At 71.4% G+C, this 57175-nt stretch carries 51 protein-coding genes and 2 pseudogenes (2 of these 53 running past the window's edge); 20 read left to right on the forward strand and 33 right to left on the reverse strand.

Annotated elements, in window-relative coordinates:
* From AB0K82_RS01475 to AB0K82_RS01485, 3 genes are all read right to left on the reverse strand, one after another.
* Positions 1-619, reverse strand: partial view of a hypothetical protein gene (locus AB0K82_RS01475; protein ID WP_364391379.1) — the 5' portion only. Its footprint begins 284 nt before the window's first position; the window shows 619 of its 903 coding nt (coding positions 1-619); it begins with the start codon at positions 617-619; its stop codon lies beyond the left edge, outside the window.
* Positions 620-903: 284 nt separating this feature from the next.
* Positions 904-1611 carry a glycosyltransferase family 4 protein gene (locus AB0K82_RS01480; protein WP_364391502.1) on the reverse strand — a complete coding sequence of 236 codons (708 nt, stop codon included), beginning with the start codon at positions 1609-1611 and terminating at the stop codon, positions 904-906.
* A gap of 25 nt (positions 1612-1636) precedes the next feature.
* A complete protein-coding gene (locus AB0K82_RS01485) occupies positions 1637-2056 on the reverse strand; it encodes a glycosyltransferase (RefSeq protein WP_364391381.1) in 420 nt (139 codons plus the stop codon).
* Between the two features lie 349 nt (positions 2057-2405).
* Between AB0K82_RS01485 and AB0K82_RS01490 the strand changes: the two genes are divergently transcribed.
* From AB0K82_RS01490 to AB0K82_RS01525, 8 genes are all read left to right on the forward strand, one after another.
* The gene (locus AB0K82_RS01490) at positions 2406-3539 is read left to right on the forward strand and encodes a F420-dependent hydroxymycolic acid dehydrogenase (protein WP_364391383.1); all 1134 of its coding nucleotides are present in this window, start codon (positions 2406-2408) and stop codon (positions 3537-3539) included.
* Positions 3540-3661: 122 nt separating this feature from the next.
* Positions 3662-5386 (forward strand): 2,3-epoxybenzoyl-CoA dihydrolase, encoded by a 1725-nt coding sequence (boxC, locus tag AB0K82_RS01495; protein ID WP_364391385.1) that lies wholly within the window; start codon positions 3662-3664, stop codon positions 5384-5386.
* 1 nt (position 5387) lies between these two features.
* On the forward strand, positions 5388-6806 hold the full coding sequence (gene boxB / locus AB0K82_RS01500) for a benzoyl-CoA 2,3-epoxidase subunit BoxB (RefSeq protein ID WP_364391387.1): 1419 nt from the start codon (positions 5388-5390) through the stop codon (positions 6804-6806).
* Between the two features lie 14 nt (positions 6807-6820).
* Positions 6821-8389 carry a benzoate-CoA ligase family protein gene (locus AB0K82_RS01505; protein ID WP_364391389.1) on the forward strand — a complete coding sequence of 523 codons (1569 nt, stop codon included), beginning with the start codon at positions 6821-6823 and terminating at the stop codon, positions 8387-8389.
* A 97-nt stretch (positions 8390-8486) separates the two neighbouring features.
* Positions 8487-9347 (forward strand): amidohydrolase family protein, encoded by an 861-nt coding sequence (locus tag AB0K82_RS01510; protein ID WP_364391391.1) that lies wholly within the window; start codon positions 8487-8489, stop codon positions 9345-9347.
* Positions 9347-9865, forward strand: a complete 519-nt coding sequence (locus tag AB0K82_RS01515; RefSeq protein WP_364391394.1) for a gamma carbonic anhydrase family protein — start codon at positions 9347-9349, stop codon at positions 9863-9865. The genes AB0K82_RS01510 and AB0K82_RS01515 overlap by 1 nt, the downstream gene beginning before the upstream one ends.
* A gap of 10 nt (positions 9866-9875) precedes the next feature.
* Positions 9876-11369 (forward strand): 3-hydroxyacyl-CoA dehydrogenase, encoded by a 1494-nt coding sequence (locus AB0K82_RS01520; protein WP_364391397.1) that lies wholly within the window; start codon positions 9876-9878, stop codon positions 11367-11369.
* Between the two features lie 4 nt (positions 11370-11373).
* Positions 11374-12114, forward strand: coding sequence for an enoyl-CoA hydratase/isomerase family protein (locus AB0K82_RS01525; RefSeq protein ID WP_364391399.1), 741 nt, complete (start codon positions 11374-11376; stop codon positions 12112-12114).
* Between the two features lie 166 nt (positions 12115-12280).
* Here AB0K82_RS01525 and AB0K82_RS01530 read toward each other — a convergent pair whose 3' ends face one another.
* Positions 12281-12985, reverse strand: coding sequence for a Clp protease N-terminal domain-containing protein (locus AB0K82_RS01530; protein ID WP_364391402.1), 705 nt, complete (start codon positions 12983-12985; stop codon positions 12281-12283).
* 138 nt (positions 12986-13123) lie between these two features.
* Positions 13124-14314 (reverse strand): ROK family transcriptional regulator, encoded by a 1191-nt coding sequence (locus tag AB0K82_RS01535; RefSeq protein WP_364391404.1) that lies wholly within the window; start codon positions 14312-14314, stop codon positions 13124-13126.
* Positions 14315-14557: 243 nt separating this feature from the next.
* Between AB0K82_RS01535 and AB0K82_RS01540 the strand changes: the two genes are divergently transcribed.
* On the forward strand, positions 14558-16753 hold the full coding sequence (locus tag AB0K82_RS01540) for a discoidin domain-containing protein (RefSeq protein ID WP_364391406.1): 2196 nt from the start codon (positions 14558-14560) through the stop codon (positions 16751-16753).
* A 98-nt stretch (positions 16754-16851) separates the two neighbouring features.
* On the opposite strand, the pseudogene AB0K82_RS01545 reads toward AB0K82_RS01540, so the two are convergent.
* From AB0K82_RS01545 to AB0K82_RS01560, 4 genes and pseudogenes are all read right to left on the reverse strand, one after another.
* Positions 16852-17448, reverse strand: a pseudogene (locus tag AB0K82_RS01545) (crosslink repair DNA glycosylase YcaQ family protein).
* A 6-nt stretch (positions 17449-17454) separates the two neighbouring features.
* Complete coding sequence (locus AB0K82_RS01550; protein WP_364391408.1) at positions 17455-17718, reverse strand: aldo/keto reductase; 264 nt, start codon at positions 17716-17718, stop codon at positions 17455-17457.
* 133 nt (positions 17719-17851) lie between these two features.
* Positions 17852-18253, reverse strand: a pseudogene (locus tag AB0K82_RS01555) (aldo/keto reductase); the annotation flags it as partial.
* Positions 18254-18299: 46 nt separating this feature from the next.
* Positions 18300-18722, reverse strand: a complete 423-nt coding sequence (locus AB0K82_RS01560; protein WP_364391410.1) for a VOC family protein — start codon at positions 18720-18722, stop codon at positions 18300-18302.
* 166 nt (positions 18723-18888) lie between these two features.
* Here AB0K82_RS01560 and AB0K82_RS01565 point away from each other — a divergent pair, with 166 nt between their 5' ends.
* Complete coding sequence (locus AB0K82_RS01565) at positions 18889-19923, forward strand: WYL domain-containing protein (RefSeq protein WP_364391412.1); 1035 nt, start codon at positions 18889-18891, stop codon at positions 19921-19923.
* 175 nt (positions 19924-20098) lie between these two features.
* Here AB0K82_RS01565 and AB0K82_RS01570 read toward each other — a convergent pair whose 3' ends face one another.
* The 7 genes from AB0K82_RS01570 to AB0K82_RS01600 all read right to left on the reverse strand — a co-directional run bounded on the left by AB0K82_RS01570 (position 20099) and on the right by AB0K82_RS01600 (position 27575).
* Positions 20099-20677, reverse strand: coding sequence for a hypothetical protein (locus tag AB0K82_RS01570; RefSeq protein ID WP_364391414.1), 579 nt, complete (start codon positions 20675-20677; stop codon positions 20099-20101).
* Positions 20678-20873: 196 nt separating this feature from the next.
* The gene (locus AB0K82_RS01575; RefSeq protein WP_364391416.1) at positions 20874-21698 is read right to left on the reverse strand and encodes a hypothetical protein; all 825 of its coding nucleotides are present in this window, start codon (positions 21696-21698) and stop codon (positions 20874-20876) included.
* A gap of 6 nt (positions 21699-21704) precedes the next feature.
* The gene (locus AB0K82_RS01580; RefSeq protein WP_364391418.1) at positions 21705-22847 is read right to left on the reverse strand and encodes an SMI1/KNR4 family protein; all 1143 of its coding nucleotides are present in this window, start codon (positions 22845-22847) and stop codon (positions 21705-21707) included.
* A gap of 179 nt (positions 22848-23026) precedes the next feature.
* Entirely contained in the window at positions 23027-24349 is a 1323-nt protein-coding gene (locus AB0K82_RS01585; RefSeq protein WP_364391421.1) for a GH1 family beta-glucosidase, read from the reverse strand.
* 53 nt (positions 24350-24402) lie between these two features.
* On the reverse strand, positions 24403-25260 hold the full coding sequence (locus AB0K82_RS01590) for a carbohydrate ABC transporter permease (RefSeq protein WP_364391423.1): 858 nt from the start codon (positions 25258-25260) through the stop codon (positions 24403-24405).
* The gene (locus AB0K82_RS01595) at positions 25253-26248 is read right to left on the reverse strand and encodes a sugar ABC transporter permease (RefSeq protein ID WP_364391425.1); all 996 of its coding nucleotides are present in this window, start codon (positions 26246-26248) and stop codon (positions 25253-25255) included. The genes AB0K82_RS01590 and AB0K82_RS01595 overlap by 8 nt, the downstream gene beginning before the upstream one ends.
* 16 nt (positions 26249-26264) lie before the next feature.
* Positions 26265-27575, reverse strand: a complete 1311-nt coding sequence (locus AB0K82_RS01600) for a sugar ABC transporter substrate-binding protein (protein WP_364391427.1) — start codon at positions 27573-27575, stop codon at positions 26265-26267.
* 172 nt (positions 27576-27747) lie between these two features.
* Between AB0K82_RS01600 and AB0K82_RS01605 the strand changes: the two genes are divergently transcribed.
* Entirely contained in the window at positions 27748-29478 is a 1731-nt protein-coding gene (locus tag AB0K82_RS01605; protein ID WP_364391429.1) for an immunity 49 family protein, read from the forward strand.
* 16 nt (positions 29479-29494) lie between these two features.
* Here AB0K82_RS01605 and AB0K82_RS01610 read toward each other — a convergent pair whose 3' ends face one another.
* Both AB0K82_RS01610 and AB0K82_RS01615 read right to left on the reverse strand, forming a co-directional pair.
* On the reverse strand, positions 29495-30082 hold the full coding sequence (locus tag AB0K82_RS01610; protein WP_364391431.1) for a VOC family protein: 588 nt from the start codon (positions 30080-30082) through the stop codon (positions 29495-29497).
* Positions 30043-31143, reverse strand: a complete 1101-nt coding sequence (locus AB0K82_RS01615) for a PrpF domain-containing protein (protein WP_364391433.1) — start codon at positions 31141-31143, stop codon at positions 30043-30045. The genes AB0K82_RS01610 and AB0K82_RS01615 overlap by 40 nt, the downstream gene beginning before the upstream one ends.
* Here AB0K82_RS01615 and AB0K82_RS01620 point away from each other — a divergent pair.
* Positions 31135-31557: a VOC family protein gene (locus tag AB0K82_RS01620; RefSeq protein ID WP_364391435.1), complete on the forward strand. Its 423-nt coding sequence runs from the start codon at positions 31135-31137 to the stop codon at positions 31555-31557. The two genes, AB0K82_RS01615 and AB0K82_RS01620, sit on opposite strands and share 9 nt — an antisense overlap.
* Before the next feature lie 63 nt (positions 31558-31620).
* On the opposite strand, the gene AB0K82_RS01625 is transcribed toward AB0K82_RS01620, so the two are convergent.
* The 5 genes from AB0K82_RS01625 to AB0K82_RS01645 form a co-directional block, all read right to left on the reverse strand.
* Positions 31621-33204, reverse strand: a complete 1584-nt coding sequence (locus tag AB0K82_RS01625; RefSeq protein ID WP_364391437.1) for an alpha-amylase family glycosyl hydrolase — start codon at positions 33202-33204, stop codon at positions 31621-31623.
* A gap of 111 nt (positions 33205-33315) precedes the next feature.
* A complete protein-coding gene (locus tag AB0K82_RS01630; RefSeq protein WP_364391439.1) occupies positions 33316-34275 on the reverse strand; it encodes a carbohydrate ABC transporter permease in 960 nt (319 codons plus the stop codon).
* Positions 34276-34291: 16 nt separating this feature from the next.
* The gene (locus AB0K82_RS01635) at positions 34292-35236 is read right to left on the reverse strand and encodes a sugar ABC transporter permease (RefSeq protein ID WP_364391441.1); all 945 of its coding nucleotides are present in this window, start codon (positions 35234-35236) and stop codon (positions 34292-34294) included.
* 38 nt (positions 35237-35274) lie between these two features.
* The gene (locus tag AB0K82_RS01640; protein WP_364391443.1) at positions 35275-36621 is read right to left on the reverse strand and encodes an extracellular solute-binding protein; all 1347 of its coding nucleotides are present in this window, start codon (positions 36619-36621) and stop codon (positions 35275-35277) included.
* Between the two features lie 175 nt (positions 36622-36796).
* A complete protein-coding gene (locus AB0K82_RS01645) occupies positions 36797-37819 on the reverse strand; it encodes a LacI family DNA-binding transcriptional regulator (protein WP_364391445.1) in 1023 nt (340 codons plus the stop codon).
* A 79-nt stretch (positions 37820-37898) separates the two neighbouring features.
* On the opposite strand from AB0K82_RS01645, the gene AB0K82_RS01650 reads away from it, so the two are divergent.
* The 4 genes from AB0K82_RS01650 to AB0K82_RS01665 all read left to right on the forward strand — a co-directional run bounded on the left by AB0K82_RS01650 (position 37899) and on the right by AB0K82_RS01665 (position 42216).
* Positions 37899-38261: a TraR/DksA C4-type zinc finger protein gene (locus AB0K82_RS01650; RefSeq protein ID WP_364391447.1), complete on the forward strand. Its 363-nt coding sequence runs from the start codon at positions 37899-37901 to the stop codon at positions 38259-38261.
* Between the two features lie 171 nt (positions 38262-38432).
* On the forward strand, positions 38433-40193 hold the full coding sequence (locus tag AB0K82_RS01655; protein WP_364391449.1) for a protein kinase: 1761 nt from the start codon (positions 38433-38435) through the stop codon (positions 40191-40193).
* A gap of 782 nt (positions 40194-40975) precedes the next feature.
* Complete coding sequence (locus AB0K82_RS01660) at positions 40976-41485, forward strand: lytic polysaccharide monooxygenase auxiliary activity family 9 protein (RefSeq protein ID WP_364391451.1); 510 nt, start codon at positions 40976-40978, stop codon at positions 41483-41485.
* 236 nt (positions 41486-41721) lie between these two features.
* Entirely contained in the window at positions 41722-42216 is a 495-nt protein-coding gene (locus AB0K82_RS01665) for a carbonic anhydrase (protein WP_364391453.1), read from the forward strand.
* 121 nt (positions 42217-42337) lie between these two features.
* On the opposite strand, the gene AB0K82_RS01670 is transcribed toward AB0K82_RS01665, so the two are convergent.
* Complete coding sequence (locus tag AB0K82_RS01670) at positions 42338-42727, reverse strand: phage holin family protein (RefSeq protein ID WP_364391455.1); 390 nt, start codon at positions 42725-42727, stop codon at positions 42338-42340.
* 126 nt (positions 42728-42853) lie between these two features.
* Between AB0K82_RS01670 and AB0K82_RS01675 the strand changes: the two genes are divergently transcribed.
* Positions 42854-43027: a hypothetical protein gene (locus AB0K82_RS01675; protein ID WP_345349073.1), complete on the forward strand. Its 174-nt coding sequence runs from the start codon at positions 42854-42856 to the stop codon at positions 43025-43027.
* Positions 43028-43056: 29 nt separating this feature from the next.
* Here the strand turns inward: AB0K82_RS01675 and AB0K82_RS01680 are convergent, their stop codons facing one another.
* Together AB0K82_RS01680 and AB0K82_RS01685 are read right to left on the reverse strand one after the other, a co-directional pair.
* A complete protein-coding gene (locus AB0K82_RS01680; protein ID WP_364391457.1) occupies positions 43057-44481 on the reverse strand; it encodes a serine/threonine-protein kinase in 1425 nt (474 codons plus the stop codon).
* Positions 44482-44577: 96 nt separating this feature from the next.
* A complete protein-coding gene (locus tag AB0K82_RS01685; RefSeq protein WP_364391459.1) occupies positions 44578-45435 on the reverse strand; it encodes an alpha/beta hydrolase in 858 nt (285 codons plus the stop codon).
* Between the two features lie 65 nt (positions 45436-45500).
* Between AB0K82_RS01685 and AB0K82_RS01690 the strand changes: the two genes are divergently transcribed.
* Positions 45501-46136, forward strand: coding sequence for an MBL fold metallo-hydrolase (locus tag AB0K82_RS01690; protein ID WP_364391461.1), 636 nt, complete (start codon positions 45501-45503; stop codon positions 46134-46136).
* Positions 46137-46203: 67 nt separating this feature from the next.
* Here the strand turns inward: AB0K82_RS01690 and AB0K82_RS01695 are convergent, their stop codons facing one another.
* Positions 46204-46707 (reverse strand): NUDIX hydrolase, encoded by a 504-nt coding sequence (locus tag AB0K82_RS01695; protein ID WP_364391463.1) that lies wholly within the window; start codon positions 46705-46707, stop codon positions 46204-46206.
* A gap of 303 nt (positions 46708-47010) precedes the next feature.
* On the opposite strand from AB0K82_RS01695, the gene AB0K82_RS01700 reads away from it, so the two are divergent.
* The gene (locus AB0K82_RS01700; RefSeq protein ID WP_364391466.1) at positions 47011-48687 is read left to right on the forward strand and encodes a PucR family transcriptional regulator; all 1677 of its coding nucleotides are present in this window, start codon (positions 47011-47013) and stop codon (positions 48685-48687) included.
* Positions 48688-48691: 4 nt separating this feature from the next.
* Here the strand turns inward: AB0K82_RS01700 and AB0K82_RS01705 are convergent, their stop codons facing one another.
* The 5 genes from AB0K82_RS01705 to AB0K82_RS01725 form a co-directional block, all read right to left on the reverse strand.
* Complete coding sequence (locus tag AB0K82_RS01705; RefSeq protein WP_364391468.1) at positions 48692-50248, reverse strand: NCS1 family nucleobase:cation symporter-1; 1557 nt, start codon at positions 50246-50248, stop codon at positions 48692-48694.
* A 132-nt stretch (positions 50249-50380) separates the two neighbouring features.
* The gene (locus AB0K82_RS01710) at positions 50381-51400 is read right to left on the reverse strand and encodes a TIGR03842 family LLM class F420-dependent oxidoreductase (RefSeq protein ID WP_364391471.1); all 1020 of its coding nucleotides are present in this window, start codon (positions 51398-51400) and stop codon (positions 50381-50383) included.
* Positions 51401-51414: 14 nt separating this feature from the next.
* Positions 51415-52821, reverse strand: a complete 1407-nt coding sequence (gene hydA / locus AB0K82_RS01715) for a dihydropyrimidinase (protein WP_364391473.1) — start codon at positions 52819-52821, stop codon at positions 51415-51417.
* A 14-nt stretch (positions 52822-52835) separates the two neighbouring features.
* Positions 52836-53678, reverse strand: a complete 843-nt coding sequence (locus AB0K82_RS01720) for a nitrilase-related carbon-nitrogen hydrolase (RefSeq protein ID WP_364391474.1) — start codon at positions 53676-53678, stop codon at positions 52836-52838.
* A 278-nt stretch (positions 53679-53956) separates the two neighbouring features.
* Positions 53957-54499: a CGNR zinc finger domain-containing protein gene (locus tag AB0K82_RS01725; protein WP_364391476.1), complete on the reverse strand. Its 543-nt coding sequence runs from the start codon at positions 54497-54499 to the stop codon at positions 53957-53959.
* Between the two features lie 79 nt (positions 54500-54578).
* Between AB0K82_RS01725 and AB0K82_RS01730 the strand changes: the two genes are divergently transcribed.
* Positions 54579-55850 (forward strand): MFS transporter, encoded by a 1272-nt coding sequence (locus AB0K82_RS01730; protein WP_364391478.1) that lies wholly within the window; start codon positions 54579-54581, stop codon positions 55848-55850.
* A gap of 196 nt (positions 55851-56046) precedes the next feature.
* On the opposite strand, the gene AB0K82_RS01735 is transcribed toward AB0K82_RS01730, so the two are convergent.
* Positions 56047-57175, reverse strand: partial view of a dipeptidase gene (locus AB0K82_RS01735; RefSeq protein WP_364391480.1) — the 3' portion only. 110 nt of this gene lie beyond the right edge of the window; the window shows 1129 of its 1239 coding nt (coding positions 111-1239); its start codon lies off the right edge, out of view; it ends in the stop codon at positions 56047-56049.

The raw sequence follows: 57175 nt of genomic DNA on the forward strand, positions 1-57175 counted from the left end.
GCCATGCGGCGCTTGCCGTGAGAGCTCTGCGGTCGTGGAGGGTCTTGGTGAACGCCTCCTGGTTCAGCCTCGCCGCCAGCTCGTTCGCCTTCGCCGCGCCGGGCGCCGGGTCGTCCTTCAGCTCCCGGTGCGTCTGGCCGCTGCATCCTCCAGCTGGGATGGTCTTGCCGAGGTAAGTGCCGGGCGAGACCGCCGAGTCCGGTGTCTTCGCTGTGAAGGACGGCAGCTGCTTCGCCGCCACGCCAGTGAAGACCCGCCTTTTGTCGGGCGACATCGTCGTCGGTGAGGTGTCGGCTTGATCGCCGTCGTCGGAGGAGCCGGTGGTCGTTGGCTGCGAGGGCGGATGGTAGCCGAATCTGCTCGCGGCGACCGGGTCACTGATCCCGTAGCGGCGGCTGTTGTAGACGGCGAATGTCGCCGTAATGATCTTCGTGCGGTCGGTGTAGTGCGGGAGGTAGGACAGCCCGAACGACCTCATGCAAGCGCGGTCCATGAGGATACTGAGGTTGACCTTCTGCGCCTCCTGCGCGGCGCTGAGCTGATAGGCGTCCAGAGGCATCGCGGCGGCATGGACGGAGGGCGTGTAGACCGTTGTCGCGGAGGCTCTGGAGGCGTCCACAGAGGCGGGAGTAGCCGATCCTGATACGCCACGATTGACGACTACGGCTGCTGCGGCGGCGGTGACCCCGGCCCCAGCGATTAGCACCAAACGTCGCGACATGTCGGTGAAGAGTTCCTTTGCGATTGCAGGTGAGGGTTATGGCGTCAGCGATCGGTCAGCACAGGTTACCTTGGAGGCGGACGCCTCATTATTCACCGGGTAGCTATTGAGGTTCAGCAGGGTGTTATCGCCATTTCGGCTAGCCGAAATTCGCGAGGACGTCAGACGGCTGCGCGAGTGCGTCAGACGCCGTCGGAAATCGTGGTGGCCCGGTCGTGATCGGGCGTTAGGAGTTCGGCCAGGTGGCGGGCCGACGTGTCCCACGACCACGCCTGCCGGACCCAGTCGCGGCCCGCGGCGCCCATGGCGGCGCGCTCGGGGGCGAGCAGCGTGGTCGTCAGGGCTTCGGCGATCGCGGCCGCGTCGGTCGGGTCCACCAGTCTGCCGGTCCGGCCGTCGAGCACCGCGTCGGGCGCGCCGCCCGAGTCACCGGCGATCACCGGCAGGCCGCTCGCGGCCGCCTCGAGGAAGACGATCCCGAGACCCTCGGCCTCCAGGCCGCCCAGACGGGTGCGGCACGGCATCGCGAAGACGTCCGCGGCGGCGTAGTAGGGCGGTGTCGCGGCGTGCGGCGTGCCGCCGGCGAAGTACACCGACCCATCGGCGTGCCGCCGTGCCAGGCTGCGCAGCCGATCCTGGTCCGGCCCGTCGCCGACGACGAGCAGTACCGCCTCCGGGAGCTGGCGCCGGACCAGCGGAAGCGCGCGTATCAGCAGGTCCACCCCCTTGCGCGGCACCAGCCGGGCGACGCAGAGGATCACCGGCCTGCCGTACAGGCGCAGGTCGGCGCGTACCCGCTCGGCGGCGGCCGCATCGGGGCGGAACGCGCCGGCGTCGACGCCGGGGACGAGCCGGCTGAGCCGCGGGCTCGGGCCCAGGGCCGGCTCGATCCGGCTGCGCGTGTACGGGCCGAGATTAGGTGACGACGTCGACGCCGTCGCCGATCCGCCGCATCAGCCGGCGGGTGCCGGGCACCTTGGCCCACCAGATCTCGTGGCCGTGCGTGGTGGCCACGATGCGCTCCACACCGCCGCGGCGCAGCGCCGGGGCCATCAGGGCGAGCGGCGCCGCGGCCCCGAACCACGCCCGGTCACAGCCGTGGGCCCGGGCGAGCTCGACCGCCTTCCGGGCGACCCTGCGGGTCGGGAGCAGCGTACGGCTCCGATCGCGGACGACGGGGAACGGAAGGGCGGCGTCGAAGGCGGTGTCGCCGTCCTCGTGGGAGGTGTAGACGACGACGTCGTCCGGCAGGCGTGTGGCCATCGCGTGCACGAAGGTCTCGATCCCGCCCTGCCGAGGCGGGAAGTCGTTCGTGACGATGAGGGTGGAACCCATGGGCGCGTTCGATCCTTCGGCGTCGGGGGAGCGGAGTGACCGCGTGCGCGGCCGCGGCCGCCTGCGGAGCCGGCCGAACGTGAGCCGTGCTCTCCCGGGCCGTCCGGCCTGCGCCGCACGCGGTGCCGTGGCTGGTGCGACGCTAAGGGCGCGGTCCGGTCCGTGGCGTCGATCCACGGTCGTGATCTTGGTACCGCGTCAGGCTGACATCGCCGGACGTCATCCTCGGGATGTAGGCGTGTGGTTTCACTCCGGGGCGGTCTGACCGCCGGCGGGCGGACCGTGACCACTTTTGTGGGTATTTGCCGGATAAGGGGTTATCTGTCGTTAGGCGCGGGGGGATCTGGCGATGGGCGGACATGAGTACGGCCGGTGGCCGGAGGACGAGCCCGGTGACGGCCTGTCGAGACGGCGGTTCTCGATGCTCGGAGCCGCGGCGCTGTGCGCCGCGGGCGTGCGGCGTACCGCAGGGCCGGTGCCGGCGGTGCCGGGCGGCCGGCCGGTGGCCCCGGTCGGGATCGCGCTCGGGCATGAGCAGTTCCGGACGCCGGACATCGTCCGGTTCGCCGAACTGGCGGACCGGGCCGGGTTCGGCTACGCCTGGACGAGCGATCACTTCCAGCCGTGGCAGGACAATGAGGGCCACGCGATGTTCCCCTGGCTCTCGTTGGCGCTGATCGGCGAGCACACGTCGCACCTGACGTACGGGACCGGCGTCACCTGCCCGCTCTACCGGTACCACCCGTCCGTGGTGGCGCAGGCGTTCGCGTCGCTGGGAGTGCTGTATCCGGGCCGGGTCTTCCTGGGCGTCGGCGCCGGTGAGGCGCTCAACGAGCTGGCCGCCACCGGGCGCTTCGACCGGTATTCCGAACGGCATGATCGGCTGATCGAGGCGATCGAGCTGATCCGCCGGCTCTGGACGGGGGAGCGGGTGACGTTCCACGGCCGGTTCTACCGGACCGATCGGGCCAGGCTGTACGACGTGCCGGCGCGGCCGGTCCCGATCTACGTCGCGGCCAGCGGGCCGAAGAGCGCCTACCTGGCGGGGCGGCACGGTGACGGCTGGATCGGCGGGGTCAAGGACCTGGGCGACCCGCGGCTGCGCGACGCCTTCGCCCGCGGGGCCCGTGCCGCGGGCAGGGATCCCGACGGCATGCCGAAGTTCGCCGAGACGTGGGTCGTGGTGGGCGGCCGGGCGGAGGCCGACGAGGCGGCGGAGAAGTGGCGTTTCACCGTCCACGGGTTCGGCGACCTGCTGTACCAGCCGGATCCGGTGACCATCCAGCGCATCGCCGAACAGCGCTGGCCGCTGGAGAAGGTGTACGCCGCCTGGCTGCGCGGCACCGACCCGCAGGTGCACATCACGGCGCTGCAGCGGCTCCTCGACGCGGGCGTCACGCCGTTCGTCCATTCCGGCCAGACGGACCAACCGCGTGTGATCGACTTCTACGGCCGCGAGGTCCTGCCCCACCTTCGTCGCTGAGCGCGTCCACCCGGGCAGGCCGGCCATCGGGGCGCGGCGGGACCAATACTCTACGAACTATTGACGGCAGTTGATGAATCCGTAGAGTGTTGCCTCATCTGGATCGACGGGAGGATCTCCTGATGAGCAGCTTGGCCGGCGAGCCCACCGTCCAGCCGAACGCGGCGGCCGAGGAACCCGTTCGGCCCGAGAGAGTCGACTTCCGGACCGCTCCGCCGCACTATCGACATTGGCGGCTGGGCCTCGACGGGCCCGTCGCCACGCTGACGATGGACGTGGACGAGCAGGGCGGCCTGGTGCCGGGCTACGAGCTGAAGCTCAACTCCTACGACCTGGGAGTGGACATCGAGCTGTACGACGCGGTGCAACGGCTGCGGTTCGAGCACCCCGAGGTCCGTACCGTGGTCGTCACGGGCGGCAAGGAGAAGGTGTTCTGCGCGGGCGCCAACATCCGCATGCTGGCGGCCTCCTCCCACTCCTGGAAGGTCAACTTCTGTAAGTTCACCAACGAGACGCGCAACGGCATCGAGGACGCGAGCGCCAACTCCGGCCAGACCTACCTCGCCGCGCTGAATGGCACCGCCTCCGGCGGCGGCTATGAGATCGCCCTGGCCTGCGACCACATCATGCTGGTCGACGACCGCTCCTCGACGGTGTCGCTGCCCGAACTGCCGCTGCTCGGCGTCCTGCCCGGCACCGGCGGGCTCACCCGCGTGGTCGACAAGCGGCACGTGCGGCGCGACCTCGCCGACTACTTCTCCACCAAGACCGAGGGCATCGGCGGCCGGAAGGCGGTGCGGTGGCGGCTGGTGGACGAGGCCGTGCCGCGCACCGCCTGGGACCGTACGGTCGCCGAGCGCGCCGCCGCCCTCGCGACGCGCTCGGACCGGCCCGCCGACGCCGGCGGGATCGAGCTGACCCCCCTGGCCAAGACCCGTACCGACGACCACATCGGCTACCGGTACGTCGGCGCCGACCTCGACCGGGACCGCGGCGTCGTGGAGCTCACCGTCCTCGGCCCGGACGGCGACCCGCCGGCCGACGCCGCCGGCGTCTACGCCCAGGGCGCGGACTTCTGGCCGCTCGCCCTCACCCGCGAGCTGGACGACCTGATCCTGGACCTGCGCACGAACGAGATCGAGCTGGGCACCTGGGTGTTCCGCACGAAGGGCGACGCGGCCCGGGTGCTGGCGTACGACGCGCTGTTGCTGGAGCACTCCGGCGACTGGCTGGTCCGCGAGATCGTCCTCTACCTGAAACGCACGCTGAAGCGGCTCGACGTCACCAGCCGCAGTCTCATCGCGCTCATCGAGCCGGGAAGCTGCTTCGCCGGCTCGCTGCTGGAGCTCGCGCTGGCCGCCGACCGGTCCTTCCAGCTCGCGGGCGTGTTCGAGGACGTCGACCCCGACGCCGAGCCGGCCGCGATCACCGTCGGCCGGATGAACCTGGGGCCGCTGCCGATGGGCAACGGCCTCAGCCGCCTGGCGACCCGCTTCCACGGCGACGCGGACGCGCTCGCCGCCGCCGAGGCCGCGGAGGGCAAGGCGCTGCCGGCCGAGGACGCCGAGCGGCTCGGCCTGGTCACCTTCATCCCCGACGACATCGACTGGGACGAGGAGGTGCGCATCGCGGTCGAGGAGCGGGCCGGGTTCAGCCCGGACGCGCTGACCGGGCTGGAGGCGAACTACCGCTTCGCCGGGCCTGAGACGATGGAGACCAAGATCTTCGGCAGGCTGTCCGCCTGGCAGAACTGGATCTTCTACCGCCCCAACGCCTCCGGGCCGGACGGCGCGCTGCGCAGGTTCGGCACCGGACGGCGCGCCGACTTCGACCAGAAGCGAGTCTGAGATGACGACGACCGCCGACTACGGCGAGAAGATCCCCAACAACGTCGACCTGCGCGACGACCGCCGCCTGAAGCGGGCCCTGGAGTCCTGGCAGCCGAACTTCCTGTCCTGGTGGGAGTCGATGGGCCCGACCCTGCCCACCGAGGACGTCTACCTGCGCACCGCGGTCAACGTGGGCCGCGAAGGGTGGGCGCACTTCGGCCACGTCGCGATGCGCGACTACCGCTGGGGCATCTTCCTGGCCGAGCCGCGCAAGGACCGACGCATCGCGTTCGGCGAGCACAAGGGCGAGCCGGCCTGGCAGAAGGTCCCCGGCGAGTACCGCGCGGAGCTGCAGCGCCTCATCGTCATCCAGGGAGACACCGAGCCCGCCTCGGTCGAGCAGCAGCGCAACCTCGGGGCGACCGCGCCGAGCCTGTACGACCTGCGGAACCTGTTCCAGGTGAACGTCGAGGAGGGCCGCCACCTGTGGGCGATGGTGTACCTCCTGCACGCCTACTTCGGCCGCGAGGGCCGGGAGGAGGCCGAGGAACTGCTGCACCGCAACTCCGGCAGCGAGGACTCCCCGCGCATCCTGGGAGCGTTCAACGAGGAGACGCCGGACTGGCTGTCCTTCTTCATGTTCACCTACTTCACCGACCGGGACGGCAAGTACCAGCTCGGCACGCTCAAGGAGAGCGGCTTCGACCCGCTGTCACGGACGTGCGAGTTCATGCTGAAGGAGGAGGCGCACCACATGTTCGTGGGCACCACCGGCATCGACCGGGTGGTGCTGCGGACCGTGGAGCTGATGCGGGAGCACGACACCGACGACGTCGTGGGGCACGGCGGCATCCCGCTGCGCGTGATCCAGAAGTACCTCAACTTCCACTACTCGGTGTCGCTGGACCTGTTCGGCTCCGAGACCTCCACCAACGTCGCGAACTACTTCACCGCCGGGATCAAGGGCCGCTGGTCGGAGGAGCGCCGCAAGGACGACCACCGGCTCACCGATGACTCGATCATGGTCGACGCGGTCGTTGACGGCCGGGTCGGGCAGACCGAGGTCGCCGCGCTGGTGGGCCTCAACACCGACCTGCGGCGCGAGTACATCGCCGACTGCCAGAGCGGCGTCAACCGGTGGAACCGCATCCTGGAGGAGGCCGGCCTGCCGCAGCGGCTGCGCCTGCCGAGCGTCGCCTTCAACCGGCAGGTCGGCGCGTTCGCCGGCATCCAGGTCACCCCGGACGGCGAGGTCATCTCCCAGGAGGAGTGGGACCGGCGCAAGGGCGACTGGCTGCCCACCGACGTCGACAAGGCCTACGTCCGCTCGCTCATGCGGCCCGTGTACGAGCGAGGGAAGATCGCCGCCTGGATCGCCCCGCCCCGCCAGGGCATCAACGGCAAGCCATTCGACTACGACTACGTCCACCTCGCCTGACCGGACGTCGGCTCATGAGCGAATCCTTCAACGCCTGCCTCTACCTGCTCGACCGCCACCTGGAACGGGGCGCGGGCGACCGTCTGGCGCTGACCGGCGCCGGCGGGGACCTCACCTACGCCCAGTTGCACGAGCGCGTCCGGCGCTCCGCCGCCGGGCTGCGCGCGATCGGCCTGCTGCCCGAGCAGCGGGTGCTGATGTTCATGGCCGACTCACCGGACTTCGTCACGGTCTTCCTCGCGGCCCTGCGGATCGGCGCCATCCCGGTCCCGGTCTCGACGATGCTGCACGCCGACGGGCTGGCCGAGCTGCTGCGCGACTCGCGGGCGCGCCTGCTCGCGGTGACGCCGGAGTTCACCGCGGTCGCGGCCACGGCCGCCGCCGCGGCGCCCGAACTCACCGGCGTCCTCACCGCGGCCGGCGCCACGATCACCGCCCCGGTGCCGGTGCACACGCTGGCGGACCTGGCCGGCGCGGAGCCGGACGGCGAGCGGCCGACCACGACCGCCGACTCCCCGGCGTTCTGGCTCTACACGTCGGGCACCACGGGCACGCCCAAGGCCGCGATGCACCGCCACGCCTCGGTCCGGGTCGTCTGCGAGACGTACGGCGCCCAGGTCCTCGGCGTCCGCCCCGGCGACCGCTGCCTATCGGCGGCCAAGGCGTTCTTCGCCTACGGCCTGGGCAACTCGCTGCTGTTCCCCCTGTGGGCCGGCGCCGCCGCGATCCTCGAACCCGCGCCGTCCCGGCCGGACCTGCTGGCCGAACGCGCCCGTACGTTCGGCGCGACGCTGTTCTTCGCCGGGCCGACGTTCTTCGCCAACATGCTCCGCGCCGAGCTGCCGCGCGCGGCGCTCGGGGGAGTACGCCTGTCGGCCTCGGCCGGCGAGCCGCTGCCCGCCACGCTGTACCACCGGTGGACCGAGCACTTCGGCGTCGACATCCTCGACGGCATCGGCATGACCGAGATGCTGCACATCTTCCTGTCCAACAAGGAGGGCGCCGTACGGCCCGGCACGACCGGCCGCGCGGTGCCCGGCTACGACCTGCGCATCCTCGACCAGGAGGGGCGCGAGGCCGCCCCGGGAACGCCCGGCACCCTGCACGTCCGCGGCGAGTCGACCGCGACCGGGTACTGGTCCCGGTACACGGCGTCCCGCCAGGTGTTCCAGGGCGAGTGGCTGTGCACCGGCGACACGTACGTGCGGGACGCCGACGGCTACTACGTCTGCCAGGGCCGTACGAGCGACATGCTGAAGGCCAGCGGCATGTGGGTGTCACCGGCCGAGGTGGAGACCCGGCTGCTGGCCCACCCGGCGGTCACCCAGGCCGTCGTGGTGGCCGGCATCGACACCGACGGCCTGGAGAAGCCGGTCGCCTACGTCGTTCCGGCGGCCGAGGTGACGGAGTCAGAGCTGGTCGACTTCTGCCGGGCGGGACTGCCGTCGTTCAAGCGGCCGCGCCGGGTGCTGTTCGTCGAGGCGCTGCCGACAACCCCGACCGGCAAGGTACGGCGCGTGGAGCTGCGGGCCCACGCCACCGGTGTGCTGTCCGGCCCGCACCAGGAGGCCGCGCTGTCGTGATCCACAATGCCGCCGGGTTCACCGCGCGTACGGCGATCCGCCAGGATGGAAGGGTGTCCGCGAACCCTGACCCCGCCGCCGCGCACGAGGCGGTCTGATGCTCGACGGCATGCCCCTGGTCGACGTCCACCTGCACGCCGCCCGGCTGCCCACGCTCAAGCCCGCGTGGCAACAGTGGGCGCACGACTTCGGCGACCGTGAGGTCCTCGACCGGGTGTACGACGCCTCCGGCACGGTCGACCCCGCCCGGTTCGCCGCGTACCTCGCCGACGAGGGCGTGGACATCGCGCTCGTGCTCGCCGAGTACAGCCCGAAGGCCACCGGGTACCAGCCGGTCGAGGACATGCTGCCGCTCACCGCGTACGACCCGGCGCGGATCAAGCTGATCGCCAACATCAATCCGCACCTGCACTACCCGATCGACGAGGAGCTGCAGCGCCAGCTCGACCTCGGCGCCGTCGCCTGCAAACTGCATCCGGTGCACGCGGGCGTCGCCGCGAACGACCGCGCTCTGTACCCCGCGTACGAGGTGTGCCAGGCGGCCGGGATCCCGCTGGTCGTGCACTGCGGGACCAGCACGTTCCCCGGCTCGAGCAACCGCTTCGCCGACCCGGTCCTGCTCGACGACGTGCTGCGTGACTTCCGGCGGCTGAACATCGCGCTCGCGCACGGCGGCCGCGGCTGGTGGTACGACGCGGCCGCCTTCATGGCCCTGTCCAACGAACGCGTGTGGATCGAGCTGTCCGGCCTGCCCCCGTCCCGCCTGCGCGACTACTACGCCAAGCACAACTGGAACCGCCTCACCCGCCGCATGATCTTCGGCACGGATTGGCCGGGAGTGCCGGGCATCGCGAAGAACGCCCGCGCGGTCGCCGCGCTCTGCCCCGACGAGGAGACCGCCGCACTCGTGCTGGGCGGCAACGCCGCCCGCGTCTACAACCTCAAGCTGGAGACCTGATGGCGATCTACGCCCTCGGCGAGCTGACCCCCGACATCCACCCCGACGCGTTCGTGCACCCGGACGCGACCGTGATCGGCGCGGTCAGGATCGGCCCGCACGCCTCCGTCTGGCCCGCCGCGGTGCTGCGCGGCGACTACGGGCGCATCGAGGTCGGCGCGGCCACCTCCATCCAGGACGGCACCGTGCTGCACACCACCGAGGAGTGGCCGACGCTCATCGGCACCCGTTGCGTCGTCGGCCACAACGTCCACCTGGAGGGCTGCACGGTCGGCGACGGCTGCCTCATCGGGTCCGGGTCGATCGTCCTGAACCGCGCCGTCATCGAGCCGCGCGCCGCGGTCGGCGCCGCCGCCCTGGTGCCCGAGGACGCCCGCGTCTCCGCCGGGCACATCGCCGTGGGCGTGCCGGCCAGGCAGCGGCCCGCCCCGGGCCTGGACAAGTGGATCGCCGAGGCCGTCGACCTCTACCAGGAGAACGCGGCGCGCTACCGTACGGACCTGCGTCGGATCGGCTGAAAGGGACACCATGCACGACGTCGTCGCCGTGGTCGGTGCGGGCACCATGGGCACCGGCATCGCCCAGGTCGCCGCGCTGGCCGGCCATCCGGTCCTGCTGCTGGACGCCGTCCCCGGCGCCGCCGACCGCGCGGTGGCCGGCATCCGCGAACGGGTGAAGAGCTTGGTGGCCCGCGGCAAGATCGACGCGGACCCGGAGGCCCTGAACCTGACCGCCGTCGACTCGGTCGACGCGCTCGCCCCCGCCGTGCTGGTGATCGAGGCGATCGTCGAGGACCTGGCGGTCAAGCGGAGCCTGTTCGCCGACCTGGAGCGGGCGGTCGGCCCCGAGTGCGTGCTGGCCAGCAACACCTCGTCCCTGTCACCCACCGCGATCGCGGCAGGCCTGGAGCACCCCGAGCGCGTCCTCGGCCTGCACTTCTTCAACCCGGTACCGCGCATGCGCCTCGTCGAGTTGATCGCCGGCGCCGACACCTCGGCGGAGCTCGCCGACTGGACGGCCGCTCTCGTCGAGCGGTGGGGCAAGACCGTCGTACGGGCCGCCGCGACCCCCGGCTTCATCGTCAACCGGATCGCCCGGCCGTACTACGCCGAGGCCTGGCGCCTGTACGAGGAGCGCGCCGCCGCGCCCGAGACCATCGACGCCGTCCTGACCGGCGCCGGCGGCTTCCCGATGGGCCCGTTCGCGCTGATGGACCTGATCGGCCACGACGTCAACGAGGCCGTCACCCGCTCGGTGTGGACGGCGTTCGCCCAGGACCCGCGCTTCGCACCCTCCCCGGCGCAGCGCGCCCTCGTGGAGGCGGGCAGGCTCGGCCGCAAGAGCGGACGCGGCGTCTACGACTACGGCGAGGACGCGCGCCCGCCGGAGGCGACCCCGGCCGCGCCCCGCCCGGCACCGACCGGCGAAGTGACCGTGAACGGCGCGGAGGATCTGCGTCCGCTCCTGGCCCGCGCGGAGGTCGACGTCCGCGACGGTGAGTTGTCGAACGGCACGGTCGTCCTGCCGAGCGGTGCGCTGCTCGTCCGCAGTAACGGCTTCACGGCCACCGAGCTAACCGAGGAGTACGGCGGAACGGTGATCCTCGTCGACCGTACGCTGGACGACGCCACCGCCACCGCCATCGCCATCGCACCCTGCGACGGCTGCCCCGAAGAGTCCCTGAACGAGGCGATCGGCCTGCTGCAGGCCGCCGGCCTGGCCGTGCACGTCATCGACGACACACCCGGCCTCATCGTCACCCGCACCGTCGCGATGCTGGTCAATCTCGCCGTCGACGCCCTTCAGCAGGGCCTCGCCACCGCCGCCGACATCGACACGGCCATGCGCCTGGGCGCCGGCCACCCCCTCGGCCCGCTCGCCTGGGGTGACCGCTGGCGCGCCGCGACCGTGTTCGAGATCCTGCTCCGCCTCCAGGAGATGTACGGGGAACCGCGCTACCGGCCCGCCCCGCTGCTGTGCCGCCGTACCGTGACCGGAACACCCCTGGCGGGAGCGGAGTGACGTCATGACACTGGTCCAGGTTCGCCGTGAGGAACATGTGTGGTGGGTCGGCCTCGACCGGCCCGCCAAGCACAACGCGCTCGACCAGGCGATGGTCACCGAGCTGGCGGCGGTGCTGGAGGAGGCCCGCCGCGAGCCGTGCGTCCTGATCGTGCACTCCACCACGCCCGGCATGTTCGCCGCCGGGGCCGACATCGCCGAACTGCGCGAGCGCGACGCCGACGCGGCGCTGCTGGCCATCAACGCCGGCCTGTTCGAACGGCTGGAGGCCCACCGCTGGCCGACGATCGCGCTCGTCGACGGCCCCGCGTTCGGCGGCGGCTGCGAGCTGGCGCTGGCCTGCGACTTCCGCATCGCCTCGGCCAACGCGCGGTTCGCCCAGCCGGAGCTGTCGCTGGGCATCATCGCCGGCGCCGGCGCGAACTGGCGGCTGCCCCAACTGGTCGGCCTGGCCACCGCCCGCCGCATGCTGTACGCCGGAGCGCGGCTCGACGCCCACCAGGCTCTCGCCGAGGGCCTGGTCGACGAGGTCGTCGAGAACGGAGAGGACCTGGCCGAACGCGGCCGGGCGCTCGCGGCCACCATCGCCGAGCGCTCGTGGCGGGCCCTGGAGCTGACCAAGCTCGCGCTGCGCAGCACCCGGCCCGCGACCACGACCTTCGACCTGGCGGCCCAGGCCCTGCTCTTCGAGAGCGAGGACAAGCAGACCCGCATGACGGCCTTCCTGGACCGACGAAAGCGCTAACGCGTCCCCCGCTGCGGTCTAACGCGTCCCCGCCGCGATGACGCGGCGCGGTGCGGTACAGGATGTCGTGATCCCTGGCATGCGGTGCCTCTAGGAGGCAGCGAAGGCCAGGGATCACGACAAGCCCCCCAGCCGGCCTGGTTCGCCGGGGCGACTGATCGTTTCGTTACTGCTCGTCGCGGGCGGCGAGTCGTTCGGTGATCTCGGTTTTGACCGTCTCGTGCAACTCGTCCGAGGTGAAGCCGAGGTTGCGCAGGATCCGCGCGGCCGGGCTCTCCTCGGCGCGGATCAGGCCCAGCAGTGTGTGTTCCGTGCCGACCCAGTCGTGGCCGAGGTCGTCCGACGCGCGGCGTGCCTGCTCGATGGCCTCCTTGCTCTCCGGCCGGAACGCGATGTGACCTCGCAGCGCCTTCTCTCCGGCCGGCGGCATCGCTTCCTCGATCGCGTCGCGGATGCGTTGCTCCGACTCGGTCTTCGCCATCAGCACCTCGTACGCCAGGCCCCGCGGTTCGCCGAGCAGGCCGAGCAGGATGTGTTCGGTGCCGATGAAGTCGTGCTTGTGCGTTCGGGCGGCCTCCTGCGCCAGCACGATGCTGTGCCGGTTCAGATCGGTGAACCGATCGAACGCGGCGGGCGCGTGGCGTTGCTGGGCGGCCTGCTTGGACACCCCGATGGCGTCGCCGATCTCGCTCCATGAGGCGCCGCCCTGCTTGGCCTTGCCGACGTAGTGGCCGACGAGCTGGTCAGCGAGGTCGGACAGGGTCTGGGCACGTAGGTGCGCCTCGCTGATGCGAGCCAGGTCGTTGGCGTCGGGGAGGTCCTCGTCGAGATGGGCGATCAGGTCGGCGAGGCTGATGTCGAGTGGACTCATGCGTCAACCGTAGATTGACGATCCCTCAATCGTCAACCTGTAGTTGACGCGCGTTCTCCGGGCGCGCTCGACACGGACAGCGGCGGCGTGTAGCGCCGTCGCGTTGATCGGCAGGAGTGGGCGGGCTTTGAACCGTGGTCAGCCGGCGGAGCGGCGGCGGTCCGCCAGGGAGAGCGGGGCGCCGTTGAGGAACAGCTCGATGGGGAGGGTGGCCGCGCCGAGTGCCACGGCCTCGGGGCCCAGCCGGCCCAGCTCGATCGACGTCGAGGAGAAGGCGTGCTTGAGCGAGTTCTGCTGCGCCGCGTCGCGGATGGCCGGCAGCAGCCGTTCGCCGAGCAGCAGGCCGGCCCAGCCGCCGAGGATGATCCGCTCGGGGTTGAAGAGGTTGATCAGGTCGGCCAGGCCGACTCCGAGGTAGAGCGCGGTCTCGTCGAGGACGTGCGTCGCGTCGTCCTCGCCACGGGCGGCCGCGTCGAGCAGGGCGGCCAGCGCCGACTCCTCGTCCTGGCCGGGCGTCCTGCCGTAGCGGTCGAGGACGGCCTCGGCGCCGACGTAGGCCTCCAGGCATCCGGCGGCGCCGCACCGGCAGCCGCGACCGCCGACCACGACGGTGGTGTGTCCCCACTCGCCGGCGCTGGACGTGGATCCGCGGTGCGTCCTGCCGTGCGCGATGATGCTCGCGCCGACCCCCGAGCCGATCAGGCAGACCACCGCGTGCTGGGCGCCCCGCCCGGCGCCGAACCACATCTCGGCGCGGCCCATCGTGTTGGCGCCGTTGTCGATGTGCAGCGGCAGGTCGGTCCCGGATCGCAGCAGGCGCTCCAGGGGGACGGCGTCCCAGCCGTACGTCTGGCCGTGCACGAGCACCTCGTCGCCCTGCTCGACCACGCCGGGGACCCCGATGCCCACCCCGAGCACCGCCGAGGCGTCGACGTCCGCGTCGGCGAGCACGGCGGACAGGCCCTCCAGGATCCGCTCGACGATCGTCGTGACGCCGTGCTCCCTGGGGTCGAGCGGATAGTCGGCCCTGGCCCGCTCGTTCATCGCCAGGTCGAACAGCTCGACCCGGACGCGGGTCTCGCCGACGTCGACGCCGATGACGTATCCGTAGTCGCGGTTCATCCGCAGCAGGACGCGCGGCCGCCCGCCGTCGGAGTCGACGGCCCCGGCCTCGGCGACGACGCCCTCCTCGATCAGCTCCCGGACGACGTTGCTGACCGACGCGGGGGACAGGCCGGTCGCCTGGCTGAGCTCCTGGCGCGTGCAGGGCTGGTCGAAGTACAGCGACCAGAGCAGGACCGACCGATTGTCACGACGGAGGTCCCGCACCGTGCCTCGCCGTCGTTCCGATGTGACGTGCTCCCGCATACCGACCTCCCCGATTAGTTCAGATCTTATAACAAGCGCTCGAAAAGCCGCGCTGCCGGGTGTTACGCGGCCTTGACGATGCGACACCTCCGAGGTTAAATCACGTCATTAATTAAGCCCTGTATCAAACGGCTCCGCTCGACGCGTGCACCGAAGGCGCCGCACGCGTCGTCTCCTCCCCGCCCCCGAAACCGGGAGACGTTCATGAGACCCGCCTTCGTCCCACGTACCCGTACCGGACCGCGGCCCCAACGCCACCTGCCGGTGGCGATCGCCGCGGTCATCCCCCTGCTCACCGGCCTGTTCGTCGCCCTCGCCCCGGCATCCGGCGCCGCCACCTGCGGCACCGCGAACGCGGCCCAGGGCCGGCCCGCCACCGCGTCGTCGACCGAGAACTCCGGCACCCCCGCCTCGAACGCGGTCGACGGCAACAGCGGTACCCGCTGGTCCAGTGCCTTCAGCGACCCGCAGTGGCTCCAGGTCGACCTCGGCTCCTCGCAGTCCGTCTGCCAGGTGGTGCTGCAGTGGGAGACCGCCGCCGGCAAGGCGTACCAGATCCAGACCTCGTCCGACGGGAACACCTGGACCACCATCTACTCCACCACGACCGGTCAGGGCGGCACCGAGACGCTGAACGTCAGCGGCACCGGCCGCTACGTTCGCATGTACGGCACCGCTCGCACCACTGGTTACGGCTACTCGCTCTGGGAGTTCGTCGTCCACACCGCGAGCGGGGGCGGCGGCACGCTCCCCGGCGGCGGCGACCTCGGGCCCAACGTGTTCGTCTTCGACCCGTCGATGTCCTCGTCGACCATCCAGAGCCGCCTGGACAGCGTGTTCAGCCAGCAGGAGAGCAACCAGTTCGGCAGCCAGCGGTACGCGCTGCTGTTCAAGCCGGGCAGCTACAACGTCAACGCCAACATCGGTTTCTACACCTCCATCGCCGGGCTCGGCGCGAACCCCGACGACGTCACCATCAACGGCTCGGTCAACGTCGACGCCGGCTGGATGAACGGGAACGCCACCCAGAACTTCTGGCGGTCCGCGGAGAACATGGCTGTGCAGCCCACCGGCGGATCCGACCGCTGGGCGGTGTCCCAGGCCGCGCCGTTCCGCCGCATGCACATCAAGGGCGATCTGAACCTCGCGCCCACCGGCTACGGCTGGGCCAGCGGCGGCTACATCGCCGACACCAAGGTGGACGGCCAGGTGCAGCCGTACTCCCAGCAGCAGTGGTTCACCCGTAACAGCCAGATCGGCGGCTGGATGAACGGCGTGTGGAACATGGTGTTCACCGGCGTCGCGGGCGCACCGGCGCAGAGCTTCCCGAACCCGCCGTACACCACGGTGGCAAACTCGCCCGTCACGCGGGAGAAGCCGTTCCTGTACGTCGACTCCTCCGGCGCGTATCGGGTGTTCGTGCCGTCGCTGCGGCAGAACACCCAGGGCACGACCTGGAGCGGCGGCAGCACGCCCGGCTCGTCGATCGCGCTGAGCCAGTTCTACGTCGCCCATCCGTCCGACAGCGCGGCGACCCTCAATCAGGCGCTGGCCCAGGGCCTCAACCTGCTGTTCACCCCGGGCGTCTACAACATCGATCAGACGCTCAACGTGACCCGCGCCGACACGGTCGTCCTCGGCCTCGGCTACGCCACGCTGGTGCCGCAGAACGGCGTCACGCCGATGTCCGTCGCCGACGTGAACGGCGTGAAGATCGCCGGGCTGCTGTTCGACGCCGGCGCGACCAACTCGCCCAACCTGCTCCAGGTCGGGCCGAGCGGGTCCACGGCCGACCACTCCGCTGACCCGACCTCGATTCAGGACGTGTTCTTCCGGATCGGCGGCGCGGGCGTCGGCAAGGCCACCAACAGCCTGGTCGTCAACAGCAACAACGCGATCATCGACCACATCTGGGCCTGGCGCGCCGACCACGGCTCCGGCGTCGGCTGGACGAGCAACACCGCCGACACCGGCCTGATCGTCAACGGCAACGACGTGACGGCGTACGGCCTGTTCGTCGAGCATTACCAGAAGTACGAGGTCGTCTGGAACGGCGAGCGCGGCCGTACGTACTTCTTCCAGAACGAGATGCCGTACGACCCGCCGAACCAGGCCGCCTGGATGAACGGCTCCACCAACGGCTACGCCGCCTACAAGGTGGGGGCGAACGTCACGACGCACGAAGGGTGGGGCCTCGGCAGTTACTGCTACTTCAACGTCGATCCCTCGATCCACGCCGCGCACGCCTTCGAGGCGCCGAACGCATCCGGCGTGAAGTTCCACGACCTGCTGACGGTGTCCCTCGGCGGCAACGGCACGATCGACCACGTCATCAACAACACCGGCGGCGCCGCCCAGGGCACCGCCACCACCCCGGTCGACGTGGTCAGCTACCCGTGACCTCCTGACCCCTGCCACTCCGGGCCCGCGCGGCACACCGCCGCGCGGGCCCTCCCACGCTCGCGGCCGCCGCAACGGCCGTCGGCCGATGCACGTGCTCAGCGGTCGGCATGAGCGGCGGTGATCTCCCCGTGTTCGATGCCCTCGTCCAGGAAGGCGCTGAGGCCGTGGGCCTCTTCCTCGATGGCCGCCCGCTCCGGGACGGAAAGGGGCCGCAGCGGCGTCACGCGGAGCCGCTGGTCGCGCGCGGTCCAGGTGGCGGCGACGCGTCCGTCGACGAGTACGACGCGTCGGCCCGCGACGGACAGACCGAGGTGGGCGTCGTCGATGATGCGACTGCGGTCGTGGTACCCGAGGTGCGAGTTCGCGTCGGTAGGTGGCCGTCACCCGCTGACGCAGCATGGCGTCGTGGCGGGGCCGCCAGGCCAGTGCGTCGTCGGCGGTGACCAGGTGGACGGTGCGGCGCATCAGGTGTGTCCGGACGACCGCACGCTCCGTCAGCGCCTCGTCCAGTTCCTCCGGCTTGAAGGCGCGCAGCCGGGACCACAGGCCGATGAACGGCTCCTGTGGTTCTCGCGCCTGCATGCCGCACAAGGGTGCGCCACGGCGTCACGGACCGGTGTGTCCGCGCGTTCGAGCAGGTACTGGCGGACGAGGGTCGCGCGGCCCAGGGCGCGTGCGCTGAGGACGGTCATGGGCGCTCAGACCGCGGACCGCTCGTCGACAGGACGGCGGCGCGGGGCGGGCCGGGTAACGGAGGGCGGCGTGTAGGAGACGTCCAGGGGGCCGAGGTCGGTGCCGGGCGGGACGATCGCGTCGATCCGGTCGAGGACGCCGTCGTCGAGGGTGATGGCCGCACCCGCGATCAGGTCGTCCAGTTGCTCCATGGTGCGCGGGCCGATGATCGCGGACGTGACGTCCGGGTGGCCGATGGCGAAGGCCATGGCCAGGTGGGTGAGGGACATGCCGGCCTCGTCGGCGACGGGCAGGAGTCGTTCGACGGCGTCGAGCTTGCCCTCGTCGCGGGACCCACCGCATGCGGGCGTTGTCCTGCGGAGCGGTGCCCTTACGGTAGCGGCCGGTCAGCAGGCCCATGGCGAGCGGGCTCCACACGAGGACGCCCATGCCGTAGCCGCGGCAGATCGGCAGGATTTCCCGCTCGATGCCGCGATTGAGGATGGAGTAGGTGGGCTGCTCGGTGCGCAGCCGGTGCAACACGCGCTGCTGGGACACCCACTGGGCCTTGACGATCTGCGAGGCCGGCAGGTTGGAGGAGCCGATCGCGCGGATCTTCCCGGCGCGTACCAGGTCGGTGAGCGCGGAGATGGTCTCCTCGATATCCGTGTGCGGGTCGGGGTGGTGGATCTGGTAGAGGTCGATGTGGTCGGTCTGCAACCGTCGCAGTGAACCCTCGACCGCGGCCGTGATCCAGCGGCGCGAGCTGCCGCCGCGGTTGGGGCCCTCGCCCATCGGGCCGCTGAACTTGGTGGCCAGCACCACCTCGTCGCGGCGGCCCGGGGAGATCTCCTGCGCCTGGCCGGCCGGCTCAGCCGTTGTACGGAGCGGCGACGTCGAGGACCCAGGTCACGCCGAAGCGGTCGGTGAGCATGCCGTACAGCGGCGCCCACTGCGACGCCTCCAAAGGTTGCACCACCGTCGAGCCCTTCGCCAGCTTGTGCCACAGGGCGCTGATCTCGTCGGCGTCATCGCCGCGTACGGAGACGAAGAACGGGTTCTCGCCCTGGTCCCACGGCCGCTGGGAGGGCACGTCGTAGGCCATGACGTGGAAACCGTTGTCGCCGACGACCTCGCCCCACATCACCCAGTCCGCCTCGTTCTCGTTCCGCACGTCGCCGGCGTCCTTGTACGTGACGGCGACGGTGCGCCCGCCGAATACGGACTGGTAGAAGTCGAGTGCCTCACGCGCGCTGCCCCGGAAGTTCAGATGGGTGGTGGTGGTGACGGACATGTGCTTGCTCCTTGCCGTGGTTCGATGGAGATGCGCCGCCGCGCCGATAGGGCTCACGGGCACTGCAGCCCCGTGGCCAGGGGCAACGCCCCCTCGGCGACTCTGGTGGCCACCATTCCAGAGGTAGCGGACAGGGTGTGTCCTGTACTCCGCGCAGAATGGGACCATGCAGAAAACCTCGTCGCGGTTGCTCGCGTTGCTCTCGCTGCTTCAGACGCACCGTGACTGGTCCGGTGAGGACCTCGCCGAGCGGCTCGACGTCACCTCGCGTACGGTGCGCCGTGACGTGGACCGGCTACGGGAGCTCGGATATCCGATCACGGCTTTCAAGGGGCCCTCCGGCGGTTATCGCCTGGAGGCCGGCTCGCAGCTGCCGCCCCTGCTGTTCGATGATGACCAAGCCGTCGCCTTGGCCGTCGCGCTCCAGGTCGCGGCCACCGACACCACGATCGGCGAAGACGCCACACGGGCCCTGTCGACCATCCGCCAGGTCCTGCCGCCCCGTCTGCGCCACCGCGTCGACATGCTCCAGATCACCGCCGTCCAGCCATCCGAGCACGACACCTCACCCGGTGACCCGCAGCTCCTCATGGACCTGAGCAACGCCATCCACGCCCGTGCGGAGCTTCGCTTCGACTACGGCCAAGACCACGTTGCCCTCGCTGAACGACCCCGCAGAACGGAGCCCCACCATCTGGTCACCTGGCGAGGCCGCTGGTACCTCATCGCCTGGGATCTCGACCGCGACGACTGGCGCACCTTCCGCGTCGACCGCATACGCCCTCGCACACCCACCGGCCCGCGCTTCACCCCCCGCGAGCTCCCCGGAGGCGGCGTATCCGCCTTCGTCACCGGCCGTTTCCGGGGGACCGACGGCACCACCACCGACTGGCCCTGCCACGGCGAGGTCGTCCTCAACCTCCCCGCCACCGCCGTAGCCCCCTTCGCCCGGGACGGAATCGTCGAAGAACTCGGCTCCGACCGCTGCCGGCTCACCCTCGGCTCCTGGTCATGGACCGGTCTGGCCGCCGCGATCGGCCGCTTCGACACCGACATCGAGGTCATCGGCCCGCCCCAGCTGACCGCCGCGTTCGCACGCCTCGCCGCGCGCTACGCCGACGCCGCACGCGTCACCCGCCTGCCCGAGGCGCCGGAGGCCGACGCCTCGCGCAGTTGCGCCCCGGCTTCGTTGGAGACGTGATCTGCGTCCCCGGCGCGGCACACCAACGCCTCCGACGACGGTCGTGTCGACAGGCCTTACGGGAGCCGGCCCCGTGGCCGGGCGCAGCGCTCGGTGAAACCGGGGGAGCGGGCCTTCTCATCGGGACGAATCGCCCGGCAGCGGGGCCTTCACCGAGCGTTGCGTCCGCCCTGGGTCACCAAGCCCCCCACGGGGACCCCTGAACGCCGGAGACCCGCCGTTTGCGCCTCCGCTCGCGGACGCGGCGCTTGACGAGGCGGATCACCACGACGACGGACAGGACCACCCCGGCCAGCACGACGAAGACCGGAAGGGCCAGCTTCCAGTCTGGCCACTCATCGTCGATGCGCGCGCCGATCCGCAGCCGTACGACGTGGCCGTGCCAGACATCGGCCGTACCGGTGGTGCCGGCCTTGGCCACCTTGTAGAAGTCGTGCTCGACCTCGAAGTCGTGGTATCGCCCGTCCGCGGTGCGCACGGTGACCTTGTAATGCGTGGTCCGCGAGGCGGCGACGACCCGTAGCCTGGCCACCGTCGGGGGAACCACCCGGAACGGTCCCATCGGAGGCGGCTGCGGCGGCAACTGCGGCGGGTCCGGTGGATCCGGGTCCTCGGTCGTGTACGTGGACCGCTTGATGACGGTCATCGAAAGCCGCGTGACGCAGTGACTCGGGTCGGCCGGCGGCGGCGACGCGCACAACGGCGCCCGCTCGAACGCCTCGAAGTCGGCGAAGGGGCCGGCCCCCAGAGCCACACCCCCCGCGATCAGCGCCGGCCCCGCCGCCAACGCCGCCCACGTTCTGAACCTGCTTGCCCAGCCCACGCACCGAACGTAACTCGGATCGAGCGCGTCGTGGCCGAATTTCGGCGCGACGCCGCGTGGTGACGCCGGCACTCAGAACGCCGGCGCGGACCGTTCGGACGAACGCCGGCGTCCCCCAGAATCCCATTCACCGCTCCGCAGAAGGGAGTACGTGCGGTCTGGTGCGGGGCTGATTCCAGATCTGCAGCAGGGCGCGGGTGTCGGTGGTGTGGAAGCGCAGGCGATAGTCACCGTGACCGGCGGGCAGTGGCGGCAGGTCCTGGGCGTGCCCGGCGACTTCGCCGAGGGTGACGTGGCCGCTGTGGTAGCGGCAGCTCAGTTCCGCGATCCGGGGGTAGGAGCGGTCCGGCCCCGGATCGGCCGGACAGATCAGGATGGTGAGGGGAAGGTCGCCGTCGTGGATGGGGGCCCAGAGCAGCGCCGCGCCGGGAACGGCGTCGATCAGCTCGCCCGCGGACTCCGCATGCGGGGGAACGGGGAGGACTTCGCCGAGGGAGCGGCCACGGTCGAGCAGGGCGAACTGGCCTGCTCGGACGCGAAGGGTGACGTCGAGACGTTCGGGGGTCGCCGTGGCGCGGCGGTCGGGGGCGAAGCAGGACGGGATGCCCGCGGAGAAGCCGCGTTCGGCGATGACGGCGGCGTACTCCTCGTCGGTCACGCGGAGGGCGCGTTCGGTGATGCCGGGCACGTCGCCCGGCTCGGGACGTTCGTACGTGCTGATCGCGGCGATGATCTGGGAGGTGGCGGCGGGGTCGGGTGGACGCCAGCGGGTGAGGCGGACCGTCCCGCAGCGGCGGCAGGGGTCCCGGCGGACGTTGACGGTGCGGCCTGCCGCGTCGGTCTCAGTGCCGGCCGGTTGTCGCAGGTCGTTGTCGGGGAGGTCATGGGCACCGCCGCAGGCCCGGATGATCATTTCCATGGCGACGTCGTCCCGGCTGGGGAAGGGCATCATCGGTGGTCACCCTCGCGGCTGGGTCAGCAGGGCGCGGCCGCGTTCGGGAGTGAGGGTGTCGGCCAGGGCGGGGGCGGTGAGCAGGGCGACCGGAGCGATGTGGTCGGTGGACCTGGGCCGCCAGCGGGGGAGCGCCTCGCCGACGGCCCGCCACAGCGCGTCCGGGTCGGTCGCGTGCCGCTCCAGGGCCGCGTGGACCAGATCGTTGAATTCGGGGTTGCCGTAGGTCGCGCGGGCCGCACCGCGCCGGAGCCGTGCCTGGTGCTCGGCGATGATGAGCTGCAGTTCGGGGTGCTCCCCGATGAGCGCGGACTGCAGGATCGAGTTGTGGCCCGGTGAGGCGGTCCTCGCGTGCTCGGCGAACAGCAGCGGAAGGAACTCCTCGGCGAACAGCGGGTCGGCGAGGAAACCATCCGGGGTGAACGAGGGGTGCAGGAGCCGTCCCAGCAGTTGTTCGGCCTCGTCGGTCCGCCCGAGAAGGAGAAGGATCTGGGCGCGCAGGATGGTGGCGCGGCTCAGGCCGAAGTCCTCGGCCTTGGCCAGGACGGGTTCGGCGGCGTCGATGTCGCCGGCGAGGGCGTGGCGGCGCGCCTGTTCGACTTCGGCCGCCCAGGCGTCGCGGGTCGCCCCTTCGGGCCGGCGCATCTCATGGAACTCGGCGTACAGGCTCTCCATGAGCGCGATGAATGACGGGAAGCGGGTGGGCGGCTCGGCGCGCCAGGAGAACAGGCTGTAGGCGGCCCACTCTCCGCTCTCATCCACGTCGCCGGGATCGAGGAACAAGATGCCCGCGTCGGTCTCCAGTGAGATCAGCAGTCCTCGGCTGATCGGACCACCCTCGGCGTCGTCGGGCTCCTCCCAGTCCTGCCAGAACGGCTCAAGGTCGCGCACCCAGCCCAGAGTGGAGGTGTCGCTCATACGCCACACGAAGCATCCGGCGTCGCGCCAGCCGTCGGTGGTCAGGAGGAACTCCCGGTAGGACGGAGGCAGAGCCGTCCCGAGCCGTTCCTCGGCGGCCGCGACGGCCTCGGGGCTCGCCGGGGCGAACCCGAGCCAGCCGTCGCGGACCACTTCCGGATCCAACTCCTCGGGAGCGGTGCAGCCGATCCACTCCTCGCTCCACCGGGTCAACCATGGTCTCCAGTCCATGGGAAGCACTATGCCGGGCGGCTCCGACAAAGCTGTCGACGGCGCTTTGACGGCGGCCACGAGGATGCACACGAATCCGTCGCGCAACACGGGGGAATGGCGCGGCCATCGCCGGGAGACGGACACCGGCGAGGGCCGCGGTCTGCGGGCGGACCCGGAAGGGCCCGACGGGGCAGGGGTCAGGCGCCGGCCCGCTGCCGGTGGTCGCGGATCAGTTCGGCGTAGCGGAGGCCGCTGTCCTTGACGGTGCGCCGCTGCGTGGCGAAGTCGACGTGGACCAGGCCGAAGCGGGGGGCGTAGCCGGCCGCCCATTCGAAGTTGTCCATCAGCGACCAGGCGAAGTACCCGGCCAGCGGCGCCCCGCGCCGGATCGCCGACGCGCACGCCGCGAGGTGCCCCTCCAGGTAGCCGGCGCGGTCGGGGTCGTGCACCCGCCCGCCCTCGACCGTGTCCGTCCACGCCGAGCCGTTCTCGGTGACGTACATCCGGGGCGGCCGGTACTCCTCGGCGACACGGCTCAGGATGTCCGCTAGCCCCTCCGGCTCGATCACCCAGTCCATCCCGGTGAGCGGGCGGCCGGACGGGGTGGTCTCCCGGACGTACGGCGGGGCGCCGTCCGGGTCGTCGGCGACGACGGCCGGCCGGTAGTAGTTGACGCCCAGCCAGTCCAGGGGCGCGCCGATGGTCTCCAGGTCACCGGGCTGTTCGGGGAGGTCGACGCCGTACACCTCGAGCATGTCGGCGGGGAAGCCGCGCCCGAAGACCGGGTCGAGCCACCAGCGGTTGGTGTGTCCGTCGAAGCGTTCCGCGGCGGCGGCGTCGGCGGCCGAGTCGCTCGCGGGCTCCACCGGGTTCAGCAGGTTCACGATGCCGACCTGGACGTCGGGCACGGTGGCGCGCAGGGCCTGCGCCGCCAGGCCGTGGCCGAGCAGCATGTGGTACGACGCGGGCACGGCCGCCTTCACGTCGGTGAGGCCGGGCGCGTGCCGGCCTTCGAGGTGGCCGATCCAGGCGGCGCACATCGGCTCGTTCATGGTGGCCCAGCCCTTGACGCGGTCGCCGAGTCCTTCGGCGACGCAGGCGGCGTAGTCGGCGAAGTGCCGGGCGGTGTCGCGGTTGGTCCAGCCACCGGCGTCCTGGAGCACCTGAGGTAGGTCCCAGTGGTAGAGCGTGGGGAAGGGCGTGATGCCCGCCTCGAGCAGGGCGTCGACGAGACGGTCGTAGAAGGCCAGTCCCGGGGCGTTCACGGGACCGGTCCCGCCGGGGAAGACGCGGGGCCAGGCGATCGAGAACCGGTAGGCGGTCACGCCGAGCCGCTTCATGAGCTCGATGTCCTCGGGCCAGCGGTGGTAGTGGTCGCACGCCACATCGCCGTGGTCGCCGCCGTCCACCTTCCCCGGGGTGTGGCTGAAGGTGTCCCAGATCGACGGGGACCGGCCGTCCTCGTCGACCGCGCCTTCGATCTGGTAGGAGGAGGTCGCCACGCCCCATGCGAAGTCCACGGGGAGCAGGCTGAGGTGATCCACGGAGTGCCTTTCTGTGCTGATGGCGGCGTTCACTTGACGGCTCCGGCGGTGAGACCGGCGACGAGGTAACGCTGCAGGAGGAGGAACCCGGCGACCACGGGCACGCTGACGACCAGCGAGGCGGCCATCACCTGGTTCCAGTAGACGTCGGTCTCGGTCGAGTAGGCGCGCAGCCCCACGGCCAGCGTGCGGGTCGTGTCGTTGGTCATCACGGAGGCGAACAGGACCTCGCTCCAGGCGGTCATGAAGGCGTAGATCGCCACGGCGACGATGCCGGGGAGCGAGGCGGGGATGACGACGCGGAAGAGCGCGCCGAGCGGCCCGCAGCCGTCGACCATCGCCGCCTCGTCCAGCCCTTCGGGGATGGAGTCGAAGTAGCCGACCAGCATCCAGATCGAGAAGGGCAGCGAGAAGGTGAGGAAGGTGAGGATCAGGCCGCCGCGCGAGCCGCTCAGCGCGATGCCGGTGGCGTTGCCGACGCCGACGTAGATGAGGAACAGCGGCAGGAGGAACAGGATGCCGGGGAACATCTGGGTGGACAGCACCGTGACGGTGAACAGCCGGCGGCCCTTGAACCGGTAGCGGCTGACCGCGTACGCCGCGAAGATCGCCACGACCACCGAGCAGGCCGTCGCGCCGACCGAGACGATGATCGAGTTGACGAAGTAGTGGGCGAGTGGAACGGTCCGCCACATGTCGATGTACGGGCGGATGGTGATCCGCTCCGGGATCCAGCGGAACGTCCCCGCGACGTCCTGCAGCGGCTTGAGCGAGCTGCTCAGCATGACGTACACGGGCAGCGCCGAGAACACCGTGAGCAGGGTCAGGACGACACGCCGGGTCCACACGAACGAGCGCGGCGGCGCCATCGGTGATCGGCTAGGCACGGGCGCCCCTCCTTCGTGACGTGACCAGCAGGTAGACGGCCGTGACCAGGCCGAGGAACAGGAGCATGAGCACCGACATCGCCGAGCCCTCGCCGAAGTTCCAGGTGATGAACGAGGACTGGTAGATGTGCAACGAGACCAGGTCCCCGCCCGCCGGTGGGGCCTGTCCGAACAGCACGTACGGCGTGGAGAAGTCGTTGAACGTCCACAGGAACAGGACCAGGATGAGGACCTGGTTGACCGGGCGCAGGGACGGCATCGTGACCCGGCGGATCTGCTGCCAGATCCCCGCGCCGTCGATCGCGGACGCCTCGTACAGCTCGCGCGGGATGTTCTGCAGGCCGGCGACGACGACGAGGAAGGCGAACGGCCAGTTGCGCCAGACGGAGACGACGACGAGCGAGATGAAGCTGTTGTCGCCCAGCAGCCAGAAGGTCGGCTTGCCGGTGAGGTGGAGCTGGTCGTGCAGGACGTGGTTCACGATGCCGTTGTCGTGCTGGAACATGAAGGCCCAGACGATCACCGAGGCGTACAGCGGCAGGGCGTACGGGGTGAGGAACAGCGCCCGCAGCACCCCCCGGCCACGGAACTCGTCCTGCATGAGGATGGCCGCCGCCGTCCCGAGCAGCCAGGACAGGCCGACCGCGAGCATGGTGAAGGCGCAGGTGACGAGGAAGGAGTTCAGCAGGGCGTGCCCGATCGGCCCGTTCACCTTCACCACGACCCGGTAGTTGTCCCACCCGGTCCAGGGGGCCTTCCACCATTCGCGGATGAAGAACTGGGTGAGCTCCTTGAAGCTCATCACCAGGCCCAGCACCATCGGGATGATGTGGACGATGAGCTCGAGGACGAGGGCGGGCAGCAGGAGGAGGTACGGCAGGCCCCCGCGCCGCACCCGGTCGGGCAGGCGGAACGGGCGCCGGCGCGGCGCCCCCGGGCCGGTCTCCCGGGCTCCGGGGGGCGCCTGACGATGCGCGGTCGTTGTCATCAGTGGCGGACCCGCGCTACATCTGCTGCTGGGCCTTGGCGAGCCGGCTGCGCACCGACTCCAGCGTCACCGGGTGTCCGGCCGCCGCGTCCGCCAGCAGGTCCTTCAGCGCTCCGCCGATGACCTGCTCGAACTGCGACTCCTTGGGCACCTGCGGCAGCGGCGTCGCGCTGGTGGCGATGGTGGTGCGCAGGATGTTCTGCTCCGGGGTGGCGAACGCCGGGTCCTGCGCGGCGGTCTTGACCGAGGGGATCGAGCCGTACTCGGAGTTGAGCTTCTTCTGCTCGGCGTCACTGGTCATGAACTGCACGAACTTCAGCGCGCCGTCGAGGTTGCCGGTGTTCTTGAAGACGGCGATGTTGATCCCGGCGACCATGGAGTTGACGTTCCGCCCCTGTCCGGGCGCCCCGGACTGCACGGGCACCGGCGCGACACCGTAGTCGTCGGGCTTCATGCCGTGGCTCTGGAAGTTCTTGCCGCCGGCCTGCCACAGGATCATCGCGGCCTTGCCGGAGGCGAAGTCGCGGACGGACTCGTTCTGGGCGTACTCCGCGTCGCTCGGTGAGGCGATCTTGTCACCGGCCACGAAGTCGACGTACTGCTTGACGCCCTCCGCGACCCCCGGCGCGGTGAACGTCGGGTTGCCCTGCGCGTCGAAGAACTCACCGCCGTGCTGCTTGGCGAAGATGTAGGCGTGGTGCGTGTTCTCCGGGATGCTGGCACCCTCGATGGCCAGGCCGGTGTGGCCGCCGGTGGTCAGCTTCTTGCCGTCCTGGACGAGCTCGTTCCAGGTGGCCGGTGGCTTGCTGATCCCGGCGTCGCCGAAGAGCTTCTTGTTGTAGTAGAGCGCGTACGACAGGGAGTAGAGCGGGACCGCCGTCGGAGCCTTGCCGGCCGCGCCGGTCGAGCCGAGCGCCGACTCCTGGAAGCGGTCCTTACCGCCGATCTTGGCGAAGTTCTTGTCGTCGAAGGGCAGGAGGGCGCCGGTCGCCTGTAGTGAGGCCGACCAGGTGTTGCCGATGTTCATCACGTCGGGGCCCTGCCCGGAGGTGGTGGCGGCGAGGATGCGGTTGAGCAGGTCGGACCACGGAACGACCTCGAGCTTCACCTTGATCCCGGTCTGTTTCTCGAACGCCTGCAGCTCGGGGGTGAGCTTGGCCTTGTCGTCCTCCAGGCTGGCGCCCTGGTTGCTCGCCCAGTAGGTGAGGGTCTTCGGATGGCTGTTGCCACCGGAGTCGGTCGAGGTCCCACCCCCGCAACCGGGAAGAACGGCGAGGACGGTCGCGCCGACGACGGCGCCAATGGCGGTACGGGCCCGCACGCTCATAGTCCACTTCCTCACATGTGGCTAATTTCACGACATGATTTAAGAGCTGAGATAAGCATGTCAAGGGTGCGGCGAACGAGCGATTGTCACGAATGCGCATACGCGCGGCCCTCCGGTTCGGCACTCCGGAACCTCGGAAACGGCGCGGTAAGCGACCTCATAGGGTTGGCTGGTGATCCAGGACCACCCGCCCGATGCCCATTTGCCCGTGCTCACCGTGCCCCAGGCCGAACGCCTGCGCTGGCTGGTGGCCGACCACTTCCTCGCCCGGTGGGGCGTGCGCCCCGTGGTCGAGGGAGGGGCCGTCGCGCATGACGGGCACCTCCACCCGCTGACGAACCTGGCGCAGCGTTGTCGCACCGTTCCGGAGGAGCGCTGGCCGGAGCTGGTCGCCGAGCACTTCACCCGGCTGGAGGGTGCCTCACGGGGCGGCGAGGAGCGAGCGGAACTGCTGCCGCGTACGTATCTGCGGCTGGTCTCCGGCGACGCCTTCGCCGGACCCGCCGCCGACCAGTTTCGCTATGCCCGGCCGGTCGCCGAGGACCTGCTCGCCGTCCTGGCGCTGGACGAGCCCGCCTCCGTACGGATGCTGACGGATGTCGACGTGGCCCGCGTCGGCCTCGACGAGCTGTGGGCGGCGGGCCACGCGAACCTCCTGAACGAGCCGGTGAAGCACGAAGAGGTGCGCGGGCCCTCGGGGGCGCTGCTGCACTCGGTCAGCGGCGACTCCCATTTCGTCGCGAGCAAGGCGCTCGTACTGCCCGAACTGGCCCGGGCCGTCACCGGCCGGGAGCTGCCGGAGGCCGGAGCGCTCGTCGTCGTTCCGACCAGGCACCTGCTGGCGTTCCATCCGATCGTCGACGGCACCGTGGTGGACGCGGTGAACGACCTGGGCGGCTACGCCTTCCGCGCCTACGAGGACGGGCCCGGTTCGCTCAACCCGCTGCTGTACTGGTGGCACCAGGGACGTCTGGTCTGTCTCACGGTCTTCGACCACCAGAGTCGCTCCGCGTCCGTGCGGCCACCGCAGGAACTGCTGGAGTTGATGAAGAGGCTGCGCGGGGAGCAGGAGACCTCCGCGGCGAGCCCGCCGGCCACCGTCGAGGATCTGACGCGCGCGGTGGGCGAGCTCACCGGGCGGCTGGAGCAGGATCCGGGTGGTTTCGGGGAGGCCTTCGCGGCGGCCCTGACCCTTGCCCACACTCGCTGCGCGACCGACCCCGACGCCGCCAAGCCGGCGACCTGGGATGCCTGGGTCACCGCCATGCAGATCGGCTCGGCGATGTTCGCCACCACGCTCGCGCGGGAGGGCACCGTGCGGTGCCGGGTCGGCGACCGTGTGCTGAACCTGCCCGCCACCGGCCCCGCGCCGTACGCCGGCGCCCGCGCCTGGCTCGACGCCTGCTGGCTCGCCCTCGTCTGCCGGGAGCGGGACCGGCTGGCGACGCTGAGCCGGGTCCCGCTGGACGACCTGCGCCGAGCCGGCGCCGAGGACGACTACGTCTTCCACTGGATCGACACCCTGCAGAGCCACTGGCTGCGCCGGCCGATGGACGACATCGTGCCCAAGCTGATCGCCACCATGGAGACGTCCCACCCGCACGTGGCGACCCGCACCCCCAGGGACTTCCTCGACATGGTCGACTACCAGCCCGTCGCCCTCTTCCACCGGCTCATCGCCGGGGACAAGGCCGCCTTCGCCGCTGCCCTGACCGAGGCCCTCGCGTACCACGAGCGCTACTGGGACGGCCCGAGGAGGAACGAGCCGCGCGGCCGTGTGGCCCTGGGTCCCCTCGCGATGGCGTGCCTCGCCGAAGACTGGGAGTTCCCCGTCGACACCACGTCGCCGTACCTGCCGAAGCACCTGGTCACCCGGGCGTGGTGCGGAGAGTTCCCGACCTGAGCCCGCGGGGCCGCGGCTACGGCAGGTCGACCGGCGGGGTGCCGTGGGTGTGGAAGGACTCGATCGTCTTCAGCCCCCACGCCTGACCCTTGGCGCGCTCGGCCTCGGTCCAGGTGATGGTCCTCCAGTCGGGCGCGAGCACCAGCCGCGCGCACGGGTTGCACAGCTCGATGCGGTTGCCGCCCGGCTCGTAGACGTAGAGGAAGAACGTCTGCTGGATCGCGTGCTTGTGCGGCCCCGTCTCGATGAACACGCCCTTGTCGAGGAAGATGTCGGCCGCGCGGAGGATGTCCTCACGCGTGTCGGTGGCGAACGCGATGTGGTGCAGGCGGCCGTTGCTGCCCGTCCAGTCGCGCGTGTAGACGAGGTCGTAGGACTTGTTCGTGAAGGTCAGCCAGCGGCCCGCGATGGTCCCGCCGTCCAGCATGATCTGCTCGGTCGGCTGCCCGCCGAGGACGTCCCGGACGAACTCGGTGCTGCCCTCGACCTCGGCGGCCAGGAAGTTGACGTGGTCGAGGCGGCGGACGCAGACGCCGCGTGCCGGGTACGTCTGCGCCTGGTTCTTCAGCGACGGCGCCAGCTCCGGAGGCGCCTCGTACCCCACTCGCTCTCCCAGTAGATCTCCAGCTCGTGCCCGTCGGGGTCACGGAAGACGTACGTCGGGCCGAGACCGGGGTCGCCGTCCCGCCAGCCGATGCCGTAACCGGCCTGCTTGATCGCCTTGACCCGCCGGTCGAGGGCCTCCCGGCTCGACGCGCGGAGTCCGGTACGGCGGACGCCGGAGGTCGTGTGCGCGGTCAGCTTGAGCGTGTGGTGCTCGTAGTCGTCCCACGCCCGCAGGTAGACGGATTCGCCTTCGGAGCCGTTCTCGGTCAGCCCCATGACCTCGGTGAAGAACCACAGGCTCCGCTCGGGCTCGGGCGTCAGGAGCTCGACGTGGGCCATATGGGCGATCTCGTGCATGGGCGCCATGGGTGCCTCCAGCGCGGGGAAAGATGGTCCCGTCGAAGAGCTTGCGGGCCGTGCGGATGATGCTCGACCGGCGGACCGCGGGCCGATCGGCGGTGTGGTCGAGCTCGACCATGACGTCAGCCTGCCGGTGGGATGCTCGATGCTCATGGGGGCGCCGGGGGCCGGGAGTTCGGCCAGGTCGTGGCCGACCGCCCCGTCCATGAGGAGCGCGGTGGCCACGGTGACGGCGCCGAGGACGCCGATCGAGTCGTGGACGCGCAGGGGGATGAAGGTGCGCGTGGCGATGGCGCCGCCCGCGCGCGGGGCGGCGACGAGCGTGGTCTTCGGGACCGAGGTGTTCCCGACGTCACCGAGCCCCATGAGCCTGCCGGCATGCCGCCGGAGCGACTGGATCCGGTCGCGCAGCCGGTCGTCGGCGCCCAGGTCGGCGGGGTCCTCGTCGCCGGTGACGCCGAGGTCGGACGCGCGGACGACCACGACCGGCATCCCGTTGTCGACGCACGTCACCTCGACGCCGTCTATCACGTCCCGTACGCGGCCGGTCGGCAGCAGCGCGCCGCAGGCCGACCCCTCGGTGCCGGCGAAGTCGAGCACGATCGCGGCGGCGGTGCCGGGCACCCCCGAGATGGCGGTGTCCCCGTCGTACGCGACCGAACCGCCAGGGCTGGGGCGACGATCCAGCGGATGGACCATGTCAGCGTCGTCGTCGACGACCTCGCGGCCGCCACGGCGTTCTTCGCCGAGCTCGGACTGGAACTGGAGGGCGAGGCGACGGTGGAGGGCCGCGTGGTGGACCGCATCAACGGGCTGGAGGGGGTCCGTTCGGACGTCGTGATGATGCGGACCCCGGACGGCCACGGGCGGCTCGAGCTGGCCAAGTATCACACGCCGTCGGGCCCCGGCGGGGACCCGCACGCTCCGGCCAACGCGCTGGGCATCCGTCATGTCGCGTTCGCGGTGGAGGGCATCGACGATGTCCTCGACCGCTTGCGGGCGCACGGCGCCGAACTCGTCGGCGAGCTGGCGCAGTACGAGGACAGTTACCGGCTCTGCTACGTCCGTGGCCCCGAGGGGGTCATCATCGAGCTGGCGGAACAGATCAAGTGACCGGTCGGTGAACGGCCCGGCGCCGGAACCACGCGCGGCGGGGGAGACCCCCGCCGCGCCGGATCAGCGCAGCCAGACGGCGGTGTCCGGGGGCAGCTCGCCCTGCTCAAGGGGGCCGCTGGCCAGCAACGGCTCCCGGTCCTCCGGGAGACGTACGGGACGAGCCCCGAGGTTGACGACGCAGGTGATCCCGTTCTCCCGGTCGAAGGCCAGGACGTCCTCGCCCATCGCCCGCCAGGTCATCGAGCCGTGACCGAGCAGCTCACGACGCAACCGCAGCCCCCTCCGGTAGAGGCCGAGCGTCGAGGACGCGTCGGCTGACTGGGCCTCCACCGTCAGGTCGCGCCAGGCCGGCGGCTGCGGCAGCCACGGGTCGCCGCCGAAGCCGAAGCCGGGCGCGTCACCGGACCACGGGATCGGCACGCGGCAGCCGTCCCGGCCGCGGTCGGTACGGCCGGAGCGGAACCAGATGGGGTCCTGCAGCCGGTCCTCGGGCAGGTCCTCGACCTCCCAGAGACCGAGCTCCTCGCCCTGGTAGACGTAGACGCTGCCGGGGAGCGCCATCGCGAGCAGCGCGGCGGCCCGGGCACGGCGGAGCCCCAGGCGCAGGTCCGTCGGCGCGCCGTGCCGCCGGTCGTTCAGGTCGAAGGACGTGTCCTCCCGGCCGAACCGCGTGACCGGCCGGGTCACGTCGTGGTTGGACAGCACCCAGGTCGGCGGGGCGCCGAGCGGCGTGTGGGTCTCCAGCGTCGTGTCGATCACCCGGCGCAGGGCCGCGGCGTCCCACGGGCAGCCCAGGAAGTCGAAGTTGAAGGCCGTGTGCAGCTCGTCGGGGGCCAGGTACGCCGCGAAGCGGTTCTGGTCGGGCAGCCACAGCTCGCCGATCAACGCGCGGTCGCCGTACCCGTCGGACGTCCGGCGCCAGGCGCGGTAGATGTCGTGCACACCGTCCCGGTCGGTGTACGGGTCGAGCCCGTCCGGCTCCGCGTCGGGGTCCTTGACCAGCACGGCGGCGGAGTCGATGCGGATGCCGTCCACGCCCCGGTCGAACCAGAACCGCAGGACGTCGAGGAACTCCTCGCGCACCTCCGGGTTGGTCCAGTTGAAGTCCGGCTGCTCGGGCGCGAACAGGTGGAGGTACCACTCGCCGTCCGGCACCCGGGTCCACGCCGGACCGCCGAAGATGGAGTCCCAGTCGTTCGGCGGCGCGTCGCCGCGCCCGGGCCGGAACCAGAACCGCGCCCGCGCCGCGGAACCCGGCTCGGACCGCAGCGCCTCCTGGAACCAGGCGTGCCGGTCGGAGCAGTGGTTCGGGACGATGTCGACGATGACCCGGATCCCCAGCCCGTGCGCCTCCTCGATGAGCTTCTCCGCCTCGGCGAGCGTGCCGAAGGCCGGGTCGATGTCCCGGTAGTCGGCGACGTCGTAGCCGCCGTCGACCATCGGCGACGGGTACCACGGGTTCAGCCACAGGGCGTCGACGCCCAGGTCGGCGAGGTGGCGGAGCCGCCCCCGCAGGCCCGCCAGGTCACCGATGCCGTCCCCGTTGCCGTCCGCGAAACTGCGCAGGTAGACCTGGTAGATCGCGGCTCCCCGCCACCAGCCGGTGGAGCCCGGAGCGGTGCCAGGGGGAACTTGTTCGGCCATGCCGGTCATCTTCTCCTCAGACGTTCGTGGTCGGCGCGGGTACGGGGAGGCGTGGCTCTCGCCGCGGGCCGTCCGGTGGTCGGCCCGGTCGTGGGACTCGGTCCGCGCGTCTCACCCCTTCAGCCCGCCGGCGGTCAGACCGGCCATGATGTGGCGCTGGAACACCAGGAAGACCGCCACGGCCGGGACACTGGCGATCACGAGGGCGGCGATGAGGATGTTCTGCGGCGTCTGCTCCGACAGTGAGGAGATCGCCACGCTCACCGTCATCTTGTTGCTGTCGGGCAGCACGAGCAGCGGCCACACGAAGTCCTTCCAGACGTCCACCACCGCGAAGATCGACACCACCGCGATGATCGGCCGCGAGATCGGCAGCACGATCGACCAGAGGATGCGCGAGGACGACGCGCCGTCGATCGCCGCGGCCTCCAGCAGCTCGCCGGGGATGGAGTCGAAGAACCGTTTGAGCAGGAAGATGCAGAACGCGTTGGCCGCGGCCGGGAACCAGATCGCGAAGGGCGTGTTCAGCAGGTTGACGTGCAGGAGCGGCACGTCCCGCACGGTGAGGTAGAGCGGGACCAGGAGGACGGTGGACGGGATCATCAGCGTGGCCAGCATCAGTCCGAGGACCGCTCTGCCGAGCAGGGGCCGCAGCTTGGACAGCGCGTACGCCGCAGGGACGCACACCGCCAGCCGCAGCAGCCAGGCCCCGGCCGCGTACTCGAGGGTGTTCAGGAGGAATCTGCCCAGGTAGAGCCGCCGCCACGCGTCCCGGTACACGCCGGGGTGCGGGTGCCGGGGGAACAGCGTCGGGGGAGTCCGGGCCAGCTCGCCGGAGGACTTCATCGCCCCGGTCGCCATCCAGTACAGCGGGAACAGGAACACCGCGGTGAACAGCACGATCACGGCGACGAGAACGGTCCAATAGATCACCCGGCCGCGCGGCGTGTTCAGCGCGCGGGCCGAGATCAGGGTCCGCGGGGCGGACACGTGGTCCGCCGCGCGCTTCCGGCGGCGTCGCCGCGGGCGCGTGGCGGCCATGGCGGCCGCCCTGATCGCGGGCTCGGTCAACTCCGGCCTCCTCGTCTCATCGCCCGCCGTCCCGGGTGACGCGCAGGTACACCGCGGAGAACACCATCAGGACGAGCATCAGCATCAGCCCGAGGGCGCTGCCCCCGCCGTAGCTGTTGAAGCGGAACGCGTACAGGTACATCAGGTAGACGACGCTGACCGTGGCGTCCTGCGGTCCGCCGCCGGTGAGCAGGTACGGCTCGACGAACACCTGCATGGTGGCGATCACCTGGAGCAGGAGCATGACGAGCAGGATCAGCCGGGTCTGCGGGATCGTGACGTGCCAGATCCGGCGGAACAGTCCCGCCCCGTCCAGCTCCGCCGCCTCGTACAGCTCGCTCTGCACGCTCTGCAGGGCGGCGAGGTAGATGAGCGTGCCGCTGCCCATGTTCATCCACGTGGAGACGATGACCAGGGAGAGCAGCGCGGTGCTCGTGGAGTCCAGCCAGTTGAGGCCCGGGAGATGGGCCAGGTGCAGCACCTGGTTGAACAGGCCGGGGCCGGGGTCGTAGAACCACTTGAAGAGCAGCACCGCGACCGCCGGCGGGAGCATGACCGGCAGGTACACCACGAACCTGAGGTAGGCGCGCGCGTGGCGCAGCTCGTTCAGCACGATCGCGGTGAGGAACGGCAGGACGTAGCCGCAGAGCAGCGCCAGCCCGGTGAACTCCAGGGTGTTCAGCCAGGCACTGCCGAACGCCGGGTCGTCGGCCACCCGGCGGAAGTTGTCGAGGCCGACCCACTCGGACCGCCCGACGAAGTTCGTCTTCTGGAAGCCGAGCAGCGCCTCCCGAACGATCGGGTACCAGGAGAACACCGCGAAGCAGATCAGCGCCCCGCAGAGGAACCCGTACGCGGACAGGCCGCGCCGGACGGAGTGCCGGGACGCGGATCGGCGCGGCCCGGCCGGGTGGGACGAGGAACGCCGCGGGGCGGCCTTCCTCAGGATCGTCGTGGTCACCGGTCTCTCCCTCGCGTCGTCACCCGGCCGTGGCCCGCTCAGTTGGATCGGGCGAGGATGCCGTCGACCTTCTTCTGGGCGGTCGCGAGGAGCTGGTCGATGTTGATGTTGCGGTCGGTCAGCACCCCGGACATCACCGAGTCGAGGACGGCGTAGATCTGCTGGGCGTTCGCGGGTTCGAGCCGGCCCGGGATGCGGTCGACCGCGTCCTCGTACGGCTTGTAGTTCGCGACCGGGACGTTGGCGGCGCTGGTGCGCATGGAGCGGTCGGTGGTCGCGGTCTGGCCGGTGTAGAAGTTCGGCTGCGGGAGGCCGACGGCGCGTCCGTACTTCGCGGCCCGCTGGTAGTTCAGCTGCCCCTGGCCCGGCGTGAGGACGTAGTACTCCAGCCAGAGGAGGCCGGCCCTGATCTTGGCCGGGGACGCCTTCACGTTGAACAGGTAGCCGTCGCCGCCGAGGAGGGTGCCCTTCGCCTCGGGGATCGGCGCCAGGCCGTAGTCCTTGTACTTGCCCTGGAACTGGTCGACCAGCGCGGTGATGTTGTCCGGGGCCGACAGGTACATGCCGAGCCGGCCGGCCGCCATCATCTGCTGCACGTCGGCGAGCTGCAGGAGTTGCTTGGAGCCCATGCTGTCGTCGGTCCAGCGCATCTGCTGGAGGTTCTGCAGCACGGCGCGGCCCTGCGGGCTGTTGAACGCGGCCTTCTTCCCGTCGGGCGTGACGACGTCGCCGCCCTGGGCGTACAACTCCGTGGTGAAGTGCCAGCCGCCCTGGTTACCGGCGCTGTAGTCGGCGTAGCCGACGATGCCCTTGCCCAGACCTGCGATCTTCTTCGCGTCCGCGCGCAGCTCCGCCCACGTCGTGGGCGGCCGGTCGGGGTCGAGCCCGGCCTGCTTGAACAGGTTGCGGTTGTACAGCAGGCCCATCGAGTAGTTCTGCCGGGGCAGGCCGTAGATCTTGCCGTCGGGGCCGGTGAAGACCTTCTTGACGGACGGCTGGATGTCGGGGAACTGCTTGACGCCGCCGAGGTACTTGCTGATGTCGGCGGCCTGCCCCGACTTGATGACGTTCTGGATGTCGGTGAAGTAGGCGTAGTAGACGTCCTCCATCTGGCCGCCCGCCAGCTTGGCCGTGAACGTCTTCGGGTCGGCGCAGGGGAAGGCGTCCTTGCCGACCACGGTGATGTCCGGGTGCAGTCTCTCGAAGGCGGCGACGTCCTCCGTCCACTCCCGGCGCTCGATCGGCTGGCTCTTCGCGGGCATGCAGCCGACCGAGATGGTCACCTTGCCGCCTGCGGCGTCCTTGGACTTGTCACCGCCCCCGCACGCCGTTCCGGTCAGGGCGAGCCCTGCCGCCAGCAGGATCACGAACCTTCGGGGTCTCATCGTCGACTCCCTCCTGGACTGGCCTCGGGGGAGGCCGCGGACCGAGGACCGGGCTGCAGGATCCGGTGCGAGCACGATATAGAGACCAACAGGCCACTGCAATAGATGTACTGAGACTCGAAAAAAATCGACAGTAAGTGGCCATCCTGTGGCGGCGCGGGCTCTGCCTACCGCGTCACCGGGCCGGGCCGGTGGAGCCGCGGACGACGAGCTCCGGCTCGAACAGCAGCTCGTCGTCGGCCGCCCGGGAGCCGTCGATCTGGGCGGCGAGGAGGGTCACCACCGCCCGCCCCATCGCGTCGATGGGCTGCCGCACGGTGGTCAGCGGCGGGTCGGCGCAGCTCATGAACGCCGAGTCGTCGAAGCCGACCACCGAGACGTCCTCGGGCACGCGCTTGCCCTGCCGCCGGACCGCCTTGACCGCGCCCAGCGCGAGCGGGTCGCTGCCGCAGATCACACCCGTGACCCCGCGGCGCAGCAGGCGCGACGTCGCCGCCTGCCCGCCTTCCAGGGAGAACAGCGTGCGCTCGACGAACTCGCCGTCGGCGGGCAGGCCGGCCGCGTCGACGAGCCGCTCGAAGGTCGCGACCTTCCGGCGGGACGGCACGTGGTCCGTCGGCCCGACGACCAGGCCGATCCGCTCGTGGCCGAGCGAGCGCAGGTGCCCGTACGCCTGCTCGACCGCGACGGCGTCATCGGTCGCCACGGTGGGGAAGCCGAGGTCGGCGACCGCCGCGTTGACGAGCACGACGGGCATGCCGCGCTTGCGGAGCAGCCGGTAGTGGTCGTGTGAGGCGTCCGCCTCCGCGCACATCCCGCTCGCGAAGATCACCCCGGACGCCTGCTGGTCGAGCAGGAGGTTGACGTACTCGGGCTCCGACAGGCCGCCCGCCGCACGGTTGCACAGGACCGGCGTGAAACCGAGCTGCACCAGGGCTCCGCTGACCACCTCGGCCAGCGCGGGGAAGATCGGGTTTTGCAACTCCGGCAGCACCAGGCCCACCAGGCGCGCCCGGTCGCCCCGCAACTGGGTCGGCCGCTCGTACCCGAGCACGTCCAGCGCGGTCAGCACGTTGTCGCGGGTGGCGGCCGAGACCCCGGGTTTGCCGTTGAGGACGCGGCTGACGGTGGCCTCGCTCACCCCGGCCTTCCGGGCGACATCAGCAAGTCGTCGTGACATGCCGCAAGAATACCGCAAGGACCGCAAATCACTTGCATACCTTGCAGTAAGCAGGAGGCCGGGAATCCGGATGAACGCCGCGAGGTTGTGGTGGGTGATGACCGAGTCTTTTCCGGACGCGTCCTCACCCGCCGAGGCGCTGCGCGCCGAGCGGGCGAGCACGCTCGAGCAGATCGAGGACCTGACCCGCGACTGGGAGGGGATCGTCGAGTCGTCCACCCAGATGGGGGCCGTCGACGACGAGCACGACCCGGAGGGCGCGACGATCGCCTTCGAACGGTCTCAGGTCGAGTCCCTGCTGGAACAGGCGCGCCGCCGCCTCGCCGATCTCGACCGGGCGGTCGAACGCCTCCGCGACGGGACGTACGGCACCTGCGAACACTGCGGCGGTCCGATCGCCCCCGAGCGCCTGGTCGCGCGTCCCGCCGCGCGCACCTGCATCACCTGCGCCGGCCGCTGACCTGGCGGTCGGCCTCGGCCGGTGGGGATCGCTTCGGCCGGTGGGGATCGCTTCGGCCGGTGGGGATCGCTTCGGCTGGTGGGGACCGGCTTCGGCCGCCGCGCCCGAGCCGTACGCCACGACCCCTTTACCGGGTGATTACTCGATTTTTGTGCGGGTATCTCCGGCGGCATGTCCTCCGCGAGCGGCACTCTTCTCGGCGAGAGATATCGGGTCGCCGAATCCCTGGGAAGCGGCGGCATGGGTGCGGTGTGGCGGGCCCGCGACGAACTGCTCGGCCGGGACGTCGCCGTCAAGGAGCTGGTCTTCCCGCCCAACCTGAGCACTCATGACAAAGAGGTCATGCGCGGCCGCATGATGCGCGAGGCGCGCACCGCAGCCCGGCTCAGCCATCCGGGGGTCGTCCGGATCTTCGACGTCGTCGAGGCCGAGGAGCGGCCCTGGATCGTCATGGAACTGATCCCGTCGGCCCGTTCACTGAGCGAGGTCCTCGACGAGGACGGCCCCATCGCCCCCGCGGAGGCGGCCCGGATCGGGCTGGAGGTGCTGGCGGCGCTGTCGGCCGCGCACGCCGCGGGCGTCCTGCACCGGGACGTCAAGCCGGCCAACATCCTGATCGCCCCGGACCGCCGCGTGGTACTCGGCGACTTCGGGATCGCGGTCGCCGAGGGGGAGCCGACGCTGACCCGGTCCGGCGTGCTGATCGGCTCTCCCGCCTACCTGTCGCCGGAGCAGGCACGGGGCAGGCCGCTTACTCCCGCCTCCGACCTGTGGTCGCTCGGCGCCACGCTCTACACCGCCGTGGAGGGCGAGACGCCGTTCCACCGCGACAACGTGATGGCCACCCTCACCGCCATCATCACCGACCCACCGAACCCGCCCAGGCTCGGCGGGGCGCTGTGGCCCGTGATCGAGAGCCTGCTCCGCAAGGACCCGGCCGACCGCGTCGACGCCGTCGCCCTCGCCCAGGCGCTCACCGAGGTGGCGGCCCAGGAGGAGACGAGCGCCGCGGCCAGAGCACACCCGGGCACCGCCGCCCAGGCGGCGGAACCGCCGGCGGTCCCGCACAAGATGCCGGTCGGCCACCTCGCCGAGGCCGCCGACACCGGGCCGTCGGGGGAGCGGCCGGGCCCCCGCGATCCGGCCCCCGTAGGGGAGCGGTCCGAGAACGGGACGCTCGGCACGGGGCCGCTCGGCACGACGCCACCCGGCGAGGACCGGCCCGCGCGGCCGCGCTTCGCGCACCGGCGGGGACGGGCCGTCGCCGCCGTCTCGATCCTCCTCCTGCTCGGGGCGGCGGGGATCCTCGTCGTCTTGAACCAGGACCAGCACCGCGCGGGCCTGTCCGGCACGAGCGGGAACACGGGCCGGAGCACCCCGCCGTCCGCGACTCCATCGGCCCGGTCCAGCGCCTCGGCGAGCCCGCCGGGGCGGCGGGACACGACGAGCCCTTCCCCGTCCTCCGGCGGTACCACGTCGCCGGGCGGCATCGCGTTGCCGGCCGACTTCCGCCGGTACGAGGACGACTCCGGCTTCTCCATCGGCGTGCCGCGCGGCTGGAAGGTCAGCCACGACGGCGGATACGTCTACGTGCGTGATCCCGGCTCGTCCCGGTACCTGCTCATCGACCAGACGACGCACCCGAAGAGCGATCCGCTCGCCGACTGGCGGCAGCAGGACGCCTACCGTCGCGGTAGCGACGACGGGTACACCCGGATCAAGCTGGAATCCGTGCCCGGCTACTTCAAGAAGGCCGCCGACCTGGAGTTCCTGCACTCCTCGGGCGGCGAGAGGACCCACGTACTGAACCGGAACATCCTCGTGAACGGGCATCGGGCGTACGCGCTGTACTGGTCGACGCCGGCCTCCCAGTGGTCCCGCAGCCGCCGGTACTTCGACGTGTTCGCCGGAAGCTTCCGGCCGGCGTCCTGAGGCGGTCCGCGCCGCCTCGCGCCGCCGTTCCCGTCCGGCGGGCCTCCCCGTCCCCGGTCGTTCGTCCCCTGCCGGAAATGCGAACGTCCGCGGGCCTGCCCCTTCCCCCAAAAGGCAAGCTCGCGGACGTTCACCATCATCGGCCCGGATGCGACTCCGGGCTTCTGGATAACCGGCCCTCGCGGTGTCTCCCCGGTGAACCCCCCAATCCAGCGGGGTCCGCGCGGGCCGTCGTGGTCGTCTTCGTCGTTCGCTTGAAAAACTACGTGGCCCGCACCCCGGATTCATCCATCCGCCGGTGACATTCCGCCATACACCCTGGGTTGACGCCCTGTGTCGGCGGACATCCCACGCCGGGCGTATCCGGCCGCCGATGGTATTGACAGGCGGTCATCGCCGAGTCAGACTGCGGCAAACAGGAAAGTTTCCTAATAGTCGGCGACGCTGGAGACCGTCATGGCGGCTCGTGCCCCGCCCCGCACGCTTCGAGCCCAGGTACGTCCCCGCAACGGCCGCGCCCAGGCGGCCGTCGTGGTTGACCATGAGGAGCTCACTTGACGTCCTCTCCTGCCTGAAGGCGAGAGCTTTCGGCCTCTCGCGAAGGAGAAGCGAGTGGTTCGCGGTTCACGGCCCCGCCCAACGGCTGGAGGGCTTCCCGCGCTGTCACGGCCCGCCCGGCCGCGAATCCGCTTGGTTATCGCGGACTCACACACCGTAGCAGAATGGAGGGAGCGGCGCTTCCTCTCCGGCCTCAAGGCCGGAGTTTCCGCGCCGCGAACGAGATGAACGGAAGGCTCATCGCCGCTGCCGCCGGCGTCGCTCTGACCCCCGCGCTCATCGTGGGGCTCGCCACCGCCGCGAGCGCCCACGGGTACATCAACTCCCCGCCCAGCCGTCAGGCCCAGTGCGCCCAGGGCATCGTCCAGTGCGGCGACATCAAGTACGAGCCGCAGAGCGTCGAGGGGCCCAAGGGCCTGCGCAGCTGCAGCGGCGGAAACGCCCGATTCGCGGACCTCGACGACGACAGCAAGGGCTGGCGTGCCACCAGCGTCGGCCGGACGGTCACCTTCAACTGGACGTTCACCGCCCGCCACCGTACGACCGACTGGGAGTACTACGTCGGCAACACGCTCGTCGGCACGGTCAGCGGCAACAACGCGCAGCCGCCCGCCACCGTCTCGCACACCATCAACCTCGGCAACGTCTCCGGCCGCGTGAAGGTGCTGGCGATCTGGAACATCGCCGACACCGCGAACGCCTTCTACTCGTGCGTGGACCTGCAGGTGAGCTGAGGTCGCGCCCGCCCGGCCCGGGAGCGGGGCCGAACGCCGGTCCGGCGATCCCGCTCCCGGCGCCGGGTGCCGGAGGTCCCGATCGGCATGGCCGTTTCACGCCGACGGGAGATTTCCCTACCTATCCGGTTGACTAAGTGGAGATCTTCGGTCACTGTTCGTACATGCCCTGACGCGGGGCGGCGCGACCGGAGGCATCCCGCGTCGTTCCGCCGCTGCACGGGACAGGAGACGCCATGAGCGTGACGGACGAACTACTCGCCAACGCCGAGCGCTACGCCGCGACGTTCGACAAGGGGGGACTGCCCCTGCCGCCCGCCAAGGGCGTCGCCGTGGTCGCGTGCATGGACGCCCGGCTGAACCCGTACGGGCTCCTGGGACTGTCCGAAGGAGACGCGCACGTCATCCGCAACGCCGGAGGTGTGATCACCGCGGACGAGCGGCGCAGCCTCGCCATCAGCCAGCGGCTGCTGGGCACGCGCGAGATCATTCTCATTCACCACACCGACTGCGGCATGCTGACCTTCACCGACGACGACTTCAAGGCCACGATCCAGGCGGAGACCGGAGTCAAACCCGACTGGTCGGCCGAGGCGTTCGGTGACCTGGACGAAGACGTCCGCCAGTCCATCGGCCGGATCAGGTCCGACCCGTTCATCCCGTACACCGATCAGGTCCGCGGGTTCGTCTACGAGGTCGAGACCGGCCGGCTGCGGGAGGTCAAGGGCTGACGCCGCTCGCGTTCGGCCGGGTCGGCGAGGCCGCCCGTCGGGGTCGGAGCGCACTCCTCCTCGACGGGCGGCCGTTCGGTGTCGTGTACGTGCTTCGCCGGGCGGGACGGTGCGACACGCATCAGGGGAGGGCGCGGTCGACGATGTCCAGGGCGTCCTCCTTGATCCTCGTGGTCGACTCCTTGGACACCAGGGGGAACGCCTGTCGCAGCTCACGCCGGCCGACCACCGCCAGGGCACCTCCTGCGGAGACCAATCCGCCGCCCACCGTCAGGGCGGCGGCCCAGGTCGGAAGTCTCCGGGACAGCGCGGCGACCGTGCCCGCCACGACCGCGCCGGTTCCGTACGCCATCAGCGCGCCGGCGCCGCTGAGCAGCACCATCCCGCTCCTGGCCCGCGCCGCGTTCTCCATCATCTCCTGACGGACGACCGTCATCTCGTCCCGGACCAGGCGGACCGTCTGCGCCGTAACGTCCTCCAGCAGCTCGGACACCGATTCGTTCTCGGCCATTCGCCGTCTCCTCACGTGTTTTCCCCGACCGCTACCCGGCACCGGGGCGGAGTAACGCGTTCAGGTCGTACGGACGTCTTTCGGCGGGTATGGCGGTGAACAGGGGATTCCGGAAGGAGGTGTGACATGTCGCTGTTTCTGGCCATCATCCTCGTGGCGATCGCCCTCGGTGTCGCCGGGTGGGTGGTGAAAGGCCTCTTCTTTTTGTTGATCATCGGGATCGTGGTCTTCCTGGCCGACATGGTGCTCGGCGGGATCTTGCTCGGCCGCCGCCGCGGTCGGCCTCGCGCCGTACGCTGACGCGTCTGTTCGCCGTGAGCGCGGACCGGTCAGTGCCTGCCGCCGTGCTTCTCGCCCTTGCCCTTGGCCTTCCCCTTGGTCTTGCCGTGCGCCTTCCCGTGAGCGGGCCGCTTGACGGCGGCGCTCGCCCGGTCGGCCGAGCCGGCGGTACGGGCCACGGGGCGCGTGGTCCGGCGCGGCGCCGAAGACGGAGACGCGGGGGTACGCGCCGCGTAGACCGTCACCGTCGTGCCGACGGTGACCTGTCCCGACGGCGTGAGCCCGACCACGGTGCCGGCGGTCCGTCCGGGGACGACCTGGTGCCGGACGCCGACGCGCAGGCCCTCCCGGCGCAGCGCCGTGACAACGGAGGTCAGGGGCTGCCCGTAGTAGGCGGTGGGATCGATGGTGACCGTCCGGCGGGCCGGGGCCGCCGGCACAGTGGTGGCCTGGTCGCGCGCGGACCGTACGTCGGACGGGCTGCGCAGCGCCCACCCGCTCGCTCCGGTGAGCGCCGCGACGGCCACCGCCCCGACGCCGAGCACGAGGGACCGCCGGCTCGCCGGCGCCGGGACAGCGGGCGCGTCCGGGGTCGTGGCCGGGGCGAGCGGTCGCTCCTCCTCGGCCGCGACGACCGGCCCGGAGGGCGCGGCGGCCACCGCCGGATCGTCGTGGAGCCGCCGGGCCCACTCGGCCACGGTCCCGGCGTCCGGGCGTACCGCCGGGTCCTTGGCGGTGAGCGCCCGCACGAGGGCCCGTACGGGCTCGGGGACGCTGTCGGGGAGTGGCGGGACGGGGCGATCCCGGTGCGCGATGGCGACCGCCAGCACGTCGTCGCCCTGGAACGGCGGCCGCCCGGCCAGGCACTCCCACGCGATCACGCCCAGGCTGTAGAGGTCGCCGGCGGGCGTCACGGCGTACCCGGCCGCCTGCTCGGGCGCCAGGTAGAGCGGCGTGCCGATCACCTGGCCGGTGCGGGTGAGCCGGAGGGTCTCCGGCCCGCGCGCGATGCCGAAATCGGTGATCTTCACGCTGCCGTCCGGACGGACGAGCAGGTTCGCCGGCTTCATGTCGCGGTGCACCAGCGCCGCCGCGTGCACGCACGCCAGGCCGTCGGCGGCCTGCGCCACGATGTCGACGACGCGACGGGGCGGCAGCGTGCGCTCCCGGGCGAGCACGGCCGACAACGGCTCTCCGTCGATGAGCTCCATGACGAGGTACGGCCGTTCGTCCTCCCGGCCGTCCCCGTAGTCGTGGACCTCCGCGAGGCGCGGATGGGACAGGGCTGCCAGGTGCCGGCCCTCGAGCCGGAGCCGCTCGCGGTACTCCTCGCTGTCGGCGTGCTCCGGTCGCAGCAGCTTGACGGCCACGGTCCGGCCGAGCTCGGTGTCCTCGGCCCGCCAGACCTCTCCGACGCCTCCGGCGGCCAGCAGCTCACACAACCGATAACGTTCCCCGACCAGTCTCGGCACCACGGTAGGCATGGCACACCGCCTACCCGTCTGCGCCCGGAACATACCGGTGGCGACCTTGAACGTGCGGTTCGTCCGTGACGCCGGACGCGCCAGAGGTCAGCGGCCGAGCAGGGCCTTCAGCGCGCCGAGGACGGCGGGCCAGGCGCGCGAGAGGGGATCGATCACCGGGAAATGGCCGGTGCCGGTCAGCTCGGTCAGCGTGCAGTCGTCTCCCGCCGCCCGGGCCGCCTGGGCATACCGGCGCGACTGCTCGATCGGGACGTTCTCGTCCGCCGTCCCGTGCACCAGCGCGGACGGCACCGAGGAGGGCAGCAGGGCCAGCGGGTCGGTGAGCGCGACGCGTTCGGGCAGGTCGCCGGCGGGGCCGCCCAGCAGGTCGTCGGCGGCGCCGTCGCTGAGTCCCTGGCGCGACGCGAGTTCCAGCGCGGCCACCGGCGCGAGCGCGACCACTCCGCGCAGCGGCGGCGGCGCCGGCAGCCGCCAGGGCGCGGAGGCGGGGAGGCGCGCCCGGGAGGCGGCCCACAGCGCGAGGTGCCCGCCCGCCGAGTGACCGAGCAGCACCACGTCCCCGATCCCGCCCGGAACGGCCCGGTCCGCGAGCGCGGGAACGGCGTCGACGGCCCGGGCCGCGTCGTCGAAGGTGCCCGGCCAGCCGCCGCCGTCCTGCCCGACGCGGCGGTACTCGACCGAGGCGGTGGCGAAGCCGCGTGCGGCCAGGTCGTCGGCCATCGGACCGGTGTGCGCCCGGTCGTACCGGGCGCGCCAGAAGCCGCCGTGCAGGATGACGACGAGAGGGGCGGCCGTCCCCGCGCCGTCTCGGGGGAACCGCACGTCGGCGACCTGGTCCGATAGCTCTCCGTAGGCCAGCGTCGCGTCCGGCGGTGAGGAGGCCCGGGTCAGCACGTCGTCGGGCTCCGCCGCGCCCGTACGCCGACCGCTCTGGATGTCGTTCACCCCTCACCTCTACCGAGGTCGCCGTCCTGCCGGCAAGCGGAAAAGATCACGGAAGGATCGGCGTCGTGAAGCTGACGAAGCTGGGCCACGCGTGCGTGCGCCTGCGGAAGGACGACCGGGCGATCGTGATCGACCCCGGCGTGTACACCCCGGAGGCCGACGCGCTCGACGGCGCCGACGCGATTCTCATCACGCACGAGCACCCCGACCACCTCGACGCCGACCGCCTCCACCGGGCGCAGGCGGAACGCCCCGGGCTGCGGATCTTCGCCAACCGGGCGGTCGCCGAGCAGTTCCCCGATCTCAGGATCCAGCAGGTCGGGCACGAGGACCGGTTCTCCGTGGCCGGATTCGACGTCCAGGTGTACGGGGATCTGCACGCCGCGGGCCACCCGGACGTCCCGCAGGTCGCCAACAGCGGTTTCCTGGTGGACGGCGAGGTCTTCCACCCGGGCGACTCGCTCACCGTTCCGGCGCGGCGCGTGCCGACCCTGCTGACGCCGTGCGACGCGCCGTGGCTCAAGGGAGCGGAGATGGTCGCCTACCTCCGGGAGGTCGCCCCGGTCCGGGCGTACTCGATTCACGACGCCTACGTCTCCGAACTCGGCATGGAGGTCGTGGCCTCGTGGTTCGAGGTCGAGGCCGAGCGGTCCGGCGCCGACATCAGGGTCTTCAGAACGGGCCAGACCATCGACCTGTGACCGGCCGGAGCGAGAAGGGAAGGGCCCCGACCATGTGCGGTCGGGGCCCTGCCGGGTTCCGTCAGGCTCAGCCGTACAGGGCGCTGACGTGCTTCAGGTCACCGTCGGCGACCTCGATGACGCCCAGCCGGGCGTACCAGTCCACCCAGACGGGTTCCAGGCCCGGGTCACGAGCGAACTTCTTCTCGTCGATCCGGCCGCGGGCGTGGTCGACCGTGCGGTCGGCGAGGGCCTGCAGCTCGCGCGGAGAGTGCCAGGCGACGTTGCGGGCCTCGTCGGCACCGGGGTTGATGTCCCCGGTGACGTCCGCGCGGTAGATGGTCCACTGGTGGCCGACGTTGAAGCCGGGCCGGACCTCCCGGCGGCATCGGTTGGGCAGCCAGCCACCCACCGCCAGCAGTTCCAGGCGGACGACGGTCAGTCCCAGTTCCTCGCCGGTCTCGGCACGCGCCGTGTCCTCCGTGGAGCCGTGCTCGTCGACGTGACCGGCCGCGGGCGCCTTGCCCACGGGGGGCTTGACGCGCTCCAGCAGCAGGTGCTTCCCAGCCGGGTCGACGATGATGATGCCCACCGACTGGTTGTCGCACACCGGACGATTCGCCGTCTCAGAAGCGGAAACCGCTTGCATAACGAGCTCCTTCTCTTGTCTTCTCGTCACACCGCACTCATCAGTGCGGCGCCAAAGGGTTACCGTGCGCCGCACGGCTTCTTACGCAACCGTGAGACGGCGGGTTTCTGCCTGCGGCGAGCGGGCTCGCACCGGTCTCGGTCCGGCACGTCGCTCCGGTGGGCCGACGAGGGTGGGCATCACGCGGGACCCGGCATAGTCTCTCCCTCATCGCTACCCGGACGGGCGAAGGAGCAGGTCGGAGGCTTGAGCGAACAGACACCCACACCGGCCGCCCGCGAGCCGCGGACCACGGCCGCCCGGCTCACGGTCCGCGACGTCCTCGGCCTGGACCTCGTGACGACGTGGGGGCCGGAGGTCGTGGCCGGCGCCGCGCACCTGGACCGCCCGGTGCGCTGGCTGCACGTCGCCGAGGCGACGGACGTCGCCGTCATGCTGGCCGGTGGCGAGATGGTGCTGACCACGGGCCTGCTGCTGGCCGGGAACGATCAGGCGCAGGCTGACTACATCGAGTCGATGCGGCGCGTGGACGTCGCCGCGGTCGTGCTCGGTCTCGGCCGTGCGTTCCGCACCACGCCCGAACCCATGCGCCGGGCGGCGGAGCGATGCGGAGTGCCGCTCATCGTGCTGCACCGGCCGGCGCCGTTCGTGCGGATGACCGAGGAGGTCCACTCGCGGCTGCTGTACGGCAGGTTCGCCGCGCTCAACCTGTCCGACAACATCCGGTCCTCGCTCACCGCCCTCAACCTGTCCGGGGCCACGCTGCAGCAGTTGCTCGACGAGATCGCCTGCTACAGCGGCTGCCCGGTCGTGCTGGTCAACCTGGCCCAGCGGGTCCTCGCCTCGGCCGGCGACCGGGCGTCGCTGAGCGAGCTGCTGCGCGACTGGGACCGCGTCTCCCGGCAGGTCGCCGAGCTGGCGGGAAGCGGACCGGTGACCGTCGAACCCGACGGGTGGATCGTCGTGGACCTGGAGGCGCGCGGCCGGCGGTGGGGCCGGCTGGTGTTCTTCGGGTACGCCGGATCGGAGGAGTCCGGGCTGCTCCTCGGCGCCCGGGCGGCCGAGGCGCTGGCGATGCACCGCCTGCTGGGCGACCGCGACCACGGCTGGGAGGAACAGGCCGCGGAGGCGTTGCTGCTGGACCTGGCCTCCGGGGCAGCCCGGCCCGAGCAGCTCTTCACCCGGGTACGCGCCGCCGGCCTGCCCGTGAACCGCCGGACCTTCGTGCCCGTGGTGGTCCGTGTCCTCGACGACGGCCGCACCGACGGCGAACGGGACGACACGCCGGAGCTCGTCGACCGGGCGGTGGCCGAGACGCCGGAGGCGGCGGGGCTGGTCGCCCGGATCGATCCCGAGGGCACCGCCGCGCTGCTGAGCATCCCGTACGGCGAGGACTCCGACGCCGTCGTGTGCCGCGTCGCGGTTCGGGTCCGGGACGCGCTGGCCCTGCGCGGGCGGCGGGCCGTGCTGGGCGCCGGCTTCGCCTGCTCGGTGCTCGACGAGGTGCGCCGGTCGTTCGTCGAGGCGGTCCACGTCGCGGACGCGGCGGTGGCCGCGCCGCCCGACGGACCGGTGGCCCGGCTGGGCGACGTCCGCCTGCGGGGACTCGTACGGCTCCTGCGGGACGACCCGGAGCTGCAGGCGTTCATCGAACGCGAGCTCGGCCCGCTGCTGGAGAACCCCTCGCTGCTCGGCGTGCTCCGCACGTACATGGAGACGGGCCGCAACAAGTCCCTCGCCGCCCAGGCGCTGCACGTCAGCCGCCCGACCCTGTACCGCCGGCTGCAGCGCATCGAGGCGCTGCTCGGCATCGACCTGGAGGACTGGGAACGCCTCACCTCCCTGTACGTCGCGCTCCTCGCCCACGAGGGCCAGACCGGCCCGAGGCCCGTCCCGCCGCGCTCCGCGCCGGGACGGGCGTGACCCGTCAGGCCGGGGCGCCCTCGACCGGTGCGGTCGCGGTGACGGCCCGCCCGGTCACGGGGAACAGCCGGGTCAGCAGGAGGTACAGCAGGAAGGCCGAGGCCAGGCCCACCGCCCAGCCGTAGTCGGCGAGCGGCTTGAGCGGCGGGATCAGGCCGCCGGCCGGGAACGGGCCGGTGCCGGGCGCCGAGTACGAGCCGCCGATGGCCAGGACGCCGCCGACCGCGAAGGCCGCGACGGCACGCCAGTTCCAGCCGCCGTCGTACCAGTAGCGGCCCTCGGCCCGGTACAGATCGGCCAGGTCCAGCCGCGTGCGCCGCAGCACCCAGTAGTCGGCGATGAGGATCCCGGCGACGGTGCCGAGCAGGCCGCCGACCGTGCCGAGCCAGGTGAAGATGTACGCCTGCGGGCTGGCCAGCAGCTTCCACGGGAAGATCACCACGCCGATCACCGCGGTGATGAGCGCGCCGGTGCGGAAGGTGACGTGGCGCGGCGCGATGTTGGACAGGTCGAAGGCCGGCGAGACCACGTTGGCGGCGATGTTCACCGAGATGGTCGCGATCAGCACGGTGACCAGCGCGTACAGGACCGCGGCCCAGTTGTCGAGCCGGGCGGTCAGCTCGATCGGGTCCCAGATCGCCTTGCCGTACACCACCTGCGAACCGGAGGTCACCAGCACCGACAGCAGCGCGAACGCCGTCATGGTGGTGGGCAGCCCCAGCGTCTGGCCCCAGAACTGCGCGCGCTGGTTCGCGCCGTACCGCGTGAAGTCGGGGATGTTCAGCGACAGGGTGGACCAGAAACCGATCATGCCCATGAGCGCCGGGAAGAAGACCTTCCAGAAGCCGGAGCCCCACCCCAGCTTCGACGGCTGGTGCACGATCGGGCCGAACCCGCCGGCCTTGACGCTCATCCAGATCAGCAGTGCGATCGCGCCGACGATGACGAACGGCGCCGCCCAGTTCTCGAACCGGCGCAGCGTCTCCATGCCGCGCATGATGATGCCGATCTGCAGCCCCCAGAACAGCGCGAAGGACAGCCACTGCGTCCACGGATAGCCGCCCACGTGCGCGGCGCCGGTCCACCAGTCGCCGAACAGTTTGCCGGCCAGCAGGAAGATGCCGGACCCGCCGATCCAGGTCTGGATGCCGAACCAGGCGCAGGCGACTGCGGCGCGGACCAGCGCGGGAAGGTTCGCGCCCCGGATCCCGAATGAGGCCCGCGCGAACACCGGGAACGGGATGCCATAGCGCGGCCCGGCGTGGCCGCTCAGCAGCATCGGCACGAGGACGACGACGTTGGCGATCGCGATCGTGAGGACCGCCTGTTTCCAGTCCATGCCCAGCGCCACCAGGCTGGAGGCGAGTGTCCAGGAGGCGAGGTTGTGGGCCATGCCGACCCACAGGGCGGTGAAGTTGTAGGTCGTCCATCTCCGCTTGGCGATCGGGACGGGCAGCAGGTCCTCGTTGGCGTACGGGCCGGTGGGCACGGCCGCGTAGGGGAGCTCGACGCGGCCGGCGGAGGCGGTGGGTTCGGCGGGCGAGGGCGAGGTGGCGGTCATGCGCGGCTCCTCGGGAGGGACGGAAACGAGAGGGAGGGCCTGAGGCGTGTCCGGTGGATCTCCGTCCGGCTGCGCGGCGCTGTGAAAAGATCCACCGGCCACGCCCGGGGACGGTCGCCGGCCGCGGGCGGGTCAGCCGGTCAGCGCGGGGATGACGGTCTCGCCGTAGGCGTCGATCGTCGTCTCCTTGGCGTCGTGCATGTCGTAGACGGCGAACTGGTCCACGCCGAGCGCCCGCAGCCGCCGGAGCCTGTCGATATGGGCCTCGGCCGGTCCGATCAGGCAGAACCGGTCGACGATCTCGTCCGGGACGAACGCGGTGTCCGGGTTGCCGGCGCGGCCGTGGTGGGCGTAGTCGTAGCCCTGGCGGGCCTTGATGTAGTCGGTCAGCTCCTCGGGCACCAGGGAGGACGACTCGCCGTACCTGCTGACGAGGTCGGCCACGTGGTTGCCGACCATGCCGCCGAACCACCGGCACTGGTCACGGGCGTGCGCCAGGGCCTCGGGTGAGTCGTCGTCGGTGACGTACGCCGGGGCGGCGACGCAGATCGCGACGTCGGCGGGGTCGCGGCCGGCGGCCACCGCGGCGTCCCGGACCGCCTTGACCATCCACTCGGTCAGGTAGACGTCGGCGAGCTGCAGGATGAAGCCGTCGGCCTTCGCGCCGGCGAGGGCGAGGGCCTTCGGCCCGTACGCCGCCATCCAGACCGGCAGCCGGGCGCCCTCCGCGACCCAGGGAATGTGGATGGGCGTGCCGTCGACCTCCGCCGTACGTCCCTCCGCGAGCTCGCGGATGACGTGCATGGCCTCTTCCAGCACGGCGAGGGTGTTCGGCCGGCGGCCCGCCACGCGCATCGCGGAGTCGCCCCGGCCGATGCCGCAGATCGTGCGGTCGCCGAACATCGAGTTGAGCGTGGCGAACGTCGAGGCGGTGACCTCCCAGGTGCGGGTACCGGGGTTCGTGACCATGGGGCCGACGATCAGGCGCTCGGTCCGCGCGAGGATCTGGCTGTAGATCACGAACGGCTCCTGCCAGAGCACCGCGGAGTCGAACGTCCAGCCGTACGTGAAGCCGCGTCCCTCGGCGCGGCGCATCAGCTCGATGACGGCCGAGGCGGGCGGGTCGGTCTGCAGGACGAGTCCGAAGTCCATGAGGCGCGCCTTTCTCAGCCGAGGTAGCGGCAGGTCTCGCGGGCGACGAAGCGGCCGTGACCGGCCCGGCCGGTGTAGGACCGGTCGTCGATGACGACCTCGCCGCGGGACAGGACGGTCTGGACCCGGCCCGTGACGGTCCGCCCCTCGTACGCCGAGTAGTCGACGTTCATGTGGTGGGTCTCGGCGGACATGACCTGCGTGGCGTCCGGGTCGTAGATCACGATGTCGGCGTCCGCGCCGGGCGCGATCGTGCCCTTGCGGGGGTACAGGCCGAACATGCGGGCCGGGGTCGCGCAGGCGATCTCGATCCAGCGGCGCCGCGAGATGTGGCCGTCCACGACCGCCTGGTGCAGGAGGTCCATGCGGTTCTCGACGCCCGGCAGGCCGTTCGGGATCTTGGAGAAGTCGCCCAGGCCCATCTCCTTCTGGCCCTTGAAGCAGAAGGGACAGTGGTCGGTGGAGACCACCTGCAGGTCGTTGGTCCGCAGGGCCCGCCACAGGTGCGCCTGGTGCTCCTTCGGGCGCAGCGGCGTGGAGCAGACGTACTTCGCGCCCTCGAAGTCCGGCTCGGCGAGGTTGTCGGTGGACAGGAAGAGGTACTGCGGGCAGGTCTCCCCGAAGACGGGCAGCCCGAGGTCGCGGGCCTGGGCGAGCTCGGCGACGGCCTCCGTCGCCGACACGTGCACGACGTACAGCGGCGCTCCGGCGACGCGGGCGAGCTGGATCGCGCGGTGCGTGGCCTCGGCCTCCAGCAGCGCGTGGCGGACCTCGCCGTGGTAGCGCGGGTCGGTACGGCCGGCGGCCAGAGCCTGCTCGACCAGCACGTCGATGGCGATGCCGTTCTCGGCGTGCATCATGACCAGCCCGCCGTTCCCGGCGGCGCGCTGCATGGCGCGCAGGATCTTCCCGTCGTCGCTGTAGAAGACGCCGGGGTAGGCCATGAAGAGCTTGAAGCTGGTGACGCCCTCGTCGACCAGGCCGTCCATCTCCTTCAACGTGTCCTCGTTGACGTCGGAGAGGATCATGTGGAAGGCGTAGTCGACGGCGCAGCTCCCGTCGGCCTTGGCGTGCCAGGCGTCCAGGCCGGCGCGCAGCGACTCCCCGACCGTCTGCACGGCGAAGTCCACGATCGTCGTGGTGCCGCCCCACGCGGCGGCGCGGGTGCCGGTCTCGAAGGTGTCGACGGCGAACGTCCCGCCGAACGGCATCTCCATGTGGGTGTGCGCGTCCACGCCGCCCGGGATGACGTACCTGCCGGTGGCGTCGAGCACGCGGTCGGCGGACTCGGCCCAGGCACGCGCGACCTCGCTGTCGCGGGCGGCGAGCGCGGTGACCCGGCCCGCCTCGATGAGGATGTCGGCGTTCGTCTCGTCGGCGGCGGTGATGACCAGCCCGCCGCGGATCACGGTGGTCCCCATGCGGTCGGCTCCTCTCAGCTCTCGACGAGCGGGCCGTAGGCGTCCGGGCGGCGGTCCCGGTAGAACGCCCACTGCTGCCGGACCTCGTCGATCAGGCCGAAGTCGAGGTCGCGGACGACCAGCTCCTCCTCCTTGCCGGAGGCCACGTCGCCGACGAACTGGCCGCGCGGGTCCACGAAGTAGCTGGTGCCGTAGAAGTCGTTGTCGCCGTACTCCTCCACGCCGACCCGGTTGATCGCGGCGACGAAGTACTCGTTGGCGACGGCCGCGGCGGGCTGCTCCAGCTTCCACAGGTACGACGACAGGCCCCGGTGCGTGGCCGACGGGTTGTAGACGAGCTGGGCGCCGGCCAGGCCGAGCGCGCGCCAGCCCTCCGGGAAGTGCCGGTCGTAGCAGATGTAGACGCCGACGCGGCCGACGGCCGTGTCGAACACCGGCCAGCCGAGGTTGCCGGGCCGGAAGTAGAACTTCTCCCAGAAGCCCTTGACCTGCGGGATGTGATGCTTGCGGTACTTGCCGAGGAAGGTGCCGTCGGCGTCGATGACGGCGGCGGTGTTGTAGTAGAACCCCGACTGCTCGACCTCGTAGACGGGGACCACCATGACCATGCCGAGTTCGGCGGCGAGCTCGCGCATCCGCCGCACGGTCGGGCCGTCCGGCACCGGCTCGGCCCATCGGTAGTGCTCGGCGTCCTGCACCTGGCAGAAGTACGGAGCGTTGAAGACCTCCTGGAAACCGATGACCTTCGCCCCCTGCGCGGCGGCCGCGCGGGCGTGCTCCTCGTGTTTGGCGATCATCGTCTCGGTGTCACCCGTCCAGGTCGCCTGGACCAGGGCCGCGCGTACGATCGGGCTCATCGGATCTTCCCTTCGGAAAGCGTGAGCAACGCAGGGGAGAAACGGACTCCCTGCCCTTATGACGGCTGACGCTACGAGCCGCCCGGCGCGCCGTACAGTGCCACCGTGTAACGGGATCCGGCGGCCCCGTTGCACCTCGTCACCTGCGCCGATGCCCGTTCACGGGTTTGTTATGCCGAGGGACGCGATGCGTGAATTCCGCGTTTCCGCCGACGAATGTCACCGGGGCCGTCGCCCCACGAGTGGTTGGACCGAATGTCGCTGACCGGGCGCGTCGCTCATCGGCCCATGCCGCCCCGGACCCGTCGGCGATAGGCGGCGGACTTGGACTTGTTGCCGCAGGCCGCCATCCCGCACCAGCGGCGTCGCCCCGCGTGGGAGGCGTCCAGGAAGAGTCGGCTGCAGTCCGGGTGCGCGCACTCGCGGACGCGGCCGGCCTGCGGACCGGTCAGCAGGTCGATGGCGTCCCGAGCGAGCGTGGAGAGCGCCTGGTCGAGGTCACCTCGGTGCCGGACGGCGCCGTCCACCAGGCAGGGGACCGTCGGTGGGCGGGCGGCGACCTCGTTGAGCCGTCGCACGTCGGCGGGGTCGGGCGGAGCGGCGGCGAGCGCGGCGCGGGCGAGCCGGTGGATCACCTCGCGGAACCCGCGGAGCCGTACGAGGCCGGTGTCGTCGACGGCGACCCGCTCGGTCAGTCCCGCCTGCTCGATCCAGTCCCGGGCGTCGCGCGGGGTCCGCAGGGTCTCGACGGGTTCGCGATGGCGGACCCGGAGCGTCGTCGTGAGGTCGAGACAGGGCCGACCGCTAAGAAAGGCGAACACGTCACCATATTGACCGGTGACGCGGATTCATGCCACCGTGGCGTCACCATACTGTGCGGTGACGTAAGGAGCTGAGGCCGTGCGCGCCGGACACCCCGACGGGGAGATCGCCAGGGGACTGGTCCGGTACGTTCCGGCGGCGATCCTCGCGCGGGGCGCCGACGGCGGGGCGGCGGTGGGACTCGTCCTGCTGGCCATGGATCCGGGACTCCGGGTGCCCGGGGCCGCGGCGACCGGCGGCCTCCTGGCGGGCGCGCTGAGCGCGCCGCACCTGTTCGGGCCCTGGACGGCCCGTCGGCTGGACCGGGCTCGCGACGCCCGGCGGGTGCTCGCGACGGCGTTCCTGCTCTACGCGGTGGCGCTGGCGGCCGGGTCGCTGCTGCTCGGCCGGTCCCCGGTCTGGGCGGCGGTCGTGGCGGTGGCCGTGGCCGGCTGCGGCGGGCCGCTGCTCACGGGCGGGATGAGCAGCAGGCTGCCCGGGACGTCCGGGGCGGACGGCCCGGCCCGGCGCCGCGCCCAGGGCTGGGACGCGCTCACGTACGGCATCGGCGGCACCGCGGGACCGGCAGCGGTCGCCGGCCTGGCGGGGCTGTTCGGGCCGCTGACCGCGATGCTCGGGCTGAGCGGCGCGGCCGCCGTCGCCGCAGGACTGACGCTGGCCCTCCCTCGGGAACACTCCACCGGTCCGGCCGCGGAGCGCCCACCGGGAGTCCTGGCGGGCATGGGGGTGCTGGTCAGGTCCGCGCCGCTGCGGCGGGTGACGACGATGACGCTGCTCAACGCGCTGAGCCTGGGCGCGATGCCGGTCATCGCGGTCGTGCTCGGCCCGCACCTGACGGCGCGGCCCGGCGCGGGCGCCACCCTGACCGTCGCCTACGGGCTGGGCAACCTCGGCGGCTCCATCCTTGTGACGGTGTTCCCGCTGCGCGGGGAGCCCGAGCGGCTCGCGTTCCGGCTGTTCGCCGGCCTGGCCGTCACACTCGCCCTGGGTGCCGTGACCCCGGGCCTCCCGCTCGCCCTCGCCGGGTTCGCGCTGATCGGCGTCGCCAACGCACTGTCCTTCACCGCGACGCTGACCGCGCGCACGGCGTACGCCCCGGTCGCCGCCCGCGCGCAGGTGTTCGTCACGAGTGCCGGGCTGAAGGTCGCGGTGTCCTCGGTCGGGTCCGCCGCGGCCGGCGCGATGGCAGGCCTCGGCGGCCGTACGCTGCTCCTACTCTGCGCCGGAGTCGGGGCCGTCGCGGTCCTCTCCGCCGGCACGGACCGCCTGGCGTGTCGCCGCCGGGACCGCGCGGCGACGCCGCTTCACCCGGTCGACGCGCCGGCCCCGCCGCGGCGCGTGGCCGGCTAGGGCCTGGGCCGGCCGGGCCCCGGTCAGGCGTAGAAGCGGTAGACCGCCTGGGCGACGAAAGGGGGCGGTCGACGCCGTCGATCTGACGACGAGCCGGCCCGCGCCCACGCCGCCGGGATCCTCGACGGCATCACGCCGTCCGAGGACTGAGCGGCCGCACGGTACCTCAGCGGACCGGGTCTCAGCGGGCGGGGTCTCAGCGCACGGGGTCCGGGGCCGGTGTGGAGTCCTCGATCCGCAGGATCGACGGCCGCTCGGTGGCGCGCAGGTCACGGGCGACGGCCTCGGCGTCCCGCAGCACGCGGAGGGCGTTCTGCCAGGTCAGCTTGGCGAGGTCGGGCTCGCTCCAGCCACGGCCGAGCAGTTCGGCGATGAGGTTCGGGTAGCCGGAGACGTCCTCCAGCCCGGCGGGCAGGAAGGGGCAGCCATCGTAGTCCCCGCCGAGGCCGAGGTGGTCGATCCCCGCCACCTCGCGCATGTGGTCCAGGTGGTCGGCCACGGTGGCGGCCGTCGCGACGGGCCGCGGGTGGTCCGCCTCGTACGCCCGCCGCAGCTCCTGGGCCTCCGGCGTCGTGGCCAGCGGGTCGAGACCTTGGGCGCCCACGTACTCGTCGGCGGCGCGCGTCCAGGCGATCGCCTCGGGCAGCACGAACTTCGGCACGAACGTGGCCATGGCGACCCCGCCGTTGGCAGGCAGCCGCTCGAGCACGTCGTCGGGGATGTTGCGTGGATGGTCGCAGACGGCCCGCGAGGAGGAGTGCGAAAAGATCACTGGGGCCCGGCTCACCCGCAGCGCGTCCCGCATCGTGTCCGCCGACACGTGGGACAGGTCGACCAGCATGCCGAGCCGGTTCATCTCCCGCACGACCTCCTCGCCGAAGGCGGTCAGGCCGTGCGCGACCGGCTCGTCGGTCGCGGAGTCGGCCCACGGCACGTTGTCGTTGTGCGTGAGCGTCATGTAGCGGACCCCGAGCTCGGACAGGCCGCGCAGGGTCGCCAGCGAGCACGCGATCGAGTGTCCGCCCTCCGCGCCCAGCAGCGAGGCGATGCGCCCCTCCGCGCGGGCGGCCTCCACCTCATCGGCGGTACGGGCGAGCCGCAGGTCGCCGGCGTACCGCTCGACCAGCGCCCGTACGCAGTCGATCTGCTCCAGCGTGGCGCTGACCGCCGCGTCGCCCGCCAGGGACGACGGCACGTACACCGACCAGAACTGCGCGCCGACCCCGCCGGCGCGCAGCCGGGGCAGGTCGGTGTGCAGGAGGCCGGACTGGTCCACCGCGACGTCACGACGGTCCAGGTCGTAGCCGACCTGCTCGCGCAGGGCC

The organism is Actinoallomurus sp. NPDC052274 (assembly GCF_040679475.1).
GTDB classification, from domain to species: Bacteria; Actinomycetota; Actinomycetes; order Streptosporangiales; family Streptosporangiaceae; genus Actinoallomurus; species Actinoallomurus liliacearum.

Coding starts and splice junctions, on each gene's coding strand:
- AB0K82_RS01485 (WP_364391381.1), bottom strand. CDS start 2,056: ATGGGTTCCACCCTCATCGTCACGAACGACTTCCCGCCTCGGCAGGGC.
- boxC (WP_364391385.1), top strand. CDS start 3,662: ATGAGCAGCTTGGCCGGCGAGCCCACCGTCCAGCCGAACGCGGCGGCC.
- AB0K82_RS01490 (WP_364391383.1), top strand. CDS start 2,406: ATGGGCGGACATGAGTACGGCCGGTGGCCGGAGGACGAGCCCGGTGAC.
- AB0K82_RS01675 (WP_345349073.1), top strand. CDS start 42,854: ATGTCGCTGTTTCTGGCCATCATCCTCGTGGCGATCGCCCTCGGTGTC.
- AB0K82_RS01550 (WP_364391408.1), bottom strand. CDS start 17,718: ATGTCCCTCACCCACCTGGCCATGGCCTTCGCCATCGGCCACCCGGAC.
- AB0K82_RS01640 (WP_364391443.1), bottom strand. CDS start 36,621: ATGAGACCCCGAAGGTTCGTGATCCTGCTGGCGGCAGGGCTCGCCCTG.
- AB0K82_RS01525 (WP_364391399.1), top strand. CDS start 11,374: ATGACACTGGTCCAGGTTCGCCGTGAGGAACATGTGTGGTGGGTCGGC.
- AB0K82_RS01600 (WP_364391427.1), bottom strand. CDS start 27,575: ATGAGCGTGCGGGCCCGTACCGCCATTGGCGCCGTCGTCGGCGCGACC.
- AB0K82_RS01660 (WP_364391451.1), top strand. CDS start 40,976: ATGAACGGAAGGCTCATCGCCGCTGCCGCCGGCGTCGCTCTGACCCCC.
- AB0K82_RS01520 (WP_364391397.1), top strand. CDS start 9,876: ATGCACGACGTCGTCGCCGTGGTCGGTGCGGGCACCATGGGCACCGGC.
- AB0K82_RS01615 (WP_364391433.1), bottom strand. CDS start 31,143: ATGGTCCATCCGCTGGATCGTCGCCCCAGCCCTGGCGGTTCGGTCGCG.
- AB0K82_RS01650 (WP_364391447.1), top strand. CDS start 37,899: ATGACCGAGTCTTTTCCGGACGCGTCCTCACCCGCCGAGGCGCTGCGC.
- AB0K82_RS01655 (WP_364391449.1), top strand. CDS start 38,433: ATGTCCTCCGCGAGCGGCACTCTTCTCGGCGAGAGATATCGGGTCGCC.
- AB0K82_RS01565 (WP_364391412.1), top strand. CDS start 18,889: ATGCAGAAAACCTCGTCGCGGTTGCTCGCGTTGCTCTCGCTGCTTCAG.
- AB0K82_RS01620 (WP_364391435.1), top strand. CDS start 31,135: ATGGACCATGTCAGCGTCGTCGTCGACGACCTCGCGGCCGCCACGGCG.
- AB0K82_RS01670 (WP_364391455.1), bottom strand. CDS start 42,727: ATGGCCGAGAACGAATCGGTGTCCGAGCTGCTGGAGGACGTTACGGCG.
- AB0K82_RS01595 (WP_364391425.1), bottom strand. CDS start 26,248: ATGACAACGACCGCGCATCGTCAGGCGCCCCCCGGAGCCCGGGAGACC.
- AB0K82_RS01560 (WP_364391410.1), bottom strand. CDS start 18,722: ATGTCCGTCACCACCACCACCCATCTGAACTTCCGGGGCAGCGCGCGT.
- AB0K82_RS01625 (WP_364391437.1), bottom strand. CDS start 33,204: ATGGCCGAACAAGTTCCCCCTGGCACCGCTCCGGGCTCCACCGGCTGG.
- AB0K82_RS01720 (WP_364391474.1), bottom strand. CDS start 53,678: ATGAGCCCGATCGTACGCGCGGCCCTGGTCCAGGCGACCTGGACGGGT.
- AB0K82_RS01540 (WP_364391406.1), top strand. CDS start 14,558: ATGAGACCCGCCTTCGTCCCACGTACCCGTACCGGACCGCGGCCCCAA.
- AB0K82_RS01510 (WP_364391391.1), top strand. CDS start 8,487: ATGCTCGACGGCATGCCCCTGGTCGACGTCCACCTGCACGCCGCCCGG.
- AB0K82_RS01530 (WP_364391402.1), bottom strand. CDS start 12,985: ATGAGTCCACTCGACATCAGCCTCGCCGACCTGATCGCCCATCTCGAC.
- AB0K82_RS01710 (WP_364391471.1), bottom strand. CDS start 51,400: ATGGACTTCGGACTCGTCCTGCAGACCGACCCGCCCGCCTCGGCCGTC.
- AB0K82_RS01705 (WP_364391468.1), bottom strand. CDS start 50,248: ATGACCGCCACCTCGCCCTCGCCCGCCGAACCCACCGCCTCCGCCGGC.
- AB0K82_RS01505 (WP_364391389.1), top strand. CDS start 6,821: ATGAGCGAATCCTTCAACGCCTGCCTCTACCTGCTCGACCGCCACCTG.
- AB0K82_RS01515 (WP_364391394.1), top strand. CDS start 9,347: ATGGCGATCTACGCCCTCGGCGAGCTGACCCCCGACATCCACCCCGAC.
- AB0K82_RS01665 (WP_364391453.1), top strand. CDS start 41,722: ATGAGCGTGACGGACGAACTACTCGCCAACGCCGAGCGCTACGCCGCG.
- AB0K82_RS01580 (WP_364391418.1), bottom strand. CDS start 22,847: ATGGACTGGAGACCATGGTTGACCCGGTGGAGCGAGGAGTGGATCGGC.
- AB0K82_RS01575 (WP_364391416.1), bottom strand. CDS start 21,698: ATGATGCCCTTCCCCAGCCGGGACGACGTCGCCATGGAAATGATCATC.
- hydA (WP_364391473.1), bottom strand. CDS start 52,821: ATGGGGACCACCGTGATCCGCGGCGGGCTGGTCATCACCGCCGCCGAC.
- boxB (WP_364391387.1), top strand. CDS start 5,388: ATGACGACGACCGCCGACTACGGCGAGAAGATCCCCAACAACGTCGAC.